Origin of the sequence: Streptomyces sp. NPDC048751, assembly GCF_043198595.1 — a bacterium.
Classification (GTDB): domain Bacteria; phylum Actinomycetota; class Actinomycetes; order Streptomycetales; family Streptomycetaceae; genus Streptomyces.
The window spans coordinates 451,670-507,934 of sequence record NZ_JBICUX010000002.1 but is presented as its reverse complement, the minus strand read 5'-3'; the positions used below and the strand labels follow the sequence as shown (position 1 = coordinate 507,934).

Annotated in this window: 49 protein-coding genes (1 of these 49 running past the window's edge); 26 read left to right on the top strand and 23 right to left on the bottom strand. The window is 70.8% G+C overall.

Annotation, left to right across the window (positions count from 1 at the left end):
- Nucleotides 1–82: 82 nt before the first annotated feature.
- Nucleotides 83–1,201, bottom strand: a complete 1,119-nt coding sequence (locus ACGFNV_RS09190) for a hypothetical protein (protein WP_393620743.1) — start codon at nucleotides 1,199–1,201, stop codon at nucleotides 83–85.
- A gap of 121 nt (nucleotides 1,202–1,322) precedes the next feature.
- Between ACGFNV_RS09190 and ACGFNV_RS09185 the strand changes: the two genes are divergently transcribed.
- Nucleotides 1,323–2,477 (top strand): cystathionine gamma-synthase, encoded by a 1,155-nt coding sequence (locus ACGFNV_RS09185; protein ID WP_393620742.1) that lies wholly within the window; start codon nucleotides 1,323–1,325, stop codon nucleotides 2,475–2,477.
- 27 nt (nucleotides 2,478–2,504) lie between these two features.
- Here the strand turns inward: ACGFNV_RS09185 and ACGFNV_RS09180 are convergent, their stop codons facing one another.
- From ACGFNV_RS09180 to ACGFNV_RS09170, 3 genes are all read right to left on the bottom strand, one after another.
- Complete coding sequence (locus tag ACGFNV_RS09180) at nucleotides 2,505–2,753, bottom strand: hypothetical protein (protein WP_393620741.1); 249 nt, start codon at nucleotides 2,751–2,753, stop codon at nucleotides 2,505–2,507.
- A complete protein-coding gene (locus tag ACGFNV_RS09175) occupies nucleotides 2,750–3,250 on the bottom strand; it encodes a sigma factor-like helix-turn-helix DNA-binding protein (protein WP_393620740.1) in 501 nt (166 codons plus the stop codon). Before ACGFNV_RS09175 ends, ACGFNV_RS09180 begins: the two co-directional genes overlap by 4 nt.
- Before the next feature lie 142 nt (nucleotides 3,251–3,392).
- Entirely contained in the window at nucleotides 3,393–3,899 is a 507-nt protein-coding gene (locus ACGFNV_RS09170) for a MarR family transcriptional regulator (RefSeq protein WP_133927406.1), read from the bottom strand.
- A gap of 161 nt (nucleotides 3,900–4,060) precedes the next feature.
- Between ACGFNV_RS09170 and ilvA the strand changes: the two genes are divergently transcribed.
- The 3 genes from ilvA (at nucleotide 4,061) to ACGFNV_RS09155 (ending at nucleotide 7,268) form a co-directional block, all read left to right on the top strand.
- Nucleotides 4,061–5,290, top strand: coding sequence for a threonine ammonia-lyase (ilvA, locus tag ACGFNV_RS09165; protein ID WP_393620738.1), 1,230 nt, complete (start codon nucleotides 4,061–4,063; stop codon nucleotides 5,288–5,290).
- 161 nt (nucleotides 5,291–5,451) lie between these two features.
- A complete protein-coding gene (locus tag ACGFNV_RS09160) occupies nucleotides 5,452–6,426 on the top strand; it encodes an ATP-binding cassette domain-containing protein (protein ID WP_393620736.1) in 975 nt (324 codons plus the stop codon).
- Complete coding sequence (locus ACGFNV_RS09155; RefSeq protein ID WP_393620734.1) at nucleotides 6,423–7,268, top strand: ABC transporter permease; 846 nt, start codon at nucleotides 6,423–6,425, stop codon at nucleotides 7,266–7,268. Before ACGFNV_RS09160 ends, ACGFNV_RS09155 begins: the two co-directional genes overlap by 4 nt.
- A gap of 81 nt (nucleotides 7,269–7,349) precedes the next feature.
- On the opposite strand, the gene greA is transcribed toward ACGFNV_RS09155, so the two are convergent.
- Together greA and ACGFNV_RS09145 are read right to left on the bottom strand one after the other, a co-directional pair.
- Nucleotides 7,350–7,850 (bottom strand): transcription elongation factor GreA, encoded by a 501-nt coding sequence (greA, locus tag ACGFNV_RS09150; protein WP_393620732.1) that lies wholly within the window; start codon nucleotides 7,848–7,850, stop codon nucleotides 7,350–7,352.
- Nucleotides 7,851–8,020: 170 nt separating this feature from the next.
- A complete protein-coding gene (locus tag ACGFNV_RS09145) occupies nucleotides 8,021–8,419 on the bottom strand; it encodes a DUF4307 domain-containing protein (protein WP_393620730.1) in 399 nt (132 codons plus the stop codon).
- A gap of 170 nt (nucleotides 8,420–8,589) precedes the next feature.
- Here ACGFNV_RS09145 and mca point away from each other — a divergent pair, with 170 nt between their 5' ends.
- On the top strand, nucleotides 8,590–9,450 hold the full coding sequence (gene mca, locus ACGFNV_RS09140; protein ID WP_393621472.1) for a mycothiol conjugate amidase Mca: 861 nt from the start codon (nucleotides 8,590–8,592) through the stop codon (nucleotides 9,448–9,450).
- A complete protein-coding gene (locus ACGFNV_RS09135; protein ID WP_393620729.1) occupies nucleotides 9,443–9,712 on the top strand; it encodes a hypothetical protein in 270 nt (89 codons plus the stop codon). Before mca ends, ACGFNV_RS09135 begins: the two co-directional genes overlap by 8 nt.
- A gap of 91 nt (nucleotides 9,713–9,803) precedes the next feature.
- Here the strand turns inward: ACGFNV_RS09135 and ACGFNV_RS09130 are convergent, their stop codons facing one another.
- Nucleotides 9,804–12,998: a tetratricopeptide repeat protein gene (locus tag ACGFNV_RS09130; protein ID WP_393620727.1), complete on the bottom strand. Its 3,195-nt coding sequence runs from the start codon at nucleotides 12,996–12,998 to the stop codon at nucleotides 9,804–9,806.
- Between the two features lie 113 nt (nucleotides 12,999–13,111).
- On the opposite strand from ACGFNV_RS09130, the gene ACGFNV_RS09125 reads away from it, so the two are divergent.
- Nucleotides 13,112–15,145: a thioredoxin domain-containing protein gene (locus ACGFNV_RS09125; protein ID WP_393620725.1), complete on the top strand. Its 2,034-nt coding sequence runs from the start codon at nucleotides 13,112–13,114 to the stop codon at nucleotides 15,143–15,145.
- 33 nt (nucleotides 15,146–15,178) lie between these two features.
- Here ACGFNV_RS09125 and ACGFNV_RS09120 read toward each other — a convergent pair whose 3' ends face one another.
- The 5 genes from ACGFNV_RS09120 to ACGFNV_RS09100 all read right to left on the bottom strand — a co-directional run bounded on the left by ACGFNV_RS09120 (nucleotide 15,179) and on the right by ACGFNV_RS09100 (nucleotide 19,336).
- Complete coding sequence (locus ACGFNV_RS09120; protein ID WP_393620724.1) at nucleotides 15,179–15,499, bottom strand: hypothetical protein; 321 nt, start codon at nucleotides 15,497–15,499, stop codon at nucleotides 15,179–15,181.
- 47 nt (nucleotides 15,500–15,546) lie between these two features.
- Complete coding sequence (locus ACGFNV_RS09115; protein ID WP_393620722.1) at nucleotides 15,547–16,278, bottom strand: Mut7-C RNAse domain-containing protein; 732 nt, start codon at nucleotides 16,276–16,278, stop codon at nucleotides 15,547–15,549.
- Nucleotides 16,279–16,311: 33 nt separating this feature from the next.
- On the bottom strand, nucleotides 16,312–16,956 hold the full coding sequence (locus tag ACGFNV_RS09110; RefSeq protein ID WP_393620720.1) for a TetR/AcrR family transcriptional regulator: 645 nt from the start codon (nucleotides 16,954–16,956) through the stop codon (nucleotides 16,312–16,314).
- A gap of 2 nt (nucleotides 16,957–16,958) precedes the next feature.
- Complete coding sequence (locus ACGFNV_RS09105; RefSeq protein ID WP_393620718.1) at nucleotides 16,959–18,518, bottom strand: MFS transporter; 1,560 nt, start codon at nucleotides 18,516–18,518, stop codon at nucleotides 16,959–16,961.
- A gap of 104 nt (nucleotides 18,519–18,622) precedes the next feature.
- A complete protein-coding gene (locus tag ACGFNV_RS09100) occupies nucleotides 18,623–19,336 on the bottom strand; it encodes a hemolysin III family protein (protein ID WP_393620716.1) in 714 nt (237 codons plus the stop codon).
- Nucleotides 19,337–19,666: 330 nt separating this feature from the next.
- Between ACGFNV_RS09100 and ACGFNV_RS09095 the strand changes: the two genes are divergently transcribed.
- Nucleotides 19,667–21,499 carry a phosphoenolpyruvate carboxykinase (GTP) gene (locus ACGFNV_RS09095; RefSeq protein WP_393620715.1) on the top strand — a complete coding sequence of 611 codons (1,833 nt, stop codon included), beginning with the start codon at nucleotides 19,667–19,669 and terminating at the stop codon, nucleotides 21,497–21,499.
- 181 nt (nucleotides 21,500–21,680) lie between these two features.
- Here ACGFNV_RS09095 and ACGFNV_RS09090 read toward each other — a convergent pair whose 3' ends face one another.
- The 6 genes from ACGFNV_RS09090 to ACGFNV_RS09065 all read right to left on the bottom strand — a co-directional run bounded on the left by ACGFNV_RS09090 (nucleotide 21,681) and on the right by ACGFNV_RS09065 (nucleotide 28,129).
- On the bottom strand, nucleotides 21,681–22,283 hold the full coding sequence (locus tag ACGFNV_RS09090; RefSeq protein WP_393620714.1) for a hypothetical protein: 603 nt from the start codon (nucleotides 22,281–22,283) through the stop codon (nucleotides 21,681–21,683).
- The gene (locus ACGFNV_RS09085) at nucleotides 22,270–23,802 is read right to left on the bottom strand and encodes a substrate-binding domain-containing protein (RefSeq protein WP_393620713.1); all 1,533 of its coding nucleotides are present in this window, start codon (nucleotides 23,800–23,802) and stop codon (nucleotides 22,270–22,272) included. The genes ACGFNV_RS09090 and ACGFNV_RS09085 overlap by 14 nt, the downstream gene beginning before the upstream one ends.
- Nucleotides 23,799–24,974, bottom strand: a complete 1,176-nt coding sequence (locus ACGFNV_RS09080; RefSeq protein WP_393620711.1) for a toxic anion resistance protein — start codon at nucleotides 24,972–24,974, stop codon at nucleotides 23,799–23,801. Before ACGFNV_RS09080 ends, ACGFNV_RS09085 begins: the two co-directional genes overlap by 4 nt.
- Nucleotides 24,975–24,988: 14 nt before the next feature.
- Nucleotides 24,989–26,065: a substrate-binding domain-containing protein gene (locus tag ACGFNV_RS09075; RefSeq protein ID WP_393620709.1), complete on the bottom strand. Its 1,077-nt coding sequence runs from the start codon at nucleotides 26,063–26,065 to the stop codon at nucleotides 24,989–24,991.
- 312 nt (nucleotides 26,066–26,377) lie between these two features.
- Nucleotides 26,378–26,815, bottom strand: coding sequence for a hypothetical protein (locus tag ACGFNV_RS09070; protein ID WP_393620708.1), 438 nt, complete (start codon nucleotides 26,813–26,815; stop codon nucleotides 26,378–26,380).
- 102 nt (nucleotides 26,816–26,917) lie between these two features.
- On the bottom strand, nucleotides 26,918–28,129 hold the full coding sequence (locus tag ACGFNV_RS09065; protein WP_393620707.1) for a pyridoxal phosphate-dependent aminotransferase: 1,212 nt from the start codon (nucleotides 28,127–28,129) through the stop codon (nucleotides 26,918–26,920).
- 126 nt (nucleotides 28,130–28,255) lie between these two features.
- On the opposite strand from ACGFNV_RS09065, the gene ACGFNV_RS09060 reads away from it, so the two are divergent.
- On the top strand, nucleotides 28,256–29,023 hold the full coding sequence (locus tag ACGFNV_RS09060; RefSeq protein ID WP_393620705.1) for a hypothetical protein: 768 nt from the start codon (nucleotides 28,256–28,258) through the stop codon (nucleotides 29,021–29,023).
- 136 nt (nucleotides 29,024–29,159) lie between these two features.
- On the top strand, nucleotides 29,160–30,062 hold the full coding sequence (locus tag ACGFNV_RS09055; protein ID WP_393620703.1) for a serine protease: 903 nt from the start codon (nucleotides 29,160–29,162) through the stop codon (nucleotides 30,060–30,062).
- 21 nt (nucleotides 30,063–30,083) lie between these two features.
- Here the strand turns inward: ACGFNV_RS09055 and ACGFNV_RS09050 are convergent, their stop codons facing one another.
- Entirely contained in the window at nucleotides 30,084–31,709 is a 1,626-nt protein-coding gene (locus ACGFNV_RS09050; protein ID WP_393620702.1) for an amidohydrolase family protein, read from the bottom strand.
- Between the two features lie 10 nt (nucleotides 31,710–31,719).
- A complete protein-coding gene (locus ACGFNV_RS09045) occupies nucleotides 31,720–32,985 on the bottom strand; it encodes an amino acid deaminase (RefSeq protein WP_393620700.1) in 1,266 nt (421 codons plus the stop codon).
- 132 nt (nucleotides 32,986–33,117) lie between these two features.
- Between ACGFNV_RS09045 and ACGFNV_RS09040 the strand changes: the two genes are divergently transcribed.
- The 5 genes from ACGFNV_RS09040 (at nucleotide 33,118) to ACGFNV_RS09020 (ending at nucleotide 37,548) form a co-directional block, all read left to right on the top strand.
- Complete coding sequence (locus ACGFNV_RS09040; RefSeq protein ID WP_393620699.1) at nucleotides 33,118–34,182, top strand: sugar kinase; 1,065 nt, start codon at nucleotides 33,118–33,120, stop codon at nucleotides 34,180–34,182.
- Complete coding sequence (locus tag ACGFNV_RS09035; protein WP_393620697.1) at nucleotides 34,179–34,940, top strand: IclR family transcriptional regulator; 762 nt, start codon at nucleotides 34,179–34,181, stop codon at nucleotides 34,938–34,940. Before ACGFNV_RS09040 ends, ACGFNV_RS09035 begins: the two co-directional genes overlap by 4 nt.
- Before the next feature lie 52 nt (nucleotides 34,941–34,992).
- The gene (locus ACGFNV_RS09030; RefSeq protein WP_393620695.1) at nucleotides 34,993–35,403 is read left to right on the top strand and encodes a RidA family protein; all 411 of its coding nucleotides are present in this window, start codon (nucleotides 34,993–34,995) and stop codon (nucleotides 35,401–35,403) included.
- Nucleotides 35,404–35,518: 115 nt separating this feature from the next.
- Complete coding sequence (locus tag ACGFNV_RS09025; protein WP_393620693.1) at nucleotides 35,519–36,997, top strand: GntP family permease; 1,479 nt, start codon at nucleotides 35,519–35,521, stop codon at nucleotides 36,995–36,997.
- 65 nt (nucleotides 36,998–37,062) lie between these two features.
- The gene (locus ACGFNV_RS09020; RefSeq protein WP_393620691.1) at nucleotides 37,063–37,548 is read left to right on the top strand and encodes a hypothetical protein; all 486 of its coding nucleotides are present in this window, start codon (nucleotides 37,063–37,065) and stop codon (nucleotides 37,546–37,548) included.
- 45 nt (nucleotides 37,549–37,593) lie between these two features.
- On the opposite strand, the gene ACGFNV_RS09015 is transcribed toward ACGFNV_RS09020, so the two are convergent.
- Nucleotides 37,594–38,949: a M14 family metallopeptidase gene (locus ACGFNV_RS09015; RefSeq protein ID WP_393620689.1), complete on the bottom strand. Its 1,356-nt coding sequence runs from the start codon at nucleotides 38,947–38,949 to the stop codon at nucleotides 37,594–37,596.
- 372 nt (nucleotides 38,950–39,321) lie between these two features.
- Between ACGFNV_RS09015 and ACGFNV_RS09010 the strand changes: the two genes are divergently transcribed.
- The 4 genes from ACGFNV_RS09010 (at nucleotide 39,322) to ACGFNV_RS08995 (ending at nucleotide 45,193) form a co-directional block, all read left to right on the top strand.
- The gene (locus tag ACGFNV_RS09010) at nucleotides 39,322–42,177 is read left to right on the top strand and encodes an ATP-binding protein (RefSeq protein WP_393620687.1); all 2,856 of its coding nucleotides are present in this window, start codon (nucleotides 39,322–39,324) and stop codon (nucleotides 42,175–42,177) included.
- Nucleotides 42,178–42,271: 94 nt separating this feature from the next.
- Nucleotides 42,272–43,189 carry an anti-sigma factor RsbA family regulatory protein gene (locus ACGFNV_RS09005; protein ID WP_393620686.1) on the top strand — a complete coding sequence of 306 codons (918 nt, stop codon included), beginning with the start codon at nucleotides 42,272–42,274 and terminating at the stop codon, nucleotides 43,187–43,189.
- A gap of 101 nt (nucleotides 43,190–43,290) precedes the next feature.
- Complete coding sequence (locus ACGFNV_RS09000) at nucleotides 43,291–43,773, top strand: ATP-binding protein (protein ID WP_393620684.1); 483 nt, start codon at nucleotides 43,291–43,293, stop codon at nucleotides 43,771–43,773.
- A gap of 85 nt (nucleotides 43,774–43,858) precedes the next feature.
- Nucleotides 43,859–45,193, top strand: a complete 1,335-nt coding sequence (locus ACGFNV_RS08995; RefSeq protein ID WP_393620683.1) for an Nramp family divalent metal transporter — start codon at nucleotides 43,859–43,861, stop codon at nucleotides 45,191–45,193.
- 6 nt (nucleotides 45,194–45,199) lie between these two features.
- Here ACGFNV_RS08995 and ACGFNV_RS08990 read toward each other — a convergent pair whose 3' ends face one another.
- Both ACGFNV_RS08990 and ACGFNV_RS08985 read right to left on the bottom strand, forming a co-directional pair.
- Nucleotides 45,200–46,474 (bottom strand): hypothetical protein, encoded by a 1,275-nt coding sequence (locus tag ACGFNV_RS08990; protein ID WP_393620681.1) that lies wholly within the window; start codon nucleotides 46,472–46,474, stop codon nucleotides 45,200–45,202.
- A gap of 60 nt (nucleotides 46,475–46,534) precedes the next feature.
- Nucleotides 46,535–47,041, bottom strand: a complete 507-nt coding sequence (locus tag ACGFNV_RS08985; protein WP_393620679.1) for a SigE family RNA polymerase sigma factor — start codon at nucleotides 47,039–47,041, stop codon at nucleotides 46,535–46,537.
- 203 nt (nucleotides 47,042–47,244) lie between these two features.
- Here ACGFNV_RS08985 and ACGFNV_RS08980 point away from each other — a divergent pair, with 203 nt between their 5' ends.
- The 7 genes from ACGFNV_RS08980 to ACGFNV_RS08950 form a co-directional block, all read left to right on the top strand.
- The gene (locus ACGFNV_RS08980) at nucleotides 47,245–47,628 is read left to right on the top strand and encodes a hypothetical protein (RefSeq protein ID WP_393620678.1); all 384 of its coding nucleotides are present in this window, start codon (nucleotides 47,245–47,247) and stop codon (nucleotides 47,626–47,628) included.
- 364 nt (nucleotides 47,629–47,992) lie between these two features.
- A complete protein-coding gene (locus ACGFNV_RS08975) occupies nucleotides 47,993–48,583 on the top strand; it encodes a hypothetical protein (protein WP_393620677.1) in 591 nt (196 codons plus the stop codon).
- On the top strand, nucleotides 48,580–49,278 hold the full coding sequence (locus ACGFNV_RS08970; RefSeq protein WP_393620676.1) for a hypothetical protein: 699 nt from the start codon (nucleotides 48,580–48,582) through the stop codon (nucleotides 49,276–49,278). Before ACGFNV_RS08975 ends, ACGFNV_RS08970 begins: the two co-directional genes overlap by 4 nt.
- Entirely contained in the window at nucleotides 49,278–53,975 is a 4,698-nt protein-coding gene (locus tag ACGFNV_RS08965) for a putative T7SS-secreted protein (RefSeq protein WP_393620674.1), read from the top strand. The genes ACGFNV_RS08970 and ACGFNV_RS08965 overlap by 1 nt, the downstream gene beginning before the upstream one ends.
- The gene (locus ACGFNV_RS08960) at nucleotides 53,975–54,259 is read left to right on the top strand and encodes a YrhB domain-containing protein (protein ID WP_393620672.1); all 285 of its coding nucleotides are present in this window, start codon (nucleotides 53,975–53,977) and stop codon (nucleotides 54,257–54,259) included. Before ACGFNV_RS08965 ends, ACGFNV_RS08960 begins: the two co-directional genes overlap by 1 nt.
- 30 nt (nucleotides 54,260–54,289) lie before the next feature.
- Nucleotides 54,290–54,577 (top strand): hypothetical protein, encoded by a 288-nt coding sequence (locus ACGFNV_RS08955; protein WP_393620670.1) that lies wholly within the window; start codon nucleotides 54,290–54,292, stop codon nucleotides 54,575–54,577.
- 33 nt (nucleotides 54,578–54,610) lie between these two features.
- Nucleotides 54,611–56,265: the start of a putative T7SS-secreted protein gene (locus ACGFNV_RS08950; protein WP_393620668.1), read on the top strand. It continues 3,049 nt past the right edge of the window; only the first 1,655 of its 4,704 coding nucleotides appear in the window; its start codon is at nucleotides 54,611–54,613; its stop codon lies beyond the right edge, outside the window.

Below are 56,265 nucleotides of genomic sequence, written 5' to 3'. Positions count from 1 at the left end.
TCGAGGCTCCGGATGCGTCAACGTCCGGAGACGTCCGCGCATTCCGGCCCGCTGGCCCGGGAGACCGCCGCTCCCCGGACGGTCAGTGCGGCAGCGTCGCCGGGCTGCCGCCGTTCGCCTCGAAACCCGCCACCGCCAGCGCGCGGTAGACGGCGAACTCCGCGGCCGGGTCGGTGGACAGGGTCCACGGCAGGGCGCCCACGTGGCCGTCGACGTGTATCAGCTGGTTCATGGCCTCCGACCAGCGCTCGGCACGGACCAGGAAGAACACCAGCAGATGCCGTACGTGCGCCAGCATCGGGTCGTCCGAACGCGCCGAGTGCGCCGCGTGCAGCGCGCCGTGGATCGCCTTGGACACGACCTCGCTCCGGTAGAAGCCGGAGACCAGGTTCACCTCGGGAAGGTGCTCGAAGACCGCGAACAACGGCATCGCCGCCAGCAGGGAGCCGTGCGGAGCCCGCGCCGCCGCGGCCTCCGCGAAGGAGTACGCCAGCTCGCGCGAGCCGTGCCACTTCTCGCACCAGTAGTGCAGCGCCGCCAGGTGCGCGCCCATGTGCGCCGGCGCGCGGTCCAGGATCTTCAGCCAGAGCTGCTCGAACTCCGACTGCGAGTACGCCAGCCCCCGGGCCACCGACAGCTCGACGATGTACGGGATCGGATCCCCGGGGGACAGCAGAGCAGCCTGCCCGCAGGCGTCCCGCGCCTCCTCCATGATGATCCGGAACGCGTCGGTGCCCGGCGTCGCCGTGCGCCACGCCTGCTGCACCAGGAACTCGGCGTGCACCGCGGCCCCGCCCGCGTCCTTGGGCGCCTCGGCCCGCCACACCCGCAGCCACTGCCCGCCCGGCGCCTCGCTCACCCCACCGGGCCGCTGCTGCAGCTCCAGCGCGGCGGCACCGGCGAAGGCCTGGACCCGCTGCCAGCGCAGCTCGCCCTCGGTCTCCGTGCCGGCCAGGAGCTGGGCGGCCGCCTTGTAGTCCTGGGTGCGCTGCACCAGGTCCAGGACGTCGAGAAGGTCCTGGTCGGGGCCGGGCATACGGATGTCCAGCTCCTCCTGGCGCACGAACCCGTAGTTCGCCGGGTCCGCCGCGTCCGGGTGTCCCGGCGGGACCTGCTCGATCATGCCGCGCCTGCGCCTCATGACCGGCAGCAGCACGAAACCGATCATGACCAGGGCCATCAGGACCCACAGAATCTCCATGTCCCAAGGGTTCCAGACGCCCCGGACAATTGGCCAACCTGATCGGCGGCCTGTGGAAAACCGGCTGTGGAAAACGCGCGGAGAAGTCGCACGGGGCAAAGGCGCACTACCCTCGGTGCCCATGAGCGACAGGCACATCAGTCAGCACTTCGAGACCCTCGCGATCCACGCCGGCAACACCGCGGATCCCCTCACCGGCGCGGTCGTCCCGCCGATCTACCAGGTCTCGACCTACAAGCAGGACGGCGTCGGCGGCCTGCGCGGCGGCTACGAGTACAGCCGCAGCGCCAACCCGACCAGGACCGCCCTGGAAGAGAACCTCGCCGCCCTCGAGGGCGGTCGCCGCGGCCTCGCGTTCGCGTCCGGACTGGCGGCCGAGGACTGCCTGCTGCGCACGCTGCTCAGCCCCGGTGACCACGTGGTCATCCCCAACGACGCCTACGGCGGCACGTTCCGCCTCTTCGCGAAGGTCGTCGCCCGCTGGGGCGTGGAGTGGTCGGTCGCCGACACCAGCGACCCCGCCGCCGTCCGGGCCGCCATCACGCCGAAGACCAAGGTCGTATGGGTGGAGACCCCCTCCAACCCGCTGCTCGGCATCACCGACATCGCCGCCGTCGCCCAGATCGCCCGGGACGCGGGCGCCAAGCTGGTCGTCGACAACACCTTCGCCACGCCGTACCTGCAGCAGCCGCTGTCGCTGGGCGCGGACGTCGTGGTGCACTCCCTGACCAAGTACATGGGCGGCCACTCCGACGTCGTCGGCGGCGCGCTGGTCGTCGGCGACCAGGAGCTGGGTGAGGAGCTGGCGTTCCACCAGAACGCGATGGGCGCGGTCGCCGGGCCCTTCGACTCCTGGCTGGTGCTGCGCGGCGCCAAGACGCTGTCGGTGCGCATGGACCGGCACAGCGAGAACGCCACCAAGATCGCCGACATGCTCACCCGGCACGCGCGCGTGACGAGCGTCCTGTACCCGGGGCTGCCGGAGCACCCCGGTCACGAGGTCGCCGCCAAGCAGATGAAGGCGTTCGGCGGCATGGTCTCCTTCCGGGTCACCGGGGGCGAGGAGGCGGCCGTCGAGGTCTGCAACCGGGCCAAGATCTTCACGCTGGGCGAGTCCCTGGGCGGCGTGGAGTCGCTGATCGAGCACCCGGGGCGCATGACGCACGCGTCCGTGGCCGGTTCCGCCCTCGAGGTCCCCGCCGACCTCGTACGCCTCTCCGTGGGCATCGAGAACGTGGAAGACCTGCTGGAGGACCTTCAGCAGGCCCTCGGCTGAGTTCCCGAGCCCCTGCTGTCGAGGGGTTCACCAGCCCGTGAGCGGTGGAGTCGTCTCCGACGGCGGCTCCACCCAGGGGCGGGCCGTCAGCGCCCACACCACGAACGCCACCGTCGCCGCGAACAGCAACAGCCACATCAGGCGGCGGGCGAGGACCCTGCGCCGCAGCATCCGCCCGCCGGTGCGCAGAACGTCCGCGTGCAGCTCCGGCGGCACCCGCGCCGGCGTGCGCTCCATGATCCGCCGTACGGCCGTCTCCCGCTCGGCCCGGTTCACGACGGCGCCACCTTCGCCCCCACCGCCGCCGTCGGCTGTCGGGGCGGATACAGCAGTGTGGCCGTCGCCCGGTCGCAGATCGCGTGGACGCGCTCCGTGGGCAGGCCGAGCAGCGCCGCCACCTGCTCCTCGGCGACCCCTTCGTACAGCCGCAGGACCAGGACCAGACGCTCCTGCGGGGCGAGCCGGGCCAGGGTGCCGGCGGCGTGCGGGCGGGCACGGGGGAAGGCGCCGTGCTGGTGCCAGGCGCCGCGTGCGAAGCGGGCGGCCAGATACTGGCGGGCGAGGTCGTAGGGATCCTCGCCGCGCAGCCGGTCCCAGCACGCGTACGTGTGGGCGAGGGCCAGTGTCAGCAGGCGCCGCGCGCGCGGGTTGTCGTCCGGCGTCTCCGCGGTGAGCAGCGTCGCCGTGTGCAGCAGCCGCCCCGCCGCACCGGCGACGAACGCCTCGAACTCCCTGGCCCGGCGGGCGCTCTGGGCCGCCTGCCGTTGTCCCATCACGCCTCCCGCCTGACGACGACCCCGAGGAACCCGGTGCTGGCACCCGGGCCATACGTGTCTCATATGAGGTCAGGGTCGGCCCGCCGGTCAAGGGCCGCGCACACGTGGGATGCGCCCGGGATCGGACGGGCGCCCGGGCTCAGGACGCGGACGGCGGCTCCGCCCCCGGCAGCCCCTGGGCCGCCATCCGGGCGGACAGCGCGGTGTTGAAGCGCGTCAACAGCGTGCAGAACGCCTCGCGCTCCTCGGGCGCCCAGTCCTGCGTCAGCTCGGCCATCAGCTGACGCCGGGAGGAGCGCACCTCCTCGAGCCGCGAGAGCCCGCGCGGGGACAGCTGAAGGACCACCGCCCGCCCGTCCTCGGGGTGCGAGGTGCGCTTGACCAGGCCGGTGTCGACGAGAGGGGCCACCTGCCGGGTGACCGTCGAGGAGTCGATGCCCATGCTCGCGGCGAGCGCCTTCACACCCATCGGCCCCTCCTTGTCGAGCCGGTTGAGCAGGAGGTACGCGGCGCGGTCCATGGAGTTGCGCACCTGCCCTACGCCGCCGAGCCGGGTCTGTTCGGCACGGCGCGCGAAGACCGCCACCTCGTGCTGCAGCGTGTCGAGGAGACCGGTGTCACCAAAGGTCGTCATGTCCATCGACATTTCAGGTGTTGTCGGCATGGCCAGGGGCTCACTTCATGAAGAGTGCTGGAGTTGGGGACAGGTTACGCGGCCGGAAGGCAGGCCGTACGGGCGCTGCGCAAACCGGTCTCGGTGGTTGGTCACAACCGCGGCCGGCGCCTGTGAACTGCGATGCTTGAGTCATGAGCCACAGCACCGCTGACTCCTTGCGTCCCGTCACTCTCGACGATGTGCGCGGCGCCCAGAAGATGCTCGCGGGGGTGGCGCGGGTGACCGGGATGGAGGGCAGCAGGCGGCTGTCGCAGCTGGTGGGCGCGCCGGTGCACCTCAAGTGCGAGAACCTCCAGCGGACGGGGTCGTTCAAGCTGCGCGGCGCGTACGTCCGTATCGCCGGACTGCTGCCGGAGGAGCGGGCCGCCGGGGTCGTCGCCGCGAGTGCGGGCAACCACGCGCAGGGCGTCGCCCTCGCGTCCTCGCTGCTGGGCGTGCACTCCACGGTGTTCATGCCGAGGGGCGCCCCGCTGCCGAAGATCAGCGCCACACGGGAGTACGGCGCCGAGGTGCGCCTGCACGGCCAGGTGGTCGACGAGACGCTGGCCGCCGCGCAGGAGTACGCGGCCGAGACGGGCGCGGTGTTCATCCACCCCTTCGACCACGCCGACGTCATCGCGGGCCAGGGCACGGTGGGCCTGGAGATCCTGGAGCAGCGCCCGGAGGTGCGCACGATCGTCGTCGGGATCGGCGGCGGGGGCCTGGCGGCCGGTATCGCGGTGGCGGTGAAGGCGCTGCGCCCCGACGTACGGATCGTCGGCGTGCAGGCGGCCGGTGCGGCCGCGTACCCGCCCTCGCTGGCGGCGGGGCGTCCGCTGGCGATCGAGCACCCGGCGACGATGGCCGACGGCATCAAGGTGGGGCGGCCCGGCGACGTGCCGTTCGGGATCGTCGGGGATCTGGTGGACGAGGTCCGCACGGTGACGGAGGACGAGCTGTCCACCGCGCTGCTGTACTGCATGGAGCGCGCCAAGCTGGTCGTGGAGCCGGCCGGGGCGAGCCCGGTCGCGGCGCTGCTGAGCGACCCCGGCGCCTTCGAGGGGCCGGTCGTGGCGGTGCTGTCCGGCGGCAACGTCGACCCGCTGCTGCTCCAGCGTCTCCTGCGGCACGGCATGTCGGCGCAGGGCCGTTACCTGGCCGTCCGGGTCCGGCTGACCGACCGGCCGGGCGCTCTCGCGGCACTGCTGGGTGTGTTGTCAGTGGTCGACGCTAATGTCCTCGACGTGAGCCATGTCCGGACCCACCCGCGGCTCGGGCTCACGGAGGCGGAGGTCGAGCTGCACCTGGAGACGAAGGGGCCGGCGCACTGCGCCGAGGTCGAGCAGTCCTTGCGCGAGGCGGGCTACACGGTCATCGGCTGAGGTCAGGGGCCTCTTGTCACTCGATCGGGCGTTGGTCGGTCCTGTGCATTGAGAGACGCGATACATCGCGTTATGGTGTGTCGCGAACCAGGCTTTCCAAGCATCCCGCTCACCGCAGAAATCACCGATGAGAAGAAATCCCCGATGACGTGGAGACTCATATGCCAGGCGCCATCGTCGCCGAAGGTCTGGTGAAGACCTTCGGCGACGTAAGGGCTCTGGACGGCGTCGACCTCGATGTCCCCGAGGGCACCGTCCTGGGTCTGCTCGGGCCGAACGGCGCGGGCAAGACCACGGCTGTCCGCTGTCTGACGACCCTGCTGCGACCCGACAGCGGCAGGGCCGTCGTCGCCGGCGTCGACGTGCTCGAGCACCCGAACGAGGTACGGCGCTCGATCGGCCTGTCCGGCCAGTTCGCCGCCGTCGACGAGTATCTGACCGGCCGCGAGAACCTCCAGATGGTCGGACAGCTGTACCAGATGAAGGCGAAGGCGGCCAAGGCCCGGGCCGTCGAACTGCTCGAGCAGTTCGACCTCGCGGACGCCGCCGACCGCCCCACCAAGACCTACTCCGGAGGCATGCGCCGCCGGCTCGACCTGGCGGCGGCGCTGGTCGTCTCCCCGCCCGTGATGTTCATGGACGAGCCGACCACCGGCCTCGACCCGCGCAACCGGCAGATGCTGTGGGAGGTCATCAAGCGACTGGTCTCCGGCGGTACGACCCTGCTGCTGACCACGCAGTACCTCGAAGAGGCCGACCACCTTGCGCACGACATCGCCGTGGTCGACCAGGGCCGTGTCATCGCGCGCGGCACCTCCGACGAACTCAAGGCCCGCACCGGCGGCGAGCGCGTCGAGGTCGTCGTCCACGAGCGCGAGCGCATACAGACGGCTTCGGAGGTCCTGCGCGGCTTCGGCAAGGGGGACACCACCGTCGAGGAGCACACCCGCAAGCTCACCGTGCCCGTCAGCGGCGGGGCCAAGATCCTCGCCGAGGTGATCCGGGAACTGGACGCCCGCGGTATCGAGATCGACGACATCGGGCTGCGCCGCCCGACCCTGGACGACGTGTTCCTGTCCCTGACGGGCCATGTCGCCGAGACGGAGAACGAGAACGGCAAGGAGGCCGTCCGATGAGCGCCGTCACCGACACCGTGCGGGTCGCACCGCCGGCCAACCCGGTCATCCAGTCCGTCCGCGACTCCCTGGTCGTGGCCAAACGCAACCTGATCCGGATGTCCAGAATTCCGGAAATGATCATTTTCGGGCTGATCCAGCCCATCATGTTCGTGGTGCTCTTCTCGTACGTGTTCGGCGGCTCCATGAACATCGGCGGCACCACCGACCCCGGCGTCTACCGCGAGTTCCTCATGGCGGGGATCTTCGCGCAGACCGTCACGTTCGCCACCGCGGGCGCCGGCGCGGGCATCGCCGACGACATGCACAAGGGACTGATCGACCGGTTCCGCTCGCTGCCCATGGCGCGCGGCGCGGTCCTGACCGGGCGCACCCTCGCCGACCTGGTGCAGACGGCGCTGACGCTGCTCGTGCTGGCCGTGGTCGCCCTGCTGGTCGGCTGGCGCACCCACACCAGCCTGGGCGAGGTGCTCGGCGCCTTCGGTCTGCTGCTTCTGCTGGGATACGCCTTCACCTGGGTCGGCGCCCTGATCGGCCTCTCCGTGCGGACGCCGGAGGCGGCCACCTCGGGCGGGCTGGTCTGGCTCTTCCCCGTCACGTTCATCTCGATCGCGTTCGTGGACTCCGGCCGGATGACGCCCTGGCTTCGGCACGTCGCCGACTGGAACCCCTTCAGCGCCACCGTCCAGGCCTGCCGCGAGCTGTTCGGCAACCCCGGGGTCTCGCACTCGGACGCCTGGCCCATGCAGCACCCCGTCTGGGCCTCGCTGATCTACTCGATCCTGATCGTCGTCATATTCCGGACCCTGGCGGTACGCAAGTACCGGTCGGCGGCGGCCTGACGCGCCCGCAGGGCATGACGAAGCCCCCGGCGCCGCAGGGGCGCCGGGGGCCGTCAGGGTCATGCGGGCAACGCGCGGGGCTCAGCCGCTGTACGGCTCCGCCTTGAGGATCCGCACCGAGGCCTTCTTGCCGTTCGGCAGCTCGTACTCCGCGTCCTCGCCGACCTTGTGGCCGATCACGCCGGTGCCCAGCGGGGACTGCGGCGAGTAGGTCTCGATGTCGGAGCTCGCGTACTCGCGCGAGGCGAGCAGGAAGGACAGGGTGTCGTCCTCGTCACCGTCGAAGGCGATCGTGACGACCATGCCGGGCGCCACCGTACCGTCCGTCGAGGTCGGGGCCTCGCCCACCTTGGCGTTCTCGAGGAGCTGGGTCAGCTGGCGCACACGGAGCTCCTGCTTGCCCTGCTCCTCCTTGGCCGCGTGGTACCCGCCGTTCTCGCGCAGGTCGCCCTCCTCGCGCGCGGCCGCGATCTTGGCGGCGATCTCCGTGCGCGCAGGACCAGTAAGGTACTCAAGCTCATCCTTGAGCTTGTTGTACGCCTCCTGGGTCAGCCAGGTGACGGACTCGCTGGTCTGGGTCACAGGTGCTCCTCGTCGGTACTGGGAAATACAAAAGCGTCGCCCTACCCGGAAGCATGTTCCTCCAGGGATGGGCGAAACCACGAGCCTAACAATTCAGCGGGCGAAGGGGGAGGACATAAGCCACCAGAATTACGTCAACGCAGGTCAGCGCCTACGTATTCCGAACGACGTCAGTCGGCGTGGCAGCCGAGCAGCTCGGCGGTCGTCCCCTCGGCCGTGGTACGGAGCGTCACGACCTTGTCGATGCGGGTGTCCGGCCCGGAGAACCGGAAGTCCGCCCGGCCGACCTCCGCGCCGTTCTCGGCCTGCGAACGGATCGTGCAGTAGCCGCTCGCGCCGGCGTCCTTGCGGACCTCCAGATGCACCTCGACCGCGGTGCCGGAGGCCTTGAACGTGATGACCTCGGCGCTGATCTTGTTCTGACCGACGTAGTGGTAGGCGAAATAACCGATCAGGGCGAGCAGGACCGTGCCCAGTACGACCGCGGCGATCTTGAGTCTGTGGTCGGCGCGCTCGTCCGAGGAGCGGCCGTAACGGCCCTCGGGTACGCGCGTGCTCGCCGTGGTCATGATCGTCCCTCTCGGCTGGGGCGGACGCCTGTCCGACGGTGGGCCGCCGGAATCCGGCCCCCGGAATTATTCGCCCCCCGATTCGGTCACTATAGAAGCGCCGATCGCACCCGTTCACACCGGGCGCCGACTTGACTGAGGATTGAGTCTTGACTGACCAGCTGCGACTGATGGCCGTACACGCCCACCCCGACGACGAGTCGAGCAAGGGCGCGGCCACCATGGCGAAGTACGTGTCCGAGGGGGTGGACGTGCTGGTCGTGACCTGCACGGGGGGAGAGCGCGGCTCGATCCTCAACCCCAAGCTCCAGGGGGACAAGTACATCGAGGAGAACATTCACGAGGTACGCAGGAAGGAGATGGACGAGGCGCGCGAGATCCTCGGCGTCGGCCAGGAGTGGCTCGGCTTCGTCGACTCCGGCCTGCCGGAGGGCGACCCGCTCCCGCCGCTTCCCGAGGGCTGCTTCGCCCTGGAGGACGTCGACAAGGCGGCCGGTGAGCTGGTGAAGAAGATCCGCTCCTTCCGTCCCCAGGTGATCACCACCTACGACGAGAACGGCGGCTATCCGCACCCCGACCACATCATGACCCACAAGATCTCGATGGTGGCGTTCGAGGGCGCGGCGGACACCGAGAAGTACCCGGAGGCCGAGTTCGGCCCGGCCTACCAGCCGCGGAAGCTGTACTACAACCAGGGCTTCAACCGGCCCCGCACCGAGGCGCTGCACCACGCGATGCTGGATCGCGGCCTGGAGTCGCCGTACGGGGAGTGGCTCAAGCGGTGGAGTGAGTTCGAGCGCACCGAGCGCACGCTCACCACGCACATCCCGTGCGCGGACTTCTTCGAGATCCGTGACAAGGCGCTGATCGCGCACGCCACACAGATCGACCCCGACGGGGGCTGGTTCCGGGTGCCGATGGAGCTGCAGAAGGAGGTCTGGCCGACGGAGGAGTACGAGCTCGCGAAGTCCCTCGTCGATACCTCCCTCCCCGAGGACGACCTCTTTGCGGGCATCCGCGACAATGCCTGACATGAGTGCAAGCGTGAGCCTGGCAGTGCCGCACCTCGTCTCCCTCGCCAAGGAGGTCGACGAGAACAAGGTCACCCCCGGCGTCCTCGGCTTCATCGTCTTCGCGGCGATGGCGCTGGCGGTGTGGGGCCTGATGAAGTCCATGAACCGGCACATGGGCAAGGTCGACTTCGAGCAGTCACCGGAAGAGGGGGCGGAAGCCTCCGGCAAGGGGAGCAAGTCGGCGCCGGGCACCGGCAAGCCCTCGTCGGCCCAGGGCTGAGGCCGAGCGCGGCGCGGCGGTTCACCGCCGCCCGCCGTGCCCGCCGCGCCCGAGGAGGCTGTCCCGGCCCGCCCCGGCCCGCCCCGGCCCGTCACGGCGTGGCGGCGACCGCCACGCCCATGACCTCGCGCGCATGCCGGTCCGGCACCATGCGCAGTCGCCAGGCCTGCCAACCCGCCTCCAGGCTCACCCCGCGTTCCAGCAACAGCTGGTACGCCTCCACGTAGTCGTCGAGCTTCTCGTCCCGCAGGGGATGTGCCGCGCGGGACAGCTCGGTCAGCTCCTCCTGGGCCACCGCGGTACCGATCTCGACGCCGCCGGGAGCGGCGTAGGGCAGCAGGGTGCAGCGCAGGAAGCGGGCCCAGTCCGCGCCGCGGTCGTCGCCGTACGACGTGAAGAGCGCCGCCGCCTCGTCGCACAGGGCGAGTGCCTGCTGCGTACGGGCGTTGCCCGCGTCGACGACGGCCAGCTCCAGGCAGGTCCACGCCTCGCCGTGGGCGACGCCGATGCGCTGGAAGTCGGCGCGGGCGTCGACCAGGAGCTGCCGGGCGAAGCCCGAGTTGCGCAGGGAGCCCGTCTGGGCGGCGCGCTGGTCCCGGGTGACGCGCGCCGAGTGGTGGCGGGCGCAGGCCAGGCCGTAGACGTCCCGGATGCGGGAGAACATCGTCCGGGAGCGTTCGAGTTCCCTGACCGCGCGGTCCAGGTCGCCCGTCTCCTCCAGGGCCTGCCCCAGGTAGTACGCCGTCCAGGCCTCGCCGCGCGCGTCCTCGTTGTCGCGGTGCCGGGCGGCCGCGCCGCGCAGTCCGTCCACCGCCGGGGACGGGTCGCCGGCGACCAGGCGGGCGCGGGCGAGCTGGGTGAGTGCCCAGGCCTCGCCGCGGGCGTCGCGGGTGCGGCGGTACAGGTCGAGGGCCTGGCGCAGGTCGTTCTCCGCCTCCTCGACGTCACCGCGGCGCAGGTTGAGCTGACCGAGCTGGAAGTGCGCCCAGGCCTCGCCGTGCACCGAACCGCCCTCGCGGTGCAGGACCAGGGAACGGGCGAGGAGGTCCAGGGCCTCGGCCGGCCGGCCCCGGTCCCGCTCCACCGCGGCCAGCGCGTGCATCGTCCAGGCGCGGTCCGTGGCCAGCTCGGGCGCCGCCTGGAGCTCCAGGGCCTCCCGCAGCTTCGCCGCCGCCTCGGTGAGGTTGCCCTGGTGGTGCAGGGTGATCCCGAGCGAGCACAGGGCGCGGGCCGCCCCCGCGTCGTGATGGGCCTGCATGTACAGGTCGACGACCGAGGTCAGCGTGGTGCGGGCCTTGTCCAGCTCACCGAGCTGCCGGGCCGCGATACCGGTGCGCCACTGCACGGAGCGCAGCAGCAGCCCCTGGTCGACGGCCTGGGCCAGTTCGCTGATCTCGCCGAGCCGGTAGAGGTCGCCGCGCAACAGGCAGTAGTCGCACAGGGCGCCGAGCAGGTTCAGCACGGCCGCCTCGTTGACGCCCTCCGCGTGCCGCAGCGCCGCCGTGATGAAGCTCGACTCGTCGTCCAGCCAGCGCAGCGCCTCGTCCAGGGAGGTGAAGCCGTGCGGGCTGAAGCGGTCCGAGCGGGTCGACATGTTGCCGTCGACCAGGCGCAGTACGGAGTCGGCGAGCTCGGCGTAGCTGACGATCAGCCGTTCCTGCGCGGCCGTGCGCTCGGCGGGCTCCTCCTCGTCCAGGAGGCGGGCCCGGGCGAAGGCCCGCACGAGGTCGTGCAGGCGGTAGCGGTCGCCGCGGACGTGGTCGATCAGACCCGCCCGGGCGAGTGCCACGAGGTGCCGGGTGGCCTCCGGCCGGTCCGTGCCGAGCAGGGCCGCCGCCGCGGCCGCGCCCAGCGACGCCCGGCCCGCCAGCGCCAGGCGCCGCAGCAGTCGTCGCGCCGGGTCGGACTGGTCGGTGTAGCGCAGCCACAGGGCACGCTCGACCGGCTCCACCGGGCCGTAGGCGTCCAGGTCGGAGGCGAGGGCGCGCGGGGAGCGCGGGCCGAGGGACGAGCCCGCGACCCGCAGCGCCAGCGGCAGCCCGCCGCACAGCTCGCGGATCCGGTCGGCGGACTCGGCGTCGTACGGGCCCGTGTCGCCCTGCGTGACCGCGCCGAGGAGTTCCTCGGCGCCCGCCGCGTCCAGGGCCTCCACCGGCAGCTCGTGCAGCCAGGCCGCAAGGTCGGCCGGCAGTTCGAGCGGGGCGCGCGCGGTGACCAGGACCAGGCTGTCGGAGCGCTCCGGCACCAGGGCGCGGACCTGCTCGGCGTCGAAGGCGTCGTCGAGGATCACGGTGACTGGCAGACCGGTCAGGTGCTGGTGGTACAGCTCGCTCAGCCGCTTGACCTGCTGCTCGGGGGAGGACCGCTCACGGAACAGCAGCTGCTCGCGTGGCGCGCCGAGGCGATTCAGCAGATGCAGCAGCGCGTCCCGCGTGGACAGCGGCTCCGTGCTGTGCCCGCGCAGGTCGACCACGCACGCGCCGCGGAACTGGTCCCGCAGGTCGTGCGCCGCCCGCACCGCCAGCGTCGTACGGCCGCTGCCGGGAGCCCCGTGCAGTAGGACCACCGTCGGCCGGGTCCGCGTGCTCGCGCGCGCCGCCTGCACCCACTGCCGGATCCGCGCCAGCTCCTGCCGACGACCCGCGAACACCCCCTTCGGCTCGGGGAGTTGCCCGAACGACTGCTCCAGCACCTTCCGGCTGCGGGCCGCCGCGCTCTTGTCCACGCTGCGCAGCCGCGGCCCGGCCTTCGTCGGCCCGGTGGACGCGCTGATCACCCGCTGCTGGTCGAGGAACGGGCGGATACCGCGTACCTCCAGCGCCGTCAGCCACTGCAGTCTCAGCTGTTCCGGGCCGCCGGGCTGGCCGACCGCGCCCGCGCGGTGGTGCGCGGCGGGCAGGTGCGAGCCCGCCACCTTGACGACGGTGGCCGCCGCGCCGACGACCCCGACGGTCACACCCGCGCCCAGCGCGGTGCCCGTGCCGGTGCCCAGGGCCAGGTCGGCCACCGCGGCCGTGACCGCCGCGACCCCCGCGATCAGCAGCGGAGTGCCCCCGCCCTCGCGGGCGTAGCGCCGGCCGAAGCTGATCTGACCGGCCTCCGCCTCGTCGAGGGCGCGCGTGTAGGCCTCGTACTCCTCGGCGGCGGTCTGCGCCATGGTGTCCAGCGCGCCGCGCGCCCGTGACATGAGCACCTGGGCGTCGCCGCGACCGCCCGAGCGGCGCATCTCCTCCTCCACCGCTCGCGCCAACAGCCGCTCGGCGTCCGCCCGATGGCCGTCCCGCATGTCCCGTCCCCCTCCGGCAGCAACAGCTTTCCCGGCCAAGTGTGCTGCCGACGGCCGATTGACGCGAGGGTGCGGGCGGGCCGCGATCGGGGTACTGCGGCAGGATGGACACCATGCCGAACCGACTGGCCCATGAGACGTCCCCGTACCTCCTCCAGCACGCCGACAACCCCGTCGACTGGTGGCCCTGGTCGGCAGAGGCCTTCGAGGAGGCCCGAGAGCGGGGCGTGCCGGTGCTGCTCAGCGTCGGTTATTCGAGCTGCCACTGGTGCCATGTGATGGCGCACGAGTCCTTCGAGGACGACACCACGGCCGCGTACCTCAACGAGCACTTCGTCAACGTCAAGGTCGACCGCGAGGAGCGCCCGGACGTCGACGCCGTGTACATGGAGGCCGTGCAGGCGGCCACCGGGCAGGGCGGCTGGCCCATGACGGTGTTCCTCACGCCGGAGGCCGAGCCCTTCTACTTCGGCACCTACTTCCCGCCCGCGCCCCGGCACGGCATGCCCTCCTTCGCACAGGTCCTGGAGGGTGTCCACCACGCCTGGACCGACCGGCGGGACGAGGTCGCCGAGGTCGCCGGGAAGATCGTCCGTGACCTGGCCCAGCGGGAGATCTCCTACGGCGGCACCCAGGCCCCCGGCGACCAGGAGACGGCGCAGGCGCTGCTCGGGCTGACCCGGGAGTACGACCCGCAGCGCGGCGGGTTCGGCGGGGCGCCGAAGTTCCCGCCGTCCATGGTGATCGAGTTCCTGCTGCGCCACCACGCCCGCACCGGCGCCGAGGGCGCGTTGCAGATGGCGCAGGACACCTGCGAGCGGATGGCGCGCGGCGGGATCTACGACCAGCTCGCCGGCGGCTTCGCGCGCTACTCCGTGGACCGGGACTGGGTGGTGCCGCACTTCGAGAAGATGCTCTACGACAACGCGCTGCTGTGCCGCGTGTACGCCCACCTGTGGCGGTCCACCGGCTCCGATCTGGCGCGCCGCGTCGCGCTGGAGACCGCCGACTTCATGGTGCGGGAACTGCGCACCGCCGAGGGCGGCTTCGCCTCCGCGCTGGACGCCGACAGCGACGACGGCACGGGCAGGCACGTCGAGGGCGCGTACTACGTGTGGACGCCGGCGCAACTCGCCGACGTCCTGGGCCCGGAGGACGCCGAGCTCGCCGCCCGGTACTTCGGTGTCACCGAGGAGGGCACCTTCGAGGAGGGCGCGTCCGTCCTGCAACTCCCGCAGCAGGAGCAGTTCCTCGACGCCGAGAAGGTCGAGTCGATCAAGCGGCGGCTGAGCGAGGCACGGGAGTCCAGGCCCGTGCCCGGCCGGGACGACAAGGTCGTCGCCGCCTGGAACGGGCTGGCGGTGGCCGCGCTCGCCGAGACCGGCGCCTACTTCGACCGCCCCGACCTGGTCGACGCCGCCGTCGCCGCCGCCGACCTGCTCGTCCGCCTGCACCTCGACGACCGGGCCCGCCTGACCCGGACCAGCAAGGACGGTCACGCGGGGGCGAACTCCGGGGTGCTGGAGGACTACGCCGATGTCGCCGAGGGCTTCCTCGCGCTCGCGTCCGTGACCGGCGAGGGCGTCTGGCTGGAGTTCGCCGGGCTCCTCCTCGACCACGTCCTCACCCGGTTCACCGACCCGGAGTCCGGTGCCCTCTACGACACCGCCGCCGACGCCGAGCAGCTGATCCGCCGACCGCAGGACCCGACCGACAACGCGGCCCCGTCCGGCTGGACCGCCGCCGCGGGCGCCCTGCTGGCGTACGCTGCCCAGACCGGTTCGGAGCCGCACCGCACGGCCGCCGAGCGGGCTTTGGGCGTGGTCAAGGCGCTCGGGCCGCGGGTGCCCCGGTTCATCGGCTGGGGTCTCGCCGTCGCCGAGGCGCTCCTCGACGGCCCGCGCGAGGTCGCGGTCGTCGGCCCCGGGCTCGACGACCCCGCCACGAAGACTCTGCACCGTACGGCCCTCCTGGGCACCGCCCCCGGAGCCGTCGTCGCCTACGGCACCCCCGACAGCGACGAGTTCCCGCTCCTCGCCGAGCGTCCGCTCGTCGGCGGCGACCCGGCCGCGTACGTCTGCCGCAACTTCACCTGCGACGCTCCGACGACCGACCCGGAGCGGCTGCGGACGGCGCTGACCGGCTGAGGGGTCCTTGCACTATGAGCGTCCGATCAGGGGTCAGGCGCCGCTGAGGATCATCGCGCCCAGTGTGAGCTGCGCGCCCCACTGCACGAGCACGGCCCCGCCCCGGAGGGCAGTCCACCGGGTCCGGGGCCACGCCAGTGCCGCCACGCCGGCCGCGAGGGACGCGTAGAAGACCCCGTACAGGACGCTGCCCGGGATGGTCGAGCACTGTTCGCCGTAGGTGACGCAGCGGCTGCCGCGCTCGGTGGCGAGCACCGCGAGCCAGGCGAGGCCGACGGTCGGCAGGAGCAGGACGAGTCCGGCCACGGACCAGCCGGTGAGGTGGCGGTCGGCCGAGGGCTGCGCGGTGTTCATGGCTCCATCCCACCGCGCCGGCGGGCACCGGTGATCGGGCCGCGTACTCAACCGCCCTGAGTACTCCTGCTCAACGCCTCCTCCACGATCGCCTCCAGCTGTTCGTGGTGGGCGCCCTTCCAGTACGCGCGGCCGCATTCCTGGCACTGGGCGAAGACGTCGTAGTTGCGCCTGGTGCCGTGTTCGAGCTGGTCGGCGACCTCGTCCTTGGTGGCCTGCCTGAGCAGGCCGTTGCAGGCGGTGCAGCGGGTCCAGGGGCGCAGCTCGGGGGCGAAGCGGTCCAGGACGTCGCGGAGTTGGTCCTCGGGGCGGGTGCTGTAGATGAAGGCGCCGGCCCACAGTTCGCGGCGGCGCAGCAGGCCCCGGTCGCGGCTGAGCATGACCCGCTGTTCGGCGGCGGAGCGGGCGGCGAGGGCCGGGTCGCCGATGTCGGTGGACTCGTAGGCGGTGTCCACGCCGAGCAGGCGCAGGCGGCGGGCGAGGGTGCCGAGGTGGACGTCGAGGAGGAAGCGGAGGGGGGCGCCGGGGACCTGTTGGGGGCGCTCGACGGAGCGGACCTCCACGGTGTCGCCGGCGGCGGGGACGTAGGACCTCGGGACCTGACGGCCGTTGACCCACAGGGCGCCGACCTCGGTCAGGGGGACGCCGGCCGACTCGACGACGTGGCCGAGGGTGGAGACGCCGTCGGTGGTGACGGGGGTGGCGCCCCGGCGGCGGCCGCTCGGGACGAACAGCGCCAGGTCGGGGGCGAACTCGACGTGGATCTCGGGACCGTTCACCCGGTCAGGATGCCATGGCGGGAGGCTGTGGCCTCAGGCGTTTTTCGGGGTGAGGCCGTGCTCCATGACGTTCAGGGCGCGGTCGACGAGGCCGCGGAGGTCGTCCTCGCAGCCGTTCTCGCCCCAGTACATGTTGACCTCCATCAGGCCGCCGATCAGGGACATCGCGCAGACACGCACCTCCAGGCCCTCCGGGTCGAGGCCGGAGCGCTCGGCGATGGCGCCGCGCAGCTGCCGCGCGGTCTGCGAGACGCTCTCGTAGATCCGCGAGCGGACGGCGGGGACCTGGATCGCGAGGTGTGCCCGCATCCGGACCGATTCCGGGTCCTCCGCCATCAGCGCGTCGATGGCCTGGTGCATCACGTGCCGCAGCGAGTCCGTCCATGACTCGTCGGCGGGCCGGGAGCGCAACTCCTCGACCATCAGCGGGTCGTACTCGTCCGAGAGGACGATGTCCTCCTTGGTGGGGAAGTACCGGAAGACGGTCGACGGCGACACCTCGGCCCGCTCGGCGATCTGTTCGATCGTCGTGGCGTCGTACCCCTGTTCGTCGATCAGCGCGTAGGTCGCGGTGCGGATCGCCTCGCGGGTCTTGATCTTCTTGCGCTCACGAAGACCCAGCTGGGGGTGGTCGGCGGGGGAGGAGAAGGGGGAACGTGCGGCCGTCATGGGGTTCATTGTCAGGCATCCTCCGTGGCGGCGACCATGTCGGGGGCAGCGCTTTCCACCCGCCGCTCGGCCGTGGCCCTCGGCAGGAAGGCCGCCGCGAGCAGCGCGGAGACCAGGGCTGCGATGCCGCAGACCAGCAGGACGACGTTCATGCCGTGGACGTAGGCGCTGTTCGCGGAGGCGGCGAGGTGGGCGGCATGGGCCTTCTCGGCGATCAGGTGCGCGGCGACCACGGAGTCCCCCGCGGTGTCGGCGGCCCGCGTGGGCAGTCCGGTGACGTCGAGCCGGTCGCGGTAGACGCCGGCGAGCAGGCTGCCCAGCAGGGCGATGCCGATCGCGGCGCCGACCTGGCGCAGCGTCATCAGCAGCCCGGAGCCGCTGCCGGCCCGGTCGCGGGGCAGGGTGCCGAGGGCGCCGTCCATCGCCGGCACGACGGAGAAGCCGAAGCCGAGGCCGGCGATCGAGAGCCACAGCGCGGTGAAGCCGTAGCCGGAGTCGACCGTCGTACGGCTGCCGAGCAGCGCGGCGAAGGCCAGCACCACCAGACCGGCGCTCACCGTGGCCCGCGGGCCGAAGCGTGCGACGACGGGCTGCGCGCCCCGTGCGGCCACCATCAGTCCGCCCATCATCGGCAGCAGGCGCAGACCGGTGCCGAAGGCGTCATGGCCGAGGACGGCCTGGAGGTACGGGGGCAGCACGAACAGCAGGCCGGACAGGACGAACATCACCAGGGTGGCGGCGAGCGTGTTGAACAGGAAGCCGCGCTGGGCCAGCAGGGTCATGTCGAGCATGGGCCGGGTGGCCCGCCGCTCGCGCAGCACCAGCGCGGTGAGCAGCACCGCCGCCGCGGCGGACATCGCCAGCACCAGAGCGTCGCCCCAGCCCCGCCCGGGCGCCTCGATGATCGCGTAGATGAGAGCGCCGAGGCCGGTCGCGGTCAGCGCGGTGGACAGGATGTCGACCTTGGGGGAGGCGGGGTCGCTGGTCTCGGGCAGCAGGAAGACGCAGGCGGCGATGCCGAGCGCGGCCATCGGGACGTTGACCAGGAAGACCGAGCCCCACCAGAAGTGGTTCAGCAGCCAGCCGCCGATGATCGGGCCGAGCGGCAGGCCGAGCGCGGAGGCGGCCGAGATGACCCCGACGGCCTTGGTGCGCTCGTCGGGGCCGAAGAGCGAGGGCAGCACGGAGAGCGCCAGCGGGGTGACCAGCGCACCGCCGATGCCCATGAACGCCCGGGCCGCGATGACCCAGGTGACGTCCCCGGCCAGCGCGCCCACCACGGATCCGGCGAGGAAGATCCCCAGCCCGGTGATCAGCATCAGACGCCGCCCGAACCGGTCGCCCAGCAACCCGGCCGGAAGCATCAGCGCCGCGAAGACGACGACGTAGGCGTCCGCCATCCACTGCTGCTCGCCGGTGGTGGCACCGAGATCGCCGGCCATCGTCGGCAGGGCCACGTTGAGGATCGTCATGTCGAAACCGAGCGTCAGCATGCTCGCGACCAGGGCCCCGAGAGCCCACCAGCGGCGGGGGTCGGGGCGCACGGCGTTGCCTTGAGTGAGAGTAACCATGAAATGAAAGTAACTCTCAAAAGCTAGCGACCGTCAATACTTGGGCCGCGGGCATACGAAAAAAGGCCACGGCTCGAGAGCCGTGGCCATGGTGGAGAAGGGGGCTAAGCGTGCTGGTACGCCACCAGTGAGATGCCGATGTAGTGCACCACGAACGCGGCCAGCGTGAGGGAGTGGAAGACCTCGTGGAAGCCGAACCAGCGCGGTGAGGGGTTGGGGCGCTTGATGCCGTAGACCACGCCGCCCGCGCTGTAGAGGAGACCGCCGACGACCACCAGGACCAGCACGGCGACGCCGCCGGAGTGCATGAAGTCCGGCAGGAAGAAGACCGCCGCCCAGCCCATCGCGATGTAGCAGGGGGTGTAGAGCCAGCGCGGGGCGCCCACCCAGAACACCCGGAAGGCGATGCCCGCCAGTGCGGCCCCCCAGATGCCCCACAGCAGCCACTGGCCCTTGCTCTGCGGCAGCAGGAGCAGTGTCAGGGGTGTGTAGGTGCCCGCGATGATCAGGAAGATGTTGGCGTGATCCAGTCTGCGCAGGACGCCGTCCATGCGCGGACTCCAGTTGCCCCGGTGGTACAGCGCGCTGACGCCGAACAGCAGGCAGGCGGTCAGTGCGTAGATCCCGCAGGCGATGCGGCCGCGGGGTGAGTCGGCCAGGGCGGTGAGCACCAGGCCTGCGACGAGTGCGGCCGGAAACATGCCCAGATGCAGCCAACCGCGGAGCTTGGGTTTGATCGGGTGCGGTAGGGAGAGCGCGGCGGAGACGCGGCCGGCGGCCGTCGACTCCGTGGGCGCGTCGGGGGCGGACGCTGTCATGCGCCGCATCGTACCTACGGAACCGTAAGTTACGGATCAGTAGAGCTATCGGACCGACGAAGAGTGGCCATCATCTCATAGCAGTTCCGGCCTCGAAAGTTGAGTCAAGGAACCTTCAGTTGAACGCCATGCGGCCGCAAAGGGGCTTCTTTACACGTGGCGATCCTCACTCTGCTCACCTGTGCGCTCCTCTGGACATATGGGCGGGCTCGTCGGATGATCAAATGAGTGCGGTCGGCACCGGATGAGCGCCAGAAGATCGACATCGAAGCATCCGGGTCGCGGCCCCCACGGGGCAACAAGGACAAAAACCCTCATTTAGGAGCTATCGTGGCGCGCGACATCGCGGCTCCCACCGTCATCCCCACCCAGCACCAGGAACTGATCTCCTGGGTGAACGAGATCGCCGAACTGACCCAGCCGGACAACGTGGTCTGGTGTGACGGATCCGAGGCCGAGTACGAGCGACTGTGCGAAGAGCTCGTCGAGAAGGGCACCTTCAAGAAACTCGACCCCATCCAGCGCCCCAACTCCTACTACGCGGCTTCCGACCCGACCGATGTCGCCCGGGTCGAGGACCGCACCTTCATCTGCTCCGAGAAGGAGCAGGACGCGGGCCCCACGAACCACTGGAAGGCGCCCGCGGAGATGCGGGAGATATTCCAGGGCTCGGGCGGCCAGGGCGGCATCTTCCGCGGCTCGATGAAGGGCCGGACGATGTACGTCGTCCCGTTCTGCATGGGCCCGCTGGGCTCGGACCTCTCCGCGATCGGCGTGGAGATCACCGACTCCGCCTACGTCGCCGTGTCCATGCGCACCATGACCCGCATGGGCCGGCCGGTCCTCGACGAGCTCGGTTCCGACGGCTTCTTCGTCAGGGCCGTCCACACCCTCGGCGCCCCGCTCGCCGAGGGCGAGGCCGACGTGCCGTGGCCGTGCAACTCCACCAAGTACATCTCGCACTTCCCCGAGAGCCGCGAGATCTGGTCCTACGGCTCCGGCTACGGCGGCAACGCCCTGCTCGGCAAGAAGTGCTACGCCCTGCGCATCGCCTCCGTCATGGCCCGCGACGAGGGCTGGCTCGCCGAGCACATGCTCATCCTGAAGCTGACCCCGCCGCAGGGTGAGTCCAAGTACGTCGCCGCCGCCTTCCCGAGCGCCTGCGGCAAGACCAACCTCGCCATGCTGGAGCCGACGATCTCCGGCTGGACGGTCGAGACGATCGGCGACGACATCGCCTGGATGCGCTTCGGCGAGGACGGCCGCCTCTACGCGATCAACCCCGAGGCCGGCTTCTTCGGCGTCGCGCCCGGCACCGGTGAGCACACCAACGCCAACGCGATGAAGACGCTGTGGGGCAACTCCGTCTTCACCAACGTCGCCCTCACCGACGACAACGACATCTGGTGGGAGGGCATGACGGAGGAGGCTCCGGCCCACCTCACGGACTGGAAGGGCAACGACTGGACGCCGGGCTCCGAGACCCCGGCCGCCCACCCCAACGCCCGCTTCACCGTGCCCGCCTCACAGTGCCCGATCATCGCGCCCGAGTGGGAGGACCCCAAGGGCGTGCCGATCTCGGCCATCCTCTTCGGCGGGCGCCGCGCCAGCGCCGTACCGCTGGTGACGGAGTCCTTCGACTGGAACCACGGCGTCTTCCTCGGCGCCAACGTGGCCTCCGAGAAGACCGCCGCCGCCGAGGGCAAGGTCGGCGAGCTGCGCCGCGACCCCTTCGCCATGCTGCCGTTCTGCGGCTACAACATGGGCGACTACATGGGTCACTGGGTCGACGTCGCCAAGGGCAAGGACCAGGCGAAGCTGCCGAAGATCTACTACGTCAACTGGTTCCGCAAGAACGACGAGGGCAAGTTCGTCTGGCCCGGCTTCGGCGAGAACAGCCGCGTCCTGAAGTGGATCGTCGAGCGCCTGGAGGGCAAGGCGGACGGCGTCGAGACCCCTATCGGCATCCTGCCGACCAAGGACGCCCTCGACACCAAGGGCCTCGAGCTGGCCGACTCCGACCTGGAGTTCCTGCTCACGGTCGACAAGGAGGTCTGGCGCGAGGAGGCGTCCCTGGTCCCCGAGCACCTCAACACCTTCGGCGACCACACGCCCAAGGAGCTGTGGGACGAGTACCACGCGCTGGTGGAGCGCCTGGGCTGACCCCAGCCCCACGAGAAAAACTCCGCGGCCGGCCCGGATGTGCCCTGACCAGCGATCGTCACGGCCGGCCGCGGTTCGCTCCGCTGGGGGGCGGGTGCCTACGAGTACGGGTGATGGGTGCGCGTCGGCGGGTACGGGTGCGTTGGGGCTGGTCGCGCAGTTCCCCGCGCCCCTGCGTCGGCTACTGTCGGCGGTCCTGCAAGTAGCGGGTGTGGGTCTCCTGGCGGCCCGCCTCCGTCTCCCTGAGCGCCGCCGCCAGCCGACCCGCCTCCTCGTGGAGCAACCCGAGTTGCTGCTCCAGGTGCCTCTCCGGTGGTTCGGTGCCCGGGGTCAGCCGGCTCCACCAGCGCGTCCGTACGAAGCTGTCGACGGCCTCGGGAACGTCCTGCCGCACGGCCCGCGCGACCACGTGCACGCCCTCCGGATCCGCCGCCAGCGCGTCGGCCACCCAGCCGGGCTCCAGCAGGGCGCCCAGCAGCGCCGTCAGCTCGGTGAGCCGGCCGGACGCGGCGGGCGGCAGTTCCACGTCCGCCAGATAGTGGCCCAGCCTCTCGAAATCCCCCCGCAGCTCGTCCAGTTGCGCGGACGGGTCGGGGAAGTCCGGCAGCGGCGGCCGCTCCGGCGGCGCGACCAGCGCGCCCGCGCCGTACAGTCCGGCGACGACGACGGGCCAGTACGGGCCCGCCACCCCGGTGAAGGTCAGCACGAGCCCGACGAACCCGCAGGCGCTGCCCGCGATGTTCTTGCGGGACTCCAGATGTCCCAGGAACCTACTGGTAGCCACGGATCTCCTCGAAGGCGCCGTCCAGCGAGGTCTTCTGCGCGTCGAAGAGCCTTCCGCCGGTCAGGTCGGCGATGTGCTCCAGCTCCTCGCCGTCGGAGTCGCCGAACAGGATCGGGAAGACGGGGATCCGCTGCCGGGGGCCGCTCAGCCCGCGGTAGAAGTCGTCGAAGTCCGCCGCGTCCGCGCCGGTGGTGTTCTCGCCGTCGGTCATCAGCACGACCGAGGTGAACGTGGACCGGTCGTCGCCGAGATGGTCGTACGCCTTCTCCAGCGAGGTGTAGATCGCGGTGTCGCCGTCGGCGTCCAGCTTCTCGGTGTCCCGCCGGATGGCGGCGAGTCCGGCCTGCGGATCGGCGGCGCCGACCACATGGGTGCGCACGCTCTTCACGTCCGAGCCGAACGGCATCAGCGTGACCTCCTCGCGGTGGCGGAAGTCGCCGGTGAGGCCGGTGAGCGCCTCCTTCAGCCGTCGCAGCCGGTCGCCGTCCATCGAGCCGGAGGTGTCGAGGACGTACACGGTCCGCGAGGGCCTGCGCAGCTCGTTCTCGTAGGAGGCGAGCAGCCCGTCGGCGACGGAACGGCTGCCTGGGAAGGGCAGTTCGCGCCGCCTGCCCGTGTCGAGTCCGGCGGCGGGCGGTACGGAGGCGACGACCGGGCGGCGGTGCGTGCGCTCGGTGATCAGCCGCTGGACCGGCGCGGTGCGCAGCGCGTCCGCCAGTTTGCCCACGTCCTCGCGGGTCCGGGCGTCGGTGGTGGCGAGGGAGCTCAGCGGGTAGTCGGCGGTCACGACCCCGTCGCGGGGGCGGATCACGGTCAGGCCCGGGATGCCCTTGAGCACGGACTCGTAGTTGAGCAGCGCGTCGACGTCACCGCGGCGCCGGTACGCGGCCGCCAGCCAGCCCGACGACCCCGAGGTCAGCTGCTGCCCCTGGAAGAACTCCTTCAGCCGGGGGCTCGCTTTGTCGACGTCCGCGTCCGTCAGCGCGGACTGGGCGCCGGAGAGCGCCGAGGCCACCGAGATCAGCGTCGCGAAGCCGGAGTTGGAACGGGCCGGGTCGGTCATCCCGTAGGTCAGCTTCCCGTCCCGCACCGCCTGCTCGAACTGCGCCCAGGTGACCTGCTCGGGCTTCCAGCCCAGCGCCCTCACGGTGGCGGACCGCACGCCCACGGCGACCGGGCTGGACATGACCGGCGTCTCCGAGACGACCTTCTTGGCCACCTCGGGGCGCAGGCGCAGATAGTCGTTGGAGGACAGCCACAGGGCGTCGTAACGGCCGTCGGCCCGGCCGGCCGCGAGCGTGTTCACGGCGTCGAGGGTGCCCATGTAGGTGGGGCGGACCTCGATGCCGGTCTCCTCGCGGACCTGGTCCAGGACGGGGGCCATGTCGGCGAGCTCGCTGGAGGCGAGGACGCGCAGGGTGCCGGGCCGGGCGGCGTAGGGGTCCTCGTGCTTCTGCTCCGCGCTGCAGGCCGTCAGCAGGGCAACGGCGGCGAGGGCGGCGGCGAGCGGCCGTCTCATCCGAGCCCTCCCTCCAGCGCGGTCCTCGACCGGCTGCGCTCCAGGTGGGCACTGGCCTCCTGGAGTTCGGCGGTGAGCGACTCCACGGTCGCCGCCATCGACTCGGTCGCCTGGACCTTGTAGGTGTCGATCGCGTCGAGGGTCTGGTAGATCTGCTGGAAGGCGGCGCGCAGGGTCTCCGCGCCCACCGCCGGGTCGGCGGCGATGCGCTGGATCTCGCCGCTCTGCGTGGCCAGCATCTCCGCGTTGCCCCGGATGAGGTCCTCGGTGGTGCCGCGCAGGGCGTTGACCTGCTCGACGACCTTCTTCTGGTTGTCCAGCGCGGAGGCCAGCATCACCGAGATGCGCAGCGCCGAGACGGTGGTCGTGGCGGCCCGGTCCACGCCCTTGATCAGCTCGTCGTTGTTGCGGCGTACGACGTCCATGGCGAGGTAGCCCTGGGCGCACACGGCGAGCTGGGTCAGCAGGTCCTGGTGCTTCTGCCGGACGGGGAAGAGCACGTCGGCGCGCAGGGTGTCGGCCTGGGCCGGATCGGTCGCCTCCACCCCGGCGACGTGCTGCTCGACGGCGGAGTCCAGGGCCTCCGTGAGGACGACGTACTCCTGGAGCTTGCCCATGGTCTCCCACAGGCGGACGCGTTCGGTCTGCAACGCGGCGTTGTCGCGCCGCAGTTCGTCCTGTCCGCCGCGCAGCGACCCCACGATGCTGTTGAGGGTGCCCTGCGCGGAGGCGTACTTGGCGACGTGGTCGCGCAGTTTGTTGCCGCCGGGCAGCCGGGAGAGGAACCTGCGTCCCCTGGCCGCGGGCAGGTCACGCGGGTCCAGGTCCTCGACGACCCGCCGGAGTTCCACGAGCGAGCCCGCGACCTGCGACTGGGCGTCCCCGCCCTTGTTCGGCAGGGAGCGGACGGTGCGTTCCAGCATGCGGTTGGACTGCGCGGTCGCGGTGCGCATCTCGCCGGCGCCGAGGGCGGTGATCTCACCGACCTTGCCGGCGAACCCGGGGGAGCGGGCGTCGAGGGCGGCGAGCCCCTCGACGTAGGCGGCGGCTCTCTTGGCCATGTCCGCGCGGACGCCGTCCTCGACGGGAACGAGCCCCCCGGCCTTCTCCCGCGGCACGGGCGCTACGGCCTCGGGCGGGGTGAGAGTGAACGTGTCGTTGTCTGTGGTCATGTGTGTTTCCCCCGTCATCCCCGGGCCCGGCGCGCCAGCTCGTGCAGCACCTTGGAGGTGGGCACGGGCGCCTGCCGGACGCCGGTCAGTTCCTGGTTGAGGTAGCCGGCGCGGTCGGCGGTGGCCGACGCGAACTCGGCGGTGGCGCCCTGCGGCCGGAAGCCGTGCGCCACGGCGAGCTTCCGCAGTCCCGCGTCCGTGCTCAGGAGGTCGGCCAGTGCCCGGCCGTTCTCGGTGAGCGGTACGACGGTGTGGTCGCTGTTGACCGTGGTGTCCGGGTAGAGGACGACCAGGTCACCGGGGTTCTGCCCGTCGCTCGGCAGCGAGGCGACCTGCGACTCGTACACCAGGACCAACGGGTTGCCGGCGCCGCTGACGAAGTCCCGGAAGGCCGCGTCCGTGCCGGTCTGCTGGGCGCCCTGGACGCCGACCAGCTTGCGCAACAAGGGAGCGGTGCGCTCCACGTCGGCCTGGCTCGACACCACCCGGCCGCCGTTGGCCACGAAGGAGGCGGCGGCGAGGTAGAGGGCGCCGGAGTTGGAGGACTCCGGGTCGGTGCTGGCGATGTAGAGGGTGCCGGTCAACTCCCCGTACTTCGCGGCCCCCTTGAGCTGCTGCCAGGTCCGGTCGTGACGGGCGGCATCGAGATAGGCGGCCATCTTCAGCGTGCCGCGGTTCTTCGCGTCGAGCCTGGCGAGCCCGTTGCCCGCGAGCACCTCGGCGGCGTTGCGATGGGCCACCACCACGAGCGGCGAGTAGAAGGGCCGCGGCAGGGTCTGTGTCACGTGGTACTTCCGGGCCAGCTCGACGGCGGGTGCCTGGCTGGACGGGAACGCGAGGTCGTACCCCTTGAGGTCGAGCCCCTCCATGGCCCACGACCCGGAGGTCTCGGCCTTCACGGTGAAACCCTTGGCGGCCAGGGCCTTCACCACCCGTGGATCGGCGAAGAACTCCGCCTTCTCCGATCCGATCACCATCCGCACGGTCTTCGTTGCCGTGCCCGTGTCCTCGTTGTCCCGGCCCGCGACGACGGCAGCCACCACTCCGCCGACCAGCAACACCGCGAGGACGATTCCTGCGATACGTCTCACAGCAGGAGCATGCGCGCGGAACCCAACGTTCCCCGTCATCAAGGGTGAACGGGGGGTGTCCTACCGGTCCCGTTACAGCACGAGGGACCGCAACGCCTAAAGGGGCGCGGGGAACTGCGCGACAAGCCACAAACAACCGTCGCGCGCCCCCAACAGAGGCCCCCACGGCGAACCGCACCGCAGCCAACGGCACTTGACAACCCGGCAACAGCACTCGAACCCAGCCCAAGCCAACGCAGTGCATGGCTCCCGGTCCGCGCGTCGCTGCGGGTGCACGCGGACCGGGGCCGTAAAGGGGGTCCCCTTCGGGGACTAGTGGGCGCCGCTCAGTTGGTGCGGCTCGGCCAGCGCGGCGGCGTGCGCGTCCATGCGCTCCGCCGAGAGGATCGCCGCCGCGGTGTCCGCCCGTGACGCCGCGACGACCAGCGCACGGCCCGCGAGGGTGTGCGCCCGCTGGTGCAGCGCGGCGAGGCGGGGCTCACGGCTGCCGGAGGCCACCGCCCGGACCGGCGCACGACCGCCCCGCAGCCGGGCCACCTGCTGCGCGAGCCGCTCGGCCGCGGTGTCCAGGTCGGCCTCCGGGGCGGTGTCCGAGGAGAACGTGCGCAGCTCGTCGGTGACGGTGAGCAGCGCCGCGAGATGCCCGGCGAGCTGGATGTCCAGCTCCTCCTCGCGCGACCGGTGGGGGAAGTCCGAGGTGGTGCCGGCCATCGTGCTGTGCACCGACTTGGAGCGGATCGGTTCGTACATGGGATGGCCTCCTGTGCTCTGACAGGAAGCCATCCTAGCTTAGATTTCGTCTAAAGTTGAGGTCATCGCAAAACAGGACCGACCTCATACGGAGCGTGAGCGTCAGGGCTGGCTGTATCCGTCCAGGAAGTGCCCGATCCGGCCGATCGCGTCCCTCAGATCACCGACCGACGGCAGTGTGACGACCCGGAAGTGGTCGGGTTCCGGCCAGTTGAAGCCGGTGCCCTGGACGACCATGATCTTCTCGCGGCGCAGCAGGTCCAGGACCATCCGCCGGTCGTCCTTGATCTTGAACGCCTTTGGGTCGAGCCGCGGGAAGAGGTAGAGCGCGCCCTTCGGCCGTACGCAGGTCACACCCGGGATCTGCGTCAGCATCTCGTAGGCGACGTCCAGTTGTTCCTTCAGACGGCCGCCCGGCAGTACCAGGTCGTTGATCGTCTGCCGTCCGCTGAGCGCGGCGACCACGCCGTGCTGGCCCGGCATGTTCGCGCACAACCGCATGTTCGCCAGGATCGTCAGACCCTCGATGTAGGAGTCGGCGTGCGCGCGCGGCCCGGAGATCGACATCCAGCCGACCCGGTAGCCCGCGACCCGGTACGCCTTCGACATGCCGTTGAAGGTCAGCGTCAGCAGGTCCGGTGCGACGGACGCGGTCGGGGTGTGCGTGGCGTCGTCGTAGAGGATCTTGTCGTAGATCTCGTCGGAGCAGACCAGGAGGTTGTGCCGGCGGGCGATGTCCGTCAGCCCCTTGAGCATGGCCTTGTCGTAGACCGCGCCGGTGGGGTTGTTCGGGTTGATGATGACGATCGCCTTGGTGCGGTCGGTGACCTTGCGCTCCACGTCCGCCAGGTCGGGCATCCAGTCGGACTGCTCGTCGCAGCGGTAGTGCACGGCGGTGCCGCCGGAGAGGGAGACGGCCGCCGTCCACAGCGGGTAGTCCGGCGCCGGTACGAGGACCTCGTCACCGTCGTCCAGCAGGCCCTGCATCGCCATCACGATCAGCTCGGAGACGCCGTTGCCGATGAAGACGTGCTCGACGTCCGTCTCGATGCCGAGGGTCTGGTTGTGCATGACGACGGCGCGGCGGGCGGCGAGCAGGCCCTTCGCGTCGCCGTAGCCGTGTGCCGTCGACACGTTGCGGAGGATGTCCTCCAGGATCTCCGGCGGGCATTCGAAGCCGAACGCGGCCGGGTTGCCGGTGTTCAGCTTGAGGATGCGGTGCCCCGCCGCCTCAAGCCGCATCGCCTCCTCGAGCACCGGGCCCCGGATCTCGTAACAGACATTGGCGAGCTTGGTCGACTGGATCACCTGCATGTCTGGGAGCTTACGGCCCGGTAACGCCTCGTGGGTCGTGTTTTCCACCACGTGGGACGCGTCGGTTTGTACGGGTATCTCCGTCGGCTGTCCCACGGGTCCCACCCGTCCCTACAATGCGCCGCCATGTCCAGGCCACCGCAGCACGAGAACGGGGCGTACGGCGATCACGGCGCAATCGGGGAAAGCGGTGCGCCCCCGATACGCCCGAACGTGTACCACCCGCCCGCCCCGGCGACCCCCGCGTACGAGGAGCACGTCGATCCGGCGGCCGCCCACGGCTGGCAGAACGCCTACGACGAGACGACGGAACTCCCTGAAATCCCTGGTGCGGACCTGGAGAGGACCGGGTACGGTCCGCCGGCGTGGGGCGACGGCCCGGCGGCCGGGGAGCCCGCATGGCGCGACGGCACCCCAGGTACCCCAGGCACCGCAGGCACCCGCTCCGGTCGCCGCGCCCAGCGCAGGCGCGGGGCGCGGCGGCGGGCGGTGGTCGCGGCCGGTGCGGTGGGGGCGGTGTCGGTGGCCGCGCTGATCGCGGGGGTCTCGTTCTCCGGGTCCTCGTCCGGCGGACAGCCGGGCACCACGGGCGGCGGCACGCGCTCCGCTCTCGACGAGCCCACACCCTCCACGCGCCGCTCCGGGACCGGCGCGACCGATCCGACCGGCACGGGCTCGGCGCGCCCGGCCGGTCCGGCGGCGGGTACGTCGTCCGGTGCGAGCGCCTCGCCTACGACGTCCCCGGACCCGAAGGTGACGGCCGAGCCCTCCCCGGCCCCCTCCGCGTCCACCGCCCCGCTACCGACGTCCACACCCTCCACGTCGACGACTTCCGGCCCCGGCAACTCGGGCGGCAAGGGCCGCGGGCATGGCGGTACGAAGGGCCCCAGGTAGCCGGGAGCATGCGTGGCTGGAAACAGCTGCTTGCCGAAACCCACTCCTCTGCGATCACAATGCGCATGACAAAAAGCAAGAAGCAGCGGGCGGCCGGAAGATCTCCGGTCGCCTTGTCGTAAGAGGGGACCCCCACATGAGAAAGCCTCTCGTTGCCGCGCTCTTCGCCCTGGCGATCGCCGGAGCCGGCGCGGCACCCGCGGTCGCGGCGCCCGTGACCGGCGCTCCGGCCACCGCGGAGAAGGCAACCGCACAGACGGCAACCGCGCAGACGGCCGACGCCAAGGCCGCGTCCCCGAAGCTCAAGGCCGTCACCCTCGCCGGAACCGTCGCGCTGAGCAACTGCTCCGGTTCCGTCGTGCGCTTCCCGAACTCGCTGGACACCGACCCTGCGCTGGTGCTCACCAACGGCCACTGCCTGGAGACGGGCTTCCCGGAGCCCGGTGAGGTCATCGTCAACCAGGCGTCCAGCCGCACCTTCGGCCTGCTCAACTCCTCCGGCACCCGGGTCGCGACGCTGCGCGCCAGCAAGATCGCGTACTCGACGATGACCGACACGGACGCCACGATCTACCAGCTGACCAGCACGTACGCGACCATCAAGAGCTCGTACGGCATCAGCCCGCTCACCGTGCAGGACACGCACCCCACCGCCGGCACCGCGATCACCGTGGCCTCCGGCTACTGGAAGCGGCTCTACAGCTGCAACATCGACGGGTTCGTGTACCGCATCAAGGAGGGCGACTGGACCTGGAAGGACTCGGTCCGCTACACCTCCGCCTGCCAGACCATCGGCGGCACCTCGGGCTCGCCGGTCGTCGACCAGGCCACCGGCAAGGTCGTCGCCGTCAACAACACCGGCAACGAGGACGGCGAGCGCTGCACGGAGAACAACCCGTGCGAGGTCGACGCCAACGGCAACGTCACCGTCCGCAAGGGCATCAACTACGCCCAGGAGACGTACGGGTTCCCGGCCTGCTTCACGACCCGCAACCAGCTGAACCTCAGCGCGAGCGGCTGCACCCTGCCCAAGCCGTAGGCGACACGGAGGGGCGTTCCGTCACACGGGACTGCGACGGACCGCCCTCCCCGCCAGCACGTCCGTCCGCCGGCCGTCCTCGATCACGAACCGGCCGTCGACGAGGACGTGCGGAATGCCGGTGGGCAGCGTGCGCGGGGTGTCGTACGTCGAGCCCGCCGCCACCGTACGCGGGTCGAACAGCACCAGGTCCGCCCGGTAGCCCTCGCGGACCAGACCCCTGTCCGGCAGGCGCAGCCGGGCCGCCGCTCGTCCGGTGAGATGGGCGACGCACTCCTCCAGAGACAGGACCTCCAACTCCCGCACGTAGTGGCCGAGGTAGTGCGGGAACGTGCCGTACGCCCGCGGATGCGGCTTGGCGCCCTGGAGGATGCCGTCGGAGCCGCCCGTGTGGACGCGGTGGCGCATGACGGCCCGCACGTTCTCCTCGTGGCCGACGTGCTGGAGGATCGTCGGGGCGAGCCGGTCGTCCAGCAGCAGCCGACGGGCGGTTGTCCAAGGGGCCTCGCCGCGCAGGTCGGCGGACTCCTGGACCGTACGGCCCACGTGAGCGGCCAGTCCCGGGTCGCCGACGCCCGAGATCTCGATCGTGTCCCACTCGACGGGCACACCGTGGCAGCCGTCCGCGCCGAGCACCTCCAGGTGGTGGCGGATCCGCTCGGCGGTCTCCTCGTCCGCCAGGCGCCGCAGGATCTCGTCGGGGCCGCCCTCGCTCGCCCAACTCGGCAGCAGAGCGGCGAGGGTGGTGCTGCCGGGTGTGTACGGATAGGAGTCGAGGGTGATGTCGGCCCCGGTCGCCAGCGCCTCGTCGAGCAGCTGCAGCAACTCGGGCGCCCGGCCCTTGTTCACGCCGAAGTTCATCGTGGCGTGGGCGAGATGCAGCGGGCAGCCCGCCTCCCGGGTCAGCGCCACCATCTCCGCGTACGCCTCCAGCGCGCCCGCGCCGTAGGAGCGGTGGTGCGGGCAGTAGTAGCCGCCGTAGGACGCCACCACCCGGCACAGCTCGGTGAGTTCGGCGTCCTTGGCGTACATGCCGGGCGTGTAGGTGAGCCCGGAGGACAGGCCGACCGCGCCCTGCTCAAGGCCCTCGGCCACCAACTGCCGCATCCGGTCCAGCTCCCACGGTGTCGCCTCCCGGTCCTCCCAGCCGACGGCGAGCGCGCGGACGGTGCCCTGCGGGATCAGATAGGCCGCGTTGACCGCGATGCCCCGGCCGTCGATTCCCCGGTCCAGGCGGTCCAGGTACTCGCCCACCGACCGCCAGTCGAAGTCGATGTCGTCGCCGTACCCGTTCCAGCCGGTGATGGCCCGGCGGACCCCTTCCCGCGTGCGGTCGTCGACGGGCGCGTACGACAGCCCGTCCTGGCCCAGGACTTCGAGCGTCACGCCCTGCGCGGCCTTCGCGCTGTGGTCGGGGTCGCGCAGGAGGGCGAGGTCGCTGTGGGCGTGCATGTCGATGAAGCCGGGGGAGAGGACCAGGCCCTCGGCGTCCAGCTCCCGCATGGCCTTCGGCCGCTGGCAGCCCGCCGCCGCGGCCTCCTTGACGATCGACACGATCCGGCCGCGGTCGACCACCACGTCGGCGCGGTACGACGGTTCGCCGGAGCCGTCGACGACGTCCGCGTCCCGGATGACGAGCTCTTCCACGCCGTACCCCCTAGAAGAACGTGCGGACGTAGTCGACGACCGTGCCGTCCGCCTCGGCCACCGGGATCAGCTGCCACTTGTCGAACGACGTGCACGGGTGGGACAGACCGAGGCCCACCCAGTCACCGACCTCCAGGTCCGCCTCCTCGGTCGTGCGCAGCCAGGCGTGCTGGTCGGACAGCGCGGTGACCGAGAGGCCGGTGGCGGGGCGCTCGGTGCCGTCCCGGCGCACCACCTGCGCCAAGGGCAGGTCCAGGTCGTAGGCCGCGTCGCGCTTGCCCGCGTTGACGAAGGCCTGCTCGGCGGACGGACGGGACACCACCTGCGCCCACAGGCGGAACGCGGGCTCCAGCGCGCCCTCCTCGGGGACCCGGTTGAAGGGCGTCAGCCTGCGGTAGTGGCCGTCGTCGTGCGAGACGTAGGCGCCCGAGCGCAGCAACTTCAGTACCGGCAGGGAGAGTTCGGGGATCTCGGCGAACACCTCGGCGACCGTGTCGAACCAGGCGCTGCCGCCCGCGCTGACGACGATCTCCTCGACGCCGGTGAACCGCCCCGCCTTGTCGAAGCCGACGGCCAGCGCGACCAGTCGCTCCAGCCAGGCCCGCACCCGCTCGGGATCGGCCTGCGGCACCTCGCCCTCGTACCCCGCGACACCCACCAGTCGCAGCGTCGCCACGCCCGCCACCGCGTCCGCGACCGCCGCGCACTCCGCCTCGGTCCGCACGCCGGTGCGGGCACCGTCGCCGGCGGCCAGCTCGACCACGACGTCCACCGGGCGCGGTGCGCCCGCGAGAGCCGCGTCCATCAGCTCGACACCGCGCACGGAGTCGACGTAACAGACGAGACGGAAGTCGGGGTCGGCGGCGAGCTCGGCGGCGATCCAGCGCAGGGCGGCCGGGTCCACCAGCTCGTTGGCGAGGAAGACCCGCTCGATCCCGAACGCCCGCGCCACCCGCACCTGGTGCGGCACCGCCAGCGTGATGCCCCACGCGCCGTACTCGATCTGGCGCTGGAAGAGCTGCGGGGCCATGGAGGTCTTGCCGTGTGGGGCGAACAGCAGGCCGTGGCGGTCGGCGTACGTCTCCATGAGCCGCAGATTGTGCTCCAGGCGCTCCGCGGACAGCGCGAGGACGGGCGTGGCGAACCCGCCGGTGAAGAGGTTGCGGCGCTGGGCGGCGAGCTCCCCGACGGTCAGCCCGTCGGCGTCCGGGGGGAGGCCCTTGAAGCGGTGGTCGACACGTTCCTCGGCCAGGCGGGCGAGCGCTTCGCTGCTCATGCAGAGCCTCCTGATCTGGTGCGTTGCACTGAATGCAACGTCCATTGCGTATGTCGCTGACTGCTGTCTAACATCTCGCCCAACGCGGGGTCAACGAGGCCGCCGCGGCCCCAGCGAGGAGCTGAGACGATCGTGACCGCGACCGGACCCCGCAACGCCCCCGACGTCGTCGACGTCGTCGCGCTCGGCGAGTCCATGGTCACCTTCCTGCCCTCCCGTCCGGGCCGCCTCGCCGACGTCCCCTCCTTCGAGCGTGCCATCGGCGGCGCCGAGTCCAACGTCGTGTGCGTACTGGCGGCGGCCGGGCACTCGACGAGATGGGTCAGCCGGGTGGGGGCCGACGGCTTCGGCGACCACCTCGTCGAGGAGATCGGGTCGTACGGCGTCGACATCACGTCCGTGCGCCGTGACCCCGCGCGCCCCACCGGTATCTACTTCCGCACGGCGGGGGACCGGGCCACCGACGCCCACGAGGTGGCGTACTACCGCTCCGGCTCGGCCGCCTCCGCGATGTCGGGGGACACCGTGGACCTGGAGGCGGTGCGCGCCGGGCGCGTGCTGCACCTGTCGGGGATCACCGCGGCGCTGTCCGACGACTGCCTCGCCCTCCTGTGGGAGCTGACCGAGCCCCGCCCCGGGCGGCCGCTGATCTCCTTCGACGTCAACCACCGGCCGGGGCTGTGGCCCGACGCCGACGGCCCGCGCGTCCTGCTCGACCTCGCCCGCCGCGCCGACATCGTCTTCGTCGGCGCCGACGAGGCACGCGCCGCCTGGGGACTGCACGGCGCGCGCGCCATCCGGAACGCGCTGCCCGAGCCGGAGTTCGTGGTCGTCAAGCAGGGCAGGGGCGGGGCCGTGGCGTTCGACAAGGACACGGACGGCCTCGAGGACGCCGACGGCACCGTCACCCTCGTCCGTGCCCCCCGCGTCGACGTCGTCGCCGCCGTCGGTGCCGGGGACGCCTTCGCCGCAGGGTTCCTCTCCGCCACCTTGCGCGGGCTGCCCGTCCGGGACCGGCTGCGCCACGGCCACCTCATGGCCGCCGCCGCCCTCACCGCCCCCGGCGACCTCGCCACGCCCCCGGCCCGCGACCACGCCGACCGTCTGGCCGCCCTCGACGACACCGCGTGGGGGACACTTCGACTCGGCCCCGGCTGGACGCAAGCCGTGGCCCCGGAGGAGGTACGCACCCCATGAGCCAGACCGTCGACCGCGCCCTGAGCATCCTGCCGCTGCTCGCCGAGGGCCCCGCCGACCTCGGGCAGGTCGCCGACCGCCTCGGCGTCCACAAGTCGACGGCCCTGCGCCTGCTGCGCACCCTCCACGAGCACGGCCTCGTCTACCGCCAGTCCGACCAGCGCTACCGCCTCGGCGCCCGCCTCATCGCCCTCGCCCAGGAGGCGATGGAGAACCTCGACATCCGCGAGATCGCCCACCCCCATCTCGTACGGCTCAACGAACAGATCGGGCACACCGTCCACCTCGCCGTGTACGAGGAGGACGAGGTCCTGTACATCGACAAGGTGGAGAGCCGCTACCCCGTACGCATGTACTCGCGCATCGGCAAGCCCGTCGCCATCACCGTGGCCGCCGTGGCGAAGCTGCTCCTAGCCGACCTCCCCGAGCACGAGCGCCGCGCCCTCGCGGAGAAGCTCGACTACCCCCTCTACACGGCCCGTTCGACACCCAACGCGCCCGCGTTCCTACGGGAGTTGGAGAAGGTGCGCGAACAGGGCTGGGCCACCGACCTCGGCGGCCACGAGGAGTCCATCAACTGCGTCGCCGCCCCCGTCCGCGGCGCCGACGGCCGGGTGGTCGCCGCGATGTCGGTCTCCGCGCCGAACGTCGTCGTCACCGCCGACGAACTCCTCACCCTGCTCCCGCTGGTCCGCCGCACCGCGGACGCCATCAGCGGGGAGTACTCCGGCAGGACTCCAGCAAAGGACACCCTGTGAAGGACACCGAATGAAGAACACCGAATGAATGACGCCGAATGAAGGACACCTAATGACCGACAAGATCGCGCTGACCCCGAAGACCCACACCACGCCGCCCGCGAAGTTCTCGCACGGCGTGAAGAAGGGCAACATCCTCCAGGTCGCCGGCCAGGTCGGCTTCCTGCCCGCCGAGGAGGGCAAGCCCCCCACGCCCGCCGGGCCCACCCTGCGCGAGCAGACCCTCCAGACCCTCGCCAACGTCAAGGCGATCCTCGAAGAGGGCGGCGCGAGCTGGGACGACGCGATGATGATCCGCGTCTACCTCACGGACGTCGACCACTTCGCCGAGATGAACGAGATCTACAACACCTACTTCGAGGAACAGGGCCTCACCCAGCCCCCCGCCGCCCGCACGACGGTCTACGTCGGCCTCCCCGCGGGCCTCCTCGTCGAGATCGACGCGCTCGCCGTACTCGGCTGAGCGGCGGACAGCCTCTCCCACGTCCCCGCACGGCCCGGCGCCTCTCCCTTCCGGGGCGCCGGGCCGCGATCCCCCCTGCCCGAAAGCTCCATGCACTTAAGCCGAGGCCCCCCATATGTCCCTCCCGCTCGCCGCCCCCGCCCCCGCCGAGACCCCACCCCACACCGGAGGCCTGCTCCTCCTCGTCGACGGCACCGCCGGACTGCTCACGGTCGCCGCGATCGGCATAGCGCTCCTGCTCTTCCTGATCATCAAGATGCGGCTCCAGCCCTTCGTCGCGCTGCTCGCCGTGTCCATAGCCGTCGGCCTGCTCGCCGGTCTGTCCGTCACCGAACTCTTCGGCACCGTGCAGCGGTCTGACGCCGTGTCGACCATCGAGTCCGGCATGGGCGGCATCCTCGGCCATGTCGCGATCATCATCGGCCTCGGCACCATGCTGGGCGCCGTCCTCGAAGTGAGCGGCGGCGCCGAGGTGTTGGCGTCCCGGCTGCTCGGGTTGTTCGGCGAGAAGCGGGCGCCGCTGGCGATGGGTCTGACCGGCCTGATCTTCGGCATCCCGGTCTTCTTCGACGTCGGCATCTTCGTCCTGGCCCCGATCGTCTACGCGGCCGCGAAGCGCTCCGGCAAGTCGATCCTGCTCTACTGCCTGCCCCTGCTGGCGGGCCTGTCGATGACCCACGCGTTCCTGCCCCCGCACCCCGGCCCGGTCGCGGCCGCGGGCCTCCTGCACGTGGACCTCGGCTGGGTCATCCTCATGGGCGTCGTCTGCGGCATCCCGGCGGTGCTGGCCGCGTGGGCGTACTCCGCGTGGATCGGCCGGCGCATCTTCGTCCCGGTCCCGCAGGACATGGTCGAGGCGGCCGCGGAGGCGAAGCTCGCCGTCATCAACGAGCAGCGGGAGCAAGGCGTCGAGCCCCGTGAGGAGCCGGTGCCGCTCGGCACGGTCCTCGGCATCATCGGTACGCCCCTGCTGCTGATCCTCGCCGCCACCTTCTCCTCGATCGCCCTGGACCCCTCCACCGGCCGCTCGGTGATCGAGTTCTTCGGCCACCCCTTCGTCGCCCTGACGATCGCCCTGCTGCTCGCGTACTACCTGCTCGGCATCCGCCGCGGCTGGTCCCGCAAGTCTTTGGAGACCGTCTCGACGGCCTCCCTCAAGCCCATCGGCAACATCCTGCTGGTGGTCGGCGCGGGCGGGGTCTTCGGCGCGATCCTCAAGGCCAGCGGCGTCGCCCAGGCCCTCTCCGACACCTTCAACGACGTCGGCCTGCCCGTTATCGCCCTGTCCTACCTGATCTCGGTGGTCCTGCGCGTGGCCCAGGGCTCGGCGACGGTCGCCATCGTGACGACCGCGGGCATCGTCGCCCCCTTGTTGTCCGAGGGCCACCACTCCCAGGCCTTCGTCGCGCTCGTCATCATGTCCATCTCCGCCGGCTCCATCTTCGCCTCCCACGTCAACGACGGAGGCTTCTGGATGGTGGCCAAGTACTTCGGCATCACCGAACGGGACACGCTGAAGACGTGGACCGTGCTGGAGTCGGTCCTGTCGGTCGCGGGGTTCCTGGTGGCCGCTGTGCTGAGCCTGTTCGTGTAGGCGTCTGATAACGATGCAGGGGGCTGGCTGTGTCCCGCACAGGATCTTCGACCATACTTCCCGCTGTGGAGCAGCGCATAGGTTCGAGCAGCCAGCCCCTGGAGGGCGCCGGATTCGACCCGGCTTTCATCCCCGGGATCACGTCGCCGGCGACCGCGAAGCCGGAGGACGCCGTCGAGCACGACGACGCCGTGGAGCCGGAGGAGGTGTCCTCCGCCGAGGAAGCGGCGGACGAGCCCGCCGAAGAGGTGGAGGCTCCCGAAGGTCCGGTCTTCGAGGCCTCCGACCGTCGGGCGAAGATCGTCGCCGACCACAAGGGCGTCCACCTCACCCTGGACGACCAGCAGTGCGAGTTCCGCTGGGACGAGGTCGGCGCCGTCGAGACGGAAACCGCCCGCTTCGGCAAGCGGTTCACCATCACCGTCCACACCCCTGACCGCCGCTGGTACCCGATCGAGATCGAGGCGACGGCCAGGAGCGTCTTCAAGGAGTGGGAAGAACAGTTGGACGCGGTTCTGGACGCGTACTTCGAAGAAGAGGACGCGAAGTAAGGGGCGCGCGGCTGAGCCAATCAGCGGCTCCGCCGCGGGGCGCACCTAACTGCAGTACTGAGCGGCCTTCCCAATAGACCTGTACATGCAGTCCGAGTTCTCCAGCAGCTGCAACACCGCATCCCGGTTCCGAGCAGTCTCCCGCTCGATCACCTCGTCGGGCGGGTAGAACCCACCCTCGAAGCTGGACGACGGGTACATCTCGAACGTGTACGAGAAGATCTTCTGCGAGCCCCAGAGGTAGTCGTCGATCGACCCGTCCGTGATGTACAGGTCGCTGGACTGCTCCGGCGTGTACCCGTTGCTCGCCGCCATCTTCTGCCCGACCGCCTTGAACGCGGCGGCGTCGTCCGCCGTCATCCCGGTCGCCGTGTCGGAGTACGTGTACCCGAACGGCCACAACACCAGTTCGCTGTACGTGTGGAAGTCGATCCCCGCCGTGATCTGCTGCTTGCCACCGACCACCCGGCTGCGTACGAAGTCGGCGACGACCTTCACCTCGGGCGCGGACTCGGCGGAGGCGCCGCGGTAGGTCTCGGAGGACGTGGACCCGGAAGAGCCGCCGCAGCAGCCCCACTTGTAGTTCCAGTTGCGGTTGAGGTCCGTACCGACGTTCGACGAGCCGGAGTTGGGCTGCCGGTTCTTGCGCCAGGAGCGGTAGGAGCCGGAGGCGATGTCGTACTCGCCGCCGTCCGGGTTGAGGTCGGGCACGATCCAGATCTCGCGGCCGTTCACCATGTTGGTGATCCGCGAGTCGGAGCCGTAGCCCGCGCCGAGTTCGCGGAGGAGGTACAGCGCCATCTCGACCGTCAGGTGCTCACGGGCGTGCTGGTGGTGGGTGAACAGCACCTCCGGCTCGGCCTCGTCCGTCGCCACGTTGTCGCTGATCTTGATGGCGACGATGTCCCGGCCCTGGTACGACTTGCCGATCACCCGCTTGCTCATGATGTTCGGGTAGGCGGCGAGCCGCTGGTCGATCTCCGCGTTCATCTCGGCGTAGTTGTGGTACTTGGAGTCCGCCGAGGGGAAGTCGAAGAGCCGCGCCTCGCTTCCGGCGGCCCGGTCCGGCGCGGCTCCCAACGGGGCGATTTCGTACCCCCGTTGCCGTAGCTTGCGGATCTGGTCGGCGCGGCCGGAGACGACCACGGTCTCCTCGTCGGCCTCGTCGACGGACACGCCGGCGGCGGCGATGGCGGTGCGGGTGGCCGGGGTGTTGTGGTGGACGTGGATCTCGTACTGCCGGATGTCGTCGGCGGACGCGGTCGGCTTCTTGGCGCCGTCGGCGGAGGCGTCGGTGGCGGTCGCCGTGAGGGGAGCGGCGAGGGCCAGGGCCATCAGGGCGGTGAGCGCGGCGGTGCGTCTGCCGCTTCGGGCGCCCGAGCCGCGGATGCGAAGTCGCATGAAGTCTCCTTGTTTCTCCAGGGAGTCCGGGGTCTTCCGGACCGGGGAGTGGAGCGGGGGTGGTTCAGCGACGTGCTGGTGCGGGTGTGCGGCTCATCGTCGACGTATGGCATGAGCAGGTCAAGAGTGCGCCAAGGGTTTGGTGGCGCGAACCCCGTGGAAACCAGCCGCGGGCGGTGGGGCGGTGGGGCGGTGGGGCGGTGGGGCGGTGGGGCGGTGGGGCGGGCCGCGCAGTGTACGCGTGACCGCGAGGTGAGGGACGGGCACCGGTGAAGTGCACCCGCGGGTGTGACGGTGAGGTGCATATATGTGGGGCCGCGGGGAGAGTGGCAGTCCGCGCCGAGACCCACACCCCCAGAGGACTGGCTGATCATGGGCGGATCAGCGCCACGACGGGACTGCCACCTGCCGGTGGAGACGACCAGCTTCGTCGACCGGCGCACCGAACTGGCCGCAGGCCGCGAACTGTTGAGCCGGGCCCGACTGGTCACGCTCACCGGGCCGGGTGGCGTCGGCAAGACCCGTCTCGCGCTGCGCATGGCGGCCCGCCTGGAGCGGGCCTTCCCGGACGGCGTGCGCTTCGTACCGCTCGCCGGGCTGCACGACCCCGCGCTCGTACCGCTCGCCGCCGCCGACGCGCTCAGCCTGCGCGACCACTCCGAACAACCGCCGCTGGACGCGCTGGTGGAGCAGGTACGGGACCGCCGGCTGCTGTTGGTCGTCGACAACTGCGAACACCTGCTGCCGGCCTGCGCGCAGCTCGCCGCGGCCCTGCTGCACGGCACCCCGGGCGTCCGCGTCCTCGCCACCAGCCGGCACCGCCTCGGCCTCACCGAGGAACACCTCCTGGAGGTACGGCCCCTGCAGGTCCCCGACCCGGACGGCGACCTGACCGCCGCCGACGGCTACCCCGCCCTCGCCCTCTTCGCCGACCGCGCCGCCGCCGTCGTCCCCGGCTTCCGCCTGACCTCCGCCAACCGGGCGGCCGTGGCCCGCCTCTGCAGCCGCCTCGACGGCCTGCCGCTCGCCATCGAACTCGCCGCGGTCCGTATGCGCGTCCTCGACGTCGACCAGCTCCTCGAACGCCTCGACGACCGCTACCGCCTCCTCACCACCGGCAGCCCCGCCGTCCTCCCCCGCCACCAGACCCTCCGCGCGGCCGTCACCTGGAGCCACGAACTCTGCACCCCCGAGGAGCAGTTGGTCTGGGCCCGCCTGTCCGTCCTCGCAGGCACGTTCGACCTGGAGACGGCGGAGGCGGTGGGCGCGGACGAGACGGAAGGTGGGTGCGGCGGGGGCCGGGGAGCCACGGGCACCGGACTGCGGGACGAGGCGCCGCAGGGGGCCCGGGACGGCGGCACGGGTGGTGTGTGCCGCGCCGCCGGAGACGAGTGCCGGGGCGGTCATCCCGGTGCCGGCGGAGAGGGCGCCGGGTGTGTCGACGGTGCCGGAGTCGGTGGCGAGGGCGGGCGGTCAGCGCCGGACGGTGCCGGGGCAAGGCGTCCTGGGCGGGCAGCCCCGCCGCGGACCCGCGCCGCCGGGGACGAGTGCCGGTGTGGTCATCCCGGTGCCGGTGCGGAGGGCGCCGGGTGTGTCGACGGTGCCGGAGTCGGTGGCGAGGGCGGGCGGTCAGCGCCCGATGGCGCCGGGGCAAGGCGTCCCGGCCGGGCAGCCCCGCCGCGAACCCGCACCGCCGGTCCCCTCATCCGGGCTCAGGACGTGCTCGAAGCCGTCGCCGGGCTCGTCGACAAGTCCGTGCTGTGCCGGGAAGCCGGGCCCGATGGCGTGCGGTACCGGCTGTTGGACACGCTGCGGCACTACGGGCTCGAGCGGTTGCGTGAGCGGCCGGGGGAGGAGCGGGCCGCGCGGCGGCGCCAGCGGGACTGGATGCAGGAGCGGGCCACCGCCTGCGAACGGGCCTGGTTCGGGCCGGGGCAGTCCGCGATCGTCGCACGGCTGCGGGCCGACCGGGACAACCTGCGCGCCGCCCTCGACTTCAGCCTCACCGCCCCCGGCGAGGTCCTCGCCGGCCTGCGCCTCGCCGGCACCCTCTGGTTCCACTGGCACGCCTGCGGCGTCCCGCGCGAGGGCCGCTACTGGCTCGACCGCGCCCTCGACGCCAGCCCCGCCCCCACCCGCGAACGCGCCCGGGCCCTCTGGGCCTCCGGACTGCTCGCCGGCTGCCCGGAAGACCTCACCCGCGGCCTGCGCCGCGCCGAACAGGCCCGCGACCTCGCCCGTCGGCTCGGCGACGCCGCCGAGGCCGCCCACGCCGAGTACGTCGTCGGCGTCATCCGCCTCTTCAGCGACGACCTGTCCACCGCCCTGGACCACTTCCGCACCAGCGTCGCCCGCGGCCGCGCCCCCGGCCAGCACCTCAGCATGGTCGGCCTCGACCACGTCGAGCTCGCCTGCGCCCTGTGCTTCCTGGGCGAGGCCGACGAGGCGATCCAGGTCTGCGAGGAGACCCGCCGCCTCTGTACGGAGCACGGCGAGAAGTGGGTCCTGTCGTACGCGCTGCGGATACTCGCCCTCGCCCACACCGTGAAGGGCGACTGGTGGGACGCCGAGCGGCACGCCCTGGAGGCGCTGCGCCTGAAACTCGTCGTGCACGACGTCCTCGGCATCGGCCTCACCCTCGACCTGCTCGCCAGGATCGCGGCCGAGCGCGGCGACCACGACCGTGCCGCCGTCCTGCTCGGCGGAGCCGACCGCGCCTGGGCCGACGTAGACCGCAACCGCTTCGGCTCGGCGGCCCTCAACTCCACCCGCACGAGCAGCGAGGCACGCGTGCGCGAGGCGGTGGGCGGCGCGGCCTTTCACCTTGCCCACGAACGCGGCGCGGCCCTCAGCCTCCACGACATCGTCGGGTACGCCCTCGGCGAGCACGAGAAGGGCCACGGCTACGAGCAGGACCAGGACCCCGAGCACCGGCCCGGCCACGAGTACGTCCGGGCCCAGCCCCCCTCCCAACCGACCCGGGCCACGCACACCCTGCCCGACCCCACCACCCGCGCCCCGGCCCCCCGCCCGGCCCACGGCGTCCGCCTCACCCCGCGCGAGACCGAGGTCGCCGAACTCGTCGCCCAGGGCCTCGCCAACCAGCAGATCGCCGACCGCCTGGTCATCGCCCGCCGCACCGCCGAAGGCCACGTGGAACGCATCCTCAGCAAACTCGGCTTCAGCAACCGCAGCCAGATCGCCACCTGGGTAACCGCCCAACGCTGACCCGGCCCGACACCCCGTCCCCGTCGCACCCCCACCACCACCCGTCCACATCCCACCCCCCCCAACGCCCCCCCCGCTCACAGCAAGGGAACTCATGACCGCCCAACCCGCCCCACCCCCGGGATCGTTCGACCACCGCATGGCCGTCTACGGGTCCGACGACGCCTTCCTGGCCGCCGCCATGCCCTTCCTCCGCGAGGGCCTCGCCGCCACCGCCGAACCCCCGCCCGTGGCCATCGCCGCCCCCGACAAGCTGGGCCTCCTGCGCGACGCCCTCGGCACGGGCGCCAAGGACATGGACTTCGTGCCGCACACCGACTGGTACACCGGTTCCGCCGCCAACGCCGTGGCCCGCGGCGCCGGTTACCTCGCCGAGCACGCCGGCCCCCAGGGCCGTATCCACCTCCTCATGGAACCGGTGTGGAACGGCCGCGCCGGCCGCTCCGCCCGCGAGAGCGCGGAGTGGATCCGGTACGAAGCCCTCGCCAACCTCCTCTTCGCCCCCCTCGCGACCACTGCCCTGTGCGCCTACGACCTGCGCACCGCGGGCCCCGCCGTCGTCGCCGCGGCCCGCCGCACGCACCCCGGCACCGGCGTCTACGAGGACCCGGTGCGTATCGCCGCGGAGCTGGACGACGTACCGCTGCCGCCACCGCCGTACGACGCCGAGCACCTCCGCGAGCCGAGCCCGGACGGGAACGCCGTACGCGCCTGGGCGGCCGGGCGGGGGCTGCCGGCGGCGGACGCGGAGCTGTTCGCCACGTCCGTCACCGAGGCGGCCGCGCACCTCGGCGGCCCGCTCACCACCACCCTGCTGTGGGGCGAGGCACCCGCCTGCGTCTGCGAACTGCGCTCACCGCGGCGCGTCGACGACCCGCTCGCCGGGTTCGTCCCGCCGCCCACCGCGGAACTGGAGCCCGGCCAGGGACTGTGGTTCGCCCGGCAGGTGTGCGCGTACGTCGACGTCCGCGACGACGACGCCGGAGCGACCGTACGGCTCCAGTACGCCTAGTCCTGACACCTGACCCTGACCCCCGGACGGGCTACGGCGCAGGTATGGAAACGGGTAGTCCTCCCCGTGTGCCGTACGCCCCCGCCGGACACGCTGGAAGCATGCTGCGACTCTCCGCAGGGTGCCCCCCGGACCCCGACCCCCAATACGGCGCGTACCCCCAGCCGCCCCTGGGGGCAGGGCACCTGAGCGTCGAGTACGACCCCCGTCCCGCCGCCGTCCGCGAGGCCCGCGCCGAGGTCCGCAAACAGTTGGAGGGATGGGGCCTCGCGGAGCACACGGACCTGGTGGACACGGCGGAACTCCTCGTGAGCGAGCTGGCCACCAACGCCCTGCTGCACTCCGCGAGCCGCTTCCGGCTCACGCTCTCCGCCGCGCACGGCGTCCTGCGCTGCGAGGTGGCCGACACCGGCCGCCGCACCCCGCAGGTGCTCCAGGCGGGCGGCGCGGAGAGCGGTCGCGGGATGTTCCTGGTGGACGCGCTCGCCCGGCGCTGGGGCTGCCAGCAGGACGGGCCGGGCAAGACCGTCTGGTTCGAGCTCGGCACCTGCGGAGACGACGGCTGCGGTCGGCGACAGCCGTAGCGCTCCGCCGAGGTGGACCCCGACAGCTCGGGGCCCACGCAGAGCCCTCTTGTCAGCCGAGGCACTTTGCTGTTTCTTGACCCCCATGGCGGACACCACGGGTAACCCCACAGACACCGAGGCACCATCCGGTACCAACCCCACCCCCCACAAGTCCAGTTGGCGGTACATCGGCCCGGGCATCGTCGTCGCGGCCACCGGCGTCGGCGCCGGTGACCTCGTCGCCACCCTCATCGCGGGCAGCAACTTCGGCTACACCCTCCTCTGGGCGGCCATCGTCGGCTGCCTGGTCAAGATCTCCCTCGCCGAGGCGGCCGGCCGCTGGCACCTGTCCACCGGCCGCACCCTCTTCGACGGCTGGGCGAGCCTCGGCCGCTGGACGACGTACTTCTTCGCCGTCTACGTCGTCGTCTGGGGCTTCGTCTACGGCGCGGCGGCGATGTCGTCGAGCGCGCTGCCGCTCCAGGCCCTGTTCCCCGACGTGATGGACCTCAAATGGTGGGCCGTCGCCTGCGGCCTGTCGGGCCTGGTCTTCGTCTGGTTCAACAAGTACGCCGTCTTCGAGAAGGTCATGACGGTGCTGGTCGGCGTCATGTTCGTGGTGACGGTGTACCTGGCGATCCGGGTCACCCCCAACCTCCCCGACGCCTTCGCCGGCCTCCTCCCCGTCCTGCCCGACGAGAAGGACTCCGTCCTCAACACGCTGGGCCTGATCGGCGGCGTCGGCGGCACCATCACGCTCGCCGCGTACGGCTACTGGGTCAACGCCAAGGGCTGGACGAACACCGGCTGGATGAAGGTGATGCGCCTCGACAACCGCGTCGCCTACGCCACCACCGGCATCTTCGTGATCGCGATGCTCTTCGTCGGCGCGGAACTCCTGCACTCCGCGAACGTGGCCATCGCGAGCGGCGACAAGGGCCTCATCCAGCTCGGCGACATCCTGGAGGCGGAGTACGGCCCGGCCACCGCCAAGTTCTTCCTGATCGGCTTCTTCGCCACCTCCTACACCTCCCTGATCGGCGTCTGGCACGGCGTGAGCCTGATGTTCGCGGACTTCGTGGCGCGCTACCAGAAGCGCAACGGGACCACGGGCGAGGCCGGGGGCGAGGAGGTCGCGTCGGGCGAGCGCGAGCGCTCGTGGCCCTTCCGCGCCTACCTGCTGTGGCTGACCTTCCCGCCCATCGTCCTCCTCTTCCAGGGCCAGCCCTTCCGCCTGATCATCCTCTACGGCGTCCTGGGCGCGGCCTTCCTCCCCTTCCTCGCCGGTACGCTGCTCTGGCTCCTCAACTCCGGCCGTACGCCGAGGCAGTGGCGCAACGGCGTGCTCAGCAACGTGATGCTGGCGCTGGCCGGCCTGCTGTTCCTGGTCCTGTGCGTGAAGCAGGTCTGGGACCAGCCGTGGGCGGAGTTCTTCTGACGTCGGTCACCGCAGCTGCAGCCACTTCGGGCTGAGGGCGATCTCCCGGAGCTGCTTCATGGAGAGGGCCGGGATCGGGCGGGTCGCGTCGGTGTTCTGCGTGCGGGCGTTGAAGGCACTGATCACCACGCGGTACCCGTCGGTCCGCATGGTGTCGACGGTCCACATCACGACCCCCGACCCGCCCTTCTCGCCCGGCCCCTGCCGCTCCATCACCTTGGTGCCGTCGGCCAGCGTCTCGGAGCCCTTCCCGTAGAGCTGGTCGGCGACGTCCCGCATGTCGGGCTGCACGTTGATCTGGACGAAGCTCTGCCCCTTGCCGTCGTCGACGATGACATAGGCGTACTGGCCGTCCTCACCACTGTGCCGGACCACCTTGAGCCCCTTGGGAAGCAGCCCGAGCAGCGTCTGCGGCACCGCCTTGCCGCTCGGCGCGTCGGCGGGCGGGGTGGGCTCCGCGGGCTGGTGAGGGTCCTCAGGAATGGCGTCCACCACCTCGCGCCACTCCTTCGCCGCGACGAACTCCTTCAACTGGGCCGGTGAGAGCGGTGGTTCGGGTCGGCTGATCGGCGAGTCCTTCTCGGCCGCGGCGTTCCACTCGACGACGCTCACGTGCTGCCCGGTCGCGGAGACGAGGTCCGCCGACCACATCTTCGTGTCGACGCGCCGGTCCGGGTACTCGTACCCCTTCACCACCCTGACCAGGGACCCGTCGGAGAGCCGGCTCACGGTGCAACCGTCCATCGGTACGAAGACCTCGTCCGGGCACTTCCCCAGCTCCCCGGCCTCCTGGCCGCCCGGCTGGATCCGGTCCAGATTGACGGAGAGGGCCGCGGCGCCCTTGCCGTCGTCGTATACGCCCTCCACGCGCGGCGGCAGACCGGCCTCGTCATGCGTACCGCGCGCCTGCGTGTCGCTCAACGTCCCCTTGGGCAAAGCCTCCTCGAGCATCCGGATGAGCTGGGTCCCGTAGACGGGGTCCTGGCGGGCGGCTGGAGTGGCCGTGCTCTTCGGCGGAGCGGCGACACGGCTGGTCCCCGGCTCGGGCGTACCGTCCCCCGGCAGGAGCAGCGCCCCGCCGACCCCGACGAGCGCGAGAGAGGCCACCCCACCCACGACCGCGGCCCGCCGCCGCAGGCGCAGCCGGCGCCCACGGGCCTGACCGGCGTCGGCGAGCGCGAGCCGGTCGGCGTCGAAGGCACCTCCCGTGTCGTGCAGGGCGGCGGAGAGCTGGTCCTCGAAGGGGCTGCTGCCGGGGTCACTGTGCTGGTTTACGGGCATGGCGGAACCACCGTTTCCGGAAGGTCGAAGGAGCTGAAGTCGTGGAGGGAGGTTGATCCGTCAGGGTCTGGCGTACTCGCCGATGTCCTCGCCGAGCAGTTCCCGCAGCCGTGCGAGGGCCCGCACGCACCGCGTCCGCACCGCCGCCGAGCTGGCGTTCATCGCGTCGGCGGTCTCCTCTATGGACCGGTCCTCCCAGTACCGCAGGACGACCACGGCGCGGTCCTTGGCGGGCAGCCGCGCGAGCGCCTGGAGCAGCGTCAGCCGCAGCGAGGCGTCACGGTCGGCCCCGGCCCGCTCCGGCAACACCTCGGTGGCCCGCTCCCTGCTGCTGCGACGCCGCTGATGCGCGAGGAAGGTCCGGGTGAGAACGGTCTGCGCATACCCGGCGGGGTTGCCGACCCGACTGACCCGCCCCCATCGCACGTACAACCGCCCCAGCGTCTCCTGCACCAGGTCCTCGGCGAGGTACGTGTCGCCGGCGGTCAACAGACAAGCGGACCGGTACAGATGCCCGGCCCGAGCCGCCGCGAACTCCGCGTACTCGTCCGCGCGGGCCTGCCTCATGCGTGTTCCCCCTGTGGGTGTGGTCGCTGGGACTGCCGTCCTCACCTCATTGATGCGGTGGGGGAGGGGAAATGTTTCACAGGGGACGCAGAGTTTTTCGCGAGGGGCCGACCGGGGCCGAGAGGGGGCAGGCCGGGACGACCCGACGCCGTGCGGGTAAGTTCCCGTAGGCAGGCACAAGGGCGAAACCCCGGGGGAACCCCATGACCCACCCAACGTACGGCCACCAGCCACCACCCCCACCCGGCTTCGGCCCCCCACCCCCGCAGTACGCGTACCCGGCACCACCCCCGCAGACGGCCCCCTCAGGCCCGGAGTTCCTGGCGGTCGACCGCCACAACTCCATCGTCGTCGACCCCTCGGGTGTCGCCTTCGAGGACCACGACATCACCGCGGAGTTCCCCTGGCAGGAGATCCGCAGCGTCCACTTCAAGGCCAGCCCCAACGGCAAGGCCCTGATGATGGCCGTCGTCCACATCGACGGCAGGTTCTACGAGTGCGTGGTCACCGCGAAGCCCAGGGAACAACTGGGCCAGTGGTTTGCCCAGTTGGCGGCGGTGCTGGGGTATTACCGGCCGATGGGGTAGTCGACTTCGCCCTCATCGGAAGGGGATGTTGAGCCACGGGCTGCCGGGGTCGGCCATCAGGATGCGGTGGGCGTCGACCATGTCGGTGCACCACTCGTCTCGAGGTAGGCCCCCCAGTCGTCCCGCGACTTGGCCTCCAACAACGCCTGCTCGATGTCCGTGGGAGGTATCCAGACAGGCGGGTTGACGGGCCCGAGACTGGCAGGTGGCGGACCGAATGACATGCGGTGTTCTGTCCTTCACGGAGGTGCGGGAGTGCAATTATGCCGGTTCTGTGCCGTGCACCATCCGGCATGCATCGCTCACCACATGGAGTTGGGCCCCGCGTTGCGTTCCGCAACACGCCGGTGTGATGATTTCGGGCATGGCTGATCACGGGGGCAGCGGCCCGCAGGAACGTGGACGCAGGTCGCGGCTGGACGACTACGCGGAGATGGCCGAGCCGGCCGCCGCGGACGGCGAGACCCCGCCCAGCGGCACCGCGTCACCGACGCCCGCCCCCGCGCCGGAACCCCCCGAGCAGCCCTCGACCACCACGGCCCCCGCCACGGTCCCCGCCCCGGCCGAATCGGAAGACATCGCCCGCGCTCGCCGCGAATTCGGCGCACTGCTCGGCGAGTTCCGCCGGACACCCGTACTCGTACCGCTCGACAAGGACGAGGCCCCCCTCGTCGGGGACTACGGCGGCATCCGCTGGATCTACGCCTTCTCGGACGAGTCGGCGCTGGCCAGGTTCGCGATCGCGAGGGGCGAAGGCGAGCGGGAGTGGGAGTACCGGCGGGTGCTGGGCGCGCGGTTGCTGGACGCCGGTGTCCCGGCGACGGGCGTGCCGACCGGGGTGGCGCTGGACGTGGGCAGCGACGGGGACGGCGTGCTGTTCCCGCCGGTGACGGGGATCGTGCCGGACGCGGCCGCGGTGGACGCGGAGACGGTGGACGGGGAGGAGACGCGGTGAGCGGTGAAACCGGCGGCAGCGGCGGCAGCGGCGGCAAGGACCTTCAGGCGGTCGGCCTCGAATCCATCGCCCAGGGCATCACGATGACCCTCTCCGAGCTGAAGGAGCTGGGCATCGACAGCATGGCCGGTTCCGGCCGTGGCTTCGAGGAGCTCGCCCTGTCGGGGCTGGAGTTGGGGCATGACGGTCTGACCTCGGCCTTCAAGTCGTTCTGCGAGCGCTGGGAGTGGGGCGTGCGCGACCTCGTGATCGAGGGCAACGTCTTCGCGCAGAACGTGGGCCTGTCGGCGGGCACGATGTACGAGACGGACCAGTACGTCGAGGGCGCCCTGAAGATCGGTGCCAACTCCCTGGTGGGCAATCCGTACGCCTCCGAGGACGAGGTCACGCAGATGGGCTGGCGCCAGATCGCCAACACCGGCATGGACTCCATGAGAAACCCCGACTACAGCGCGGAGTCCTTCGAGCAGGCGTGGGATAACAGCAAGCAGGGCTGGAAGGACGCGGGCCGCGATGTGATGACCTCGCAGGCGATGGCAGGACCCATCCCCGGCCCGCTCAACCTCCGGCAAGCCGCGGGTGTGAGTGACGAGCAGTACGAGACCTTCCTGGACGAGACCTTCGGCCCCTCCGCGGAAGAGCGGGCTCAGCAGCAGCAACTGCAGCCCCGACAGCAGGGCGAGGAGACCGGCTGATGGGCCTCGGCGATCTCGTCAACGGGGGTCTGGACAAGCTCGAGGACGGCTGGGACGCGGGGAAGAAGCTTGTCGGTGAGGGCATCGACAAGGGCACTGACCTCATCGGTGCGGGTCTGGAGAAGGTCGGTGCGGATGACTGGGCCGACAAGGTCGAGGACTTCGGCGACGAGCTGGCCTCGGACCTGGGCGCGACCCCGGGTGAGCAGCAGCTCGGTCAGAGCGACCAGGCGAATGAGCTGATCCATGGCAATCCGGGCACGATCCGTGCCTCGGCGTCGCATCTGAAGGATTTCCGCAAGGGGTTCGACAAGGTCGGCGAGGGAATGCGCGGCCTCGATTCCTCGCACTGGAAGGGTGCGGCCGCTGACACCTTCCGTGAGAAGTTCGCGATGCACCCGACCAAGTGGCTGCACGCGGCGGATGCCTGCGACAAGGCGGCGAGGGCGTTGGAGGACTTCGCCGACACGGTGAAGTGGGCGCAGAGCCAGGCCCAGGACGCCATCGACCTGTACAAGAAGGGCAAGAAGGCCTCGGACGACGCGGTGACGTCGTACAACAAGCGCGTCGACGCCTACAACGCCAAGGTCAAGGCGAACGAGGATCCGGGCCCGCGCCCGGAACCGTTCAAGGACCCGGGCACGGCGGACATCAAGCGGGCTCACGAGATCCTGGCCGAGGCCCGCCGTCAGCGCAACGACGCCGGCCGCACCGCCGCCACCTCCGTGCAGGCCGCCCTGGCGCACGCGCCCGCCGAACCCCCGGCCCTGGACCGCCTCCGTGCGAACGCCGAGGACGGGTACGTGGCGGTCAACACCGAGATCCTGCACGTCGCGGGGGGTGTGGTGAAGGGCGGTGCGGGATTGATCAACTTCGCCCGCGGCCTCAACCCCCTCGACGGCTACAACATCACCCACCCCGCCCAGTACCTGCAGAACGTCAGCATGACGCTCTCCGGCCTGGTCTCCACGGCCGCGCACCCGGAGCGGGCGGCGAAGTCGATGTGGGAGGGCTTCAAGAAGGACCCCTCCGAGGGCATCGGTCGCCTGATCCCCGAACTGATCGGCACCAAGGGACTCGGCCTGGCCCGGGGCGGACTGCGGACCGCGGTCAAGGAGGGGATGGAGGAGGCCGCCGAGCAGGGGGCGCGCAAGAGCGCGAAGGACGCCGCGCAACACTCCCGGGCCGGCGAAGCCGTGGAAAGCAAGGGCACCGACCCGATCGACCTCGCCACCGGCAGGATGTACCTGCCGCAGACCGACGTCACCCTCCCCGGCGCCCTGCCCCTGCAACTGACCCGACGGGTGGAATCCGGGTACCACCTGGGCCGCTGGTTCGGCCCGTCCTGGTCCTCCACCCTCGACCAACGCCTCGAGATCGACGCGGAGGGAGTCGTCCTCGTCACCGAGGACGGCCTGCTCCTCGCCTACCCGCACCCGGCACCTGGCCTGCCCACCCTCCCCTCACACGGCCCGCGCTGGCCCCTGGACCGCGAGGACGGCGGCTACACGGTCACCGACCCGCACACCCACCGCATCTGGCACTTCGCCGACCGCGGCGACGACCTGGCGGTCCTGGAACAGATCGACGACCGCAACGGCAACTGGATCACCTTCGAGTACGACGCCGAGGGCACCCCGCTGGCCGTGACCTCCAGCGGCGGCTACCACGTCCGGGTCACCACGGAGTCGGGCCGCGTCACGGCCCTCCACCTCGCCGCCACGGGCGAGGAACTGAAGCGCTACGCCTACACGGACGGCAACCTGACCGAGGTCATCAACTCCTCAGGCCTGCCACTCCGCTTCACCTACGACGAGTCCGGCCGCGTCACCTCCTGGACGGACACCAACGAGCACACGTACACGTACGAGTACGACGGCCAGGACCGTTGCACCGCGCAGGGCGGCACCGACGGGCACATGAGCCTCCGGCTGGCGTACGGCGAGAGAGACCCGGAAACCGGGTTGCGGACCACGACGGCGGTCAACGGCGTGGGCGCGGCACGCCAGTACCACGTCAACGATCTCCACCAGATCGTCGCCATCGTGGATCCGGCGGGGCACACCCGGCGCTTCACCCGTGACCGGTACAACCGCCTGCTGTCCGAGACGGACGCCATCGGCCGTACCACTGCCTGCCGGTACGACCCTCAGGGGAACCTGACGGAGGTCATCCGCCCGGACGGACGGCGAACGACGTTGTCCTACGACGACCGTGGGCTGCTCACGCGCATGGGGCGCCCGGACGGAGGCTCGCTCCGTCAGGAGTTCGACGCCGTCGGCAACCGCACGTCGGTCACCGACTCAGCCGGCGGCAGGCAGACCTTCACGTACGACGAGCACGGGCATCTGCGCGGGGTGCGCGACCAGTACGGCAGGTTGACCGAGATCCGCTGCGACGCGGCTGGTCTGCCCGTCGAGGTCCGCGATCACGCCGGCAACACCATGCGATACGGGCGGGACGCCTTCGGCCGCGTCACCACCATCACGGACCCCTTCGGTGCGACCGGTGAGGTGGAATGGTCCGTCGAGGGCCATGTCACCCGTCGGCGCAATCCGGACGGGACCGAGGAATCGTGGACGTACGACGGCGAGGGCAACTGCCTCACGCACACGAACACGGTCGGCGGAGTCACCCGTTTCGAGTACGCCCAGTTCGACCTGCTGACGGCGCGCACCGAACCGGACGGCTCCCGTTACGAGTTCGCCTACGACAACGAACTGCGCCTGACCCGGGTGACCAACCCCCACGGCCAGACGTGGACCTACGAGTACGACGCGGTCGGCCGGCTCATCACCGAAACCGACTTCGGCGGCCGCGTCACCCGCTGCTCGTACAACGCCGCCGGCGAGCTGACATCCCGAACGAACGCCCTCGGCCAGGTCGTCTCCTTCGAGCACAACGACCTCGGGCAGGTCGTCCGCAAGAGCGTCGACGGGGAGGTGTCGACGTACACCTACGACTTCACCGACCAGATCGCGCACGCCGCCAACCGCCATGCTGAACTCTCCCTCCTGCGCGACCGGCACGGCAACCTGGTGTCCGAACGCATCAACGGCCGTGAAGTGGCCTACCAGTACGACGAGTTCGGGCAGCTGACCGGACGTACGACGCCGTCGGGTGCCGTCAGTGCCTGGGAATACGATCCTGACGGGAGGCCCTTCCGGTTCACGGCCGACGGTCGCGTGATCGCACTGGAATACGACCGGATCGGCCGCGAAGTCGGTCGCCGGTTCGGCGAGTCGCTGAGCGTTTCCCGGTCGTTCGACGCGATGAACCGGCTGGTCTCCCAAGCGGTGGAGCACTCCCGCCGGCGTATCCAGTCGAGGACCTATGCCTACCGAGCCGATGGCAGCCTGACCAAGGTCGATGACCAACTGAGCGGTGTTCGGCACTATGAACTCGATCAGGCAGGCCGGACCACTCGGGTCAGCGGGGACGGATGGGCGGAGTCCTACGCGTACGACCAGCTGGGCAACCAGACAGCCGCCGACTGGTCCGCGCGGCAGTTCGGCGACGACGGGTGCGGTGATCGCGCCTACCAGGGCGCCGACCTGGTGCGCGCCGGCCGGATCCGATACGAGCTCGACGCCGCGGGACGAGTCGTGCTGCGCCAGAAGACCCGGCTCTCCCGCAAGCCGGACACCTGGCGGTACAGCTGGGACGCGGAGGACCGGCTCACCGAGGTCGTCACCCCGGACGGCACGACATGGCGGTACCAGTACGACGCCCTGGGCAGACGCATCGGCAAGCAGCGCGTCGCCGCGAACGGTGTCGACGTACTGGAGCAGGTGGACTTCACCTGGGACGGCGTCTCCCTCTGCGAGCAGACGACCACCTGGGGAGACTCGCGTGACTCACTGACCCTGACGTGGCACCTCAACGGCGGCGAAGCGGTTGCCCAGAGCGAGCGCAGGGCCATGGCGACGGCCTCGCAGGAGGAGATAGACACCCGGTTCTTCGCCATCGTGTCCGATCTCTCGGGGTCTCCCTGCGAGTTGATCGACGAGTCAGGAGAGATCGCCTGGCGAGCCCGGTCCACGAACTGGGGGAAGCTCTCCTGGTCGGTCGGGAGCCAGGCCTACACCCCACTGCGTTTCCCGGGGCAGTACTGCGACTCCGAGACCGGCCTCAACTACAACTACTTCCGGTACTACGACCCCGAAGTCGGCCAGTACGTCAGCCTGGACCCCCTCGGCCTGGCCCCGGCGGCCAACCCGGTCGGGTATGTTGACCGGCCTTCTGTTTCCTGCGATCCGCTCGGCCTGGCCCCACAGAAGTCGCCGATCCCGCCGAAACCGTACGAGAGCCCCAACTTCCCTGACATGGCAAAGCAGTTCAACCCCGAGGGCGGGAACACGAACTGCACCTTTGTAGCCGACGCATTCGAACGGTACATGCGCGGCGAGGGGATCAAACCGGTGCCCGGAGACATGGGGGGACTCCAGTCCCTTGATCGCCTGGAGCATGTGTACGGGGCGAGCTTCAAGAAGACCGATTTCTGGAACATGGTCGACCACATCAGAAATTCGGGGGACGGTGCCCGCGGTATCGTCGCAGCGAGGCCCGGTGAGGGAATGCCGGGCCACGTATTCAATATCGTGAACCAGCAGGGTCGGGTGCTCTTCATCGACATGCAGACGGGATTTGTCGACCCTACCCTTTACAATACATTCAAGCTGCTGAGGACGAACTGATGTACACGCAGGAACAAGCAGAGCAGTTGGCCGCGGATTTTCTCCGACGGGAGACTGTCGGATCGGATCGCGAGGCTGTCCTGGTGGACAAGGAAAGCTCCAAGGGAGAGAAAGGCGACTCCTTCTACTTCACCTATACTTCTGTCGAATATCTAGCCACTGGGGACGACAGGCATCTCCTTTATGGCCCGCCCGCCATCGCGGTGCACAAGGCGACCGGCGAGAGTCGATGGGTCGGTATGCAGGAATTCTCGGAAGTAGACCCTTTCGATCGCCGGAAGTGACAGGTGACCCGGTCTGATGAGGACGAAGTGATGTATACGCAGGAACAAGCAGAGCGGTTGGCCGCGGACTTCCTTCGGCAGGCATCTGCTGGTTGGGACAACGAGGTCGCTCTGTTCGAAGAGGACAGTCATAAGGCGGCGAAGGGTAATTTCTTCTACTTCAGCTTTCAGTCTGTCAAGTACCTGTCGACCAGGGACGACAAGTACATGGTCTACGGACCCACCTGTATCGAGGTGCATGGCGTGACCGGCGAGTGCCGATTCGTGACTGTGCAGGACCTGCAGGCGGCTGGTGACCCGTTCAACTGGTGGCGCTGATCCAGATGGTCGGCTGGGTGGGGAGGGCGGCTGATGGGGCTCGGTGACTTCGTCAACGGTGGTCTGGACAAGCTCGAGGACGGCTGGGACGCGGGGAAGAAGCTTGTCGGTGAGGGCATCGACAAGGGCACCGACCTCATCGGCGCGGGCCTGGAGAAGGTCGGTGCCGATGACTGGGCTGACAAGGTCGAGGATTTCGGCGACGAGCTGGCCTCGGATCTCGGTGCGACGCCGGGGGAGCAGCAGCTTGGTCAGAGTGATCAGGCGAACGAGCTGATCCATGGCAGCCCGGGCACGATCCGGTCGTCGGCGTCGCATCTGAAGGACTTCCGCAAGGCGTTCGACAAGGTCGGCGAGGGAATGCGCGGCCTCGATTCCTCGCATTGGAAGGGTGCGGCTGCCGACACCTTCCGTGAAAAGTTCGCGATGCATCCCACGAAGTGGCTGCATGCTGCGGATGCCTGCGACAAGGCGGCCAAGGCGTTGGAGGACTTTGCCGACACGGTGAAGTGGGCGCAGGGTCAGGCGCAGGATGCCATCGACCTGTACAAGAAGGGCAAGAAGGCCTCGGACGACGCGGTGTCGTCGTACAACAAGCGGGTCGACGCCTACAACGCGAAGGTCAAGGCGAACGAGGATCCGGGGCCGCGCCCGGAACCGTTCAAGGATCCCGGCACCGCGGACATCAAGCGCGCTCACGAGATCCTGGCCGAGGCCCGCCGTCAGCGCAACGACGCCGGCCGCACCGCCGCCACCTCCGTGCAGGCCGCTCTCGCGCACGCGCCTGCCGAACCGCCCGCCCTGGACCGTCTCCGTGCGAACGCCGAAGACGGCTACATGGCGGTCAACACCGAGATCATGCACGTGGCTGGGGGTGTGGTGAAGGGCGGCGCTGGGCTGATCAATTTCGCCCGGGGCCTGAACCCCCTCGACGGCTACAACATCACCCACCCCGCCCAGTACCTGCAGAACGTCAGCATGACGCTCTCCGGCCTGGTCTCCACCGCCGCGCATCCCGAGCGTGCGGTGAAGTCGATGTGGGAGGGCTTCAAGAAGGACCCGTCGGAGGGCATCGGTCGCCTGATCCCGGAACTGATCGGCACCAAGGGCCTGGGGTTGGCGCGGGGCGGGCTGCGGACCGCCGTGAAGGAGGGGATGGAGGAGGCCGCCGAGCAGGGCACGCGCAAGGGCGCCACGAAGGCCGCCAGAGAGCACGCGGAACAGCACGACACCCAGAACCCCAGCGAGAAGCCCAAGAAAGACCCCACGGACCCGGTCGACCTCACCACCGGCAAGATGTACCTGCCGCAGACCGACGTGGCGCTGCCCGGCGCTCTCCCCCTCGTCTTCAGACGGCGGGTGGAGTCGGGCTACCACTACGGCAGGTGGTTCGGCCCCTCCTGGTCGTCCACCCTCGACCAGCGCCTGGAGATCGACGCGGAGGGAGTCGTCCTCGTCACCGAGGACGGCCTGCTCCTCGCCTACCCACACCCGGCCCCGGGCCTGCCCACCCTCCCCTCCCACGGCCCCCGCTGGCCGCTGGACCGCGAGGACGGCGGCTACACGGTCACCGACCCCACCACCCACCGCGTCTGGCACTTCGCCGACCGCGGCGACGACCTGGCGGTCCTGGAACAGATCGACGACCGCAACGGCAACTGGATCACCTTCGAGTACGACGCCGAGGG

Excerpts from the sequence above, each read along its gene's own strand:
- ACGFNV_RS09190 (WP_393620743.1), bottom strand. The coding sequence starts at position 1,201 with ATGGAGATTCTGTGGGTCCTGATGGCCCTGGTCATGATCGGTTTCGTG.
- ACGFNV_RS09185 (WP_393620742.1), top strand. The coding sequence starts at position 1,323 with ATGAGCGACAGGCACATCAGTCAGCACTTCGAGACCCTCGCGATCCAC.
- ACGFNV_RS09175 (WP_393620740.1), bottom strand. The coding sequence starts at position 3,250 with ATGGGACAACGGCAGGCGGCCCAGAGCGCCCGCCGGGCCAGGGAGTTC.
- ACGFNV_RS09170 (WP_133927406.1), bottom strand. The coding sequence starts at position 3,899 with ATGTCGATGGACATGACGACCTTTGGTGACACCGGTCTCCTCGACACG.
- ilvA (WP_393620738.1), top strand. The coding sequence starts at position 4,061 with ATGAGCCACAGCACCGCTGACTCCTTGCGTCCCGTCACTCTCGACGAT.
- ACGFNV_RS09160 (WP_393620736.1), top strand. The coding sequence starts at position 5,452 with ATGCCAGGCGCCATCGTCGCCGAAGGTCTGGTGAAGACCTTCGGCGAC.
- ACGFNV_RS09155 (WP_393620734.1), top strand. The coding sequence starts at position 6,423 with ATGAGCGCCGTCACCGACACCGTGCGGGTCGCACCGCCGGCCAACCCG.
- ACGFNV_RS09145 (WP_393620730.1), bottom strand. The coding sequence starts at position 8,419 with ATGACCACGGCGAGCACGCGCGTACCCGAGGGCCGTTACGGCCGCTCC.
- mca (WP_393621472.1), top strand. The coding sequence starts at position 8,590 with ATGGCCGTACACGCCCACCCCGACGACGAGTCGAGCAAGGGCGCGGCC.
- ACGFNV_RS09135 (WP_393620729.1), top strand. The coding sequence starts at position 9,443 with ATGCCTGACATGAGTGCAAGCGTGAGCCTGGCAGTGCCGCACCTCGTC.
- ACGFNV_RS09130 (WP_393620727.1), bottom strand. The coding sequence starts at position 12,998 with ATGCGGGACGGCCATCGGGCGGACGCCGAGCGGCTGTTGGCGCGAGCG.
- ACGFNV_RS09125 (WP_393620725.1), top strand. The coding sequence starts at position 13,112 with ATGCCGAACCGACTGGCCCATGAGACGTCCCCGTACCTCCTCCAGCAC.
- ACGFNV_RS09120 (WP_393620724.1), bottom strand. The coding sequence starts at position 15,499 with ATGAACACCGCGCAGCCCTCGGCCGACCGCCACCTCACCGGCTGGTCC.
- ACGFNV_RS09110 (WP_393620720.1), bottom strand. The coding sequence starts at position 16,956 with ATGAACCCCATGACGGCCGCACGTTCCCCCTTCTCCTCCCCCGCCGAC.
- ACGFNV_RS09105 (WP_393620718.1), bottom strand. The coding sequence starts at position 18,518 with ATGGTTACTCTCACTCAAGGCAACGCCGTGCGCCCCGACCCCCGCCGC.
- ACGFNV_RS09100 (WP_393620716.1), bottom strand. The coding sequence starts at position 19,336 with ATGACAGCGTCCGCCCCCGACGCGCCCACGGAGTCGACGGCCGCCGGC.
- ACGFNV_RS09085 (WP_393620713.1), bottom strand. The coding sequence starts at position 23,802 with ATGAGACGGCCGCTCGCCGCCGCCCTCGCCGCCGTTGCCCTGCTGACG.
- ACGFNV_RS09080 (WP_393620711.1), bottom strand. The coding sequence starts at position 24,974 with ATGACCACAGACAACGACACGTTCACTCTCACCCCGCCCGAGGCCGTA.
- ACGFNV_RS09070 (WP_393620708.1), bottom strand. The coding sequence starts at position 26,815 with ATGTACGAACCGATCCGCTCCAAGTCGGTGCACAGCACGATGGCCGGC.
- ACGFNV_RS09065 (WP_393620707.1), bottom strand. The coding sequence starts at position 28,129 with ATGCAGGTGATCCAGTCGACCAAGCTCGCCAATGTCTGTTACGAGATC.
- ACGFNV_RS09060 (WP_393620705.1), top strand. The coding sequence starts at position 28,256 with ATGTCCAGGCCACCGCAGCACGAGAACGGGGCGTACGGCGATCACGGC.
- ACGFNV_RS09055 (WP_393620703.1), top strand. The coding sequence starts at position 29,160 with ATGAGAAAGCCTCTCGTTGCCGCGCTCTTCGCCCTGGCGATCGCCGGA.
- ACGFNV_RS09045 (WP_393620700.1), bottom strand. The coding sequence starts at position 32,985 with ATGAGCAGCGAAGCGCTCGCCCGCCTGGCCGAGGAACGTGTCGACCAC.
- ACGFNV_RS09035 (WP_393620697.1), top strand. The coding sequence starts at position 34,179 with ATGAGCCAGACCGTCGACCGCGCCCTGAGCATCCTGCCGCTGCTCGCC.
- ACGFNV_RS09030 (WP_393620695.1), top strand. The coding sequence starts at position 34,993 with ATGACCGACAAGATCGCGCTGACCCCGAAGACCCACACCACGCCGCCC.
- ACGFNV_RS09025 (WP_393620693.1), top strand. The coding sequence starts at position 35,519 with ATGTCCCTCCCGCTCGCCGCCCCCGCCCCCGCCGAGACCCCACCCCAC.
- ACGFNV_RS09015 (WP_393620689.1), bottom strand. The coding sequence starts at position 38,949 with ATGCGACTTCGCATCCGCGGCTCGGGCGCCCGAAGCGGCAGACGCACC.
- ACGFNV_RS09010 (WP_393620687.1), top strand. The coding sequence starts at position 39,322 with ATGGGCGGATCAGCGCCACGACGGGACTGCCACCTGCCGGTGGAGACG.
- ACGFNV_RS09005 (WP_393620686.1), top strand. The coding sequence starts at position 42,272 with ATGACCGCCCAACCCGCCCCACCCCCGGGATCGTTCGACCACCGCATG.
- ACGFNV_RS09000 (WP_393620684.1), top strand. The coding sequence starts at position 43,291 with ATGCTGCGACTCTCCGCAGGGTGCCCCCCGGACCCCGACCCCCAATAC.
- ACGFNV_RS08995 (WP_393620683.1), top strand. The coding sequence starts at position 43,859 with ATGGCGGACACCACGGGTAACCCCACAGACACCGAGGCACCATCCGGT.
- ACGFNV_RS08990 (WP_393620681.1), bottom strand. The coding sequence starts at position 46,474 with ATGCCCGTAAACCAGCACAGTGACCCCGGCAGCAGCCCCTTCGAGGAC.
- ACGFNV_RS08985 (WP_393620679.1), bottom strand. The coding sequence starts at position 47,041 with ATGAGGCAGGCCCGCGCGGACGAGTACGCGGAGTTCGCGGCGGCTCGG.
- ACGFNV_RS08980 (WP_393620678.1), top strand. The coding sequence starts at position 47,245 with ATGACCCACCCAACGTACGGCCACCAGCCACCACCCCCACCCGGCTTC.
- ACGFNV_RS08975 (WP_393620677.1), top strand. The coding sequence starts at position 47,993 with ATGGCTGATCACGGGGGCAGCGGCCCGCAGGAACGTGGACGCAGGTCG.
- ACGFNV_RS08965 (WP_393620674.1), top strand. The coding sequence starts at position 49,278 with ATGGGCCTCGGCGATCTCGTCAACGGGGGTCTGGACAAGCTCGAGGAC.
- ACGFNV_RS08960 (WP_393620672.1), top strand. The coding sequence starts at position 53,975 with ATGTACACGCAGGAACAAGCAGAGCAGTTGGCCGCGGATTTTCTCCGA.
- ACGFNV_RS08955 (WP_393620670.1), top strand. The coding sequence starts at position 54,290 with ATGTATACGCAGGAACAAGCAGAGCGGTTGGCCGCGGACTTCCTTCGG.